Origin of the sequence: Paenibacillus alba, from assembly GCF_013204855.1 — a bacterium.
In the GTDB taxonomy this organism is placed as follows: domain Bacteria; phylum Bacillota; class Bacilli; order Paenibacillales; family NBRC-103111; genus Paenibacillus_E; species Paenibacillus_E alba.
Genome location: NZ_JABMKZ010000028.1, coordinates 1 through 57,671 on the forward strand (window position 1 = coordinate 1; position 57,671 = coordinate 57,671).

A 57,671-nucleotide genomic window follows, 5' to 3' on the forward strand; every position below is an offset into this window, starting at 1 on the left:
TTTTACAATCTCTTTTTTGAACGATTGCTCGTTCGTGCTTACTCACTCGTTGTTCAGTTTTCAAAGATCAATTTCTTTCGTTCACTGCCGTGTTACCGAAGCAGCGAGAAGTAATATACCACAGCTCGTTCATCAATTGCAAGCACTTTTTTTCTCGTCAATTTCTGTCGGTGTCTGTCGGTGTTTGCTGCTTCAAAAGCAACGAGGACTAATGTAACATGCTCAGCAACCAATTACAACCCCTCTTGGAAATGTTCCACTATTGCCATTGTTTCGAATGTTCCTACAGTGATGAACAATAGGATAGGCCACAAATCGTATCATCTATATAGTAACTACTGTGATTAATATCACAGATACATCAAGAAGTACCGAGGTATAATCAGCTATATGTGTTCAAATGGAAATCCCCTGCGAAAAAGACCTCAATGCTAACAATTTCGTTTGAAATAAAAGGGAGGTTTGCTTATGTGCTATGAAATAAAGGATAGCGACCAACGAATTGACGTCATTTTAACTGGAATTATCGGCGTAAAAGAAGCAACCTCCATCAGGCAAAAATTGTTTCCGCTCATCCAACAAGAATTCCGCAGCCTCACTTTCCATCTAGGGACAGTGACAGAAATGGATAGCTCAGGACTTGGTCTATTACTGGCCGTGCAGAAGATCGCTGCGGATTATAAGGCTAACGTTTCGTTTCAAGACGCCCACGAACAGCTCAAAGAACGTTTATACATGGCGGGCATACGGTTATAACGCAAGGGATACAACGGCACTGCAGCAGAGAGGGGTTCTTACATGAATCGACATACGCCACATAATGAAGCCCTTTGGGATAAACAAACACCGGAAACCTTCGTATTGTCATACGACAGAATTTTTCACGATTCACAGGAAGCCATTATGATTACGGATTGCCACTCGAGAATCGTCAGTGTAAACCCTGCTTTTAAATCCATTACAGGCTATGATGAGTCGGAAGTCATCGGGCGAACCCCCAGCATGCTTAAATCGCATTACCAGGATCCCGAATTCTACGTCAACATGTGGGCATCCATTCATAAGGATGGAACGTGGCGTGGAGAGATCTGGAACCGCAGGAAAAATGGGGAAATCTATCCGGAGTGGCTCTCCATTAGTTCGGTCAAGGACGATAACGGAGTTCTGATCAATTACGTGGGCATGTTCTCTGACATTACCTTGCGGAAGAACACGATTTCTAAGCTTCAGCTGCACGCGCAGGTGTTCAGCAATGCCAGCGATGGGATTATGATTACGGACAAACAGCTCAAAATCCTATCTGTCAATCAAGCCTTCACGACGATGACGGGATACACGGAACGGGAAGCTGCCGGGCATACGCCGCGTTTGCTTCACTCCGGCCTGCAGAATCAATATTTCTACATTAAGATGTGGGAACGAATTCACACAACCGGCTTCTGGGAGGGGGAGATTTGGAATAAAAGGAAAAACGGGGAACTGTACCCCGAATGGCTGTCTATAACGACCATGCGAGATGATAAGGGAAGTATTACGAATTACATTGGCATGTTCACCGATATTACAGAGCGTAAACTGACCGAGGAGCATCTGAAATATTTGGCCCATTACGATAAATTGACGGATCTGCCTAATCGAACCTTGCTTAGCGAATTGGTGAATGAAGCCATCACGAGAACTTTGGAAAGAAAGCGCAAGCTGGCCGTTTTTTTCATTGATCTCGATCGGTTCAAAATGGTCAACGACTCCTTGGGACATAATGTCGGTGACAAGCTGCTCCAGCAGGTCGCCAAGCGTCTAAGCTCCGTTGTGAGAAAGGACGATATCGTGTCACGTCTAGGCGGCGACGAGTTTATTATCGTTCTCCAAGATTTGCAGGAGCCGGAAGAAGCGATTCTTATTGCCAATCAGCTTATTTCCAGTATCAAAAAGCCTTTCTCCGTAGAGGACAATGAGCTCTATATTAACGCAAGCATTGGAATCTGCCTGTATCCGAAGCACGGCGAGGATTTCGAAACGCTGCTCAAGCACGCAGACTTAGCCATGTACCAAGCCAAAATCCAAAATGGCGGCTACCAGTTTTTCAACGAAAGCATCAGCAGTACCTTCCTGCGAAAGCTTGATCTGGAAAACGAGCTCAGGTGGGCGATTGCCAAGAATCAGTTTACTCTCCATTATCAGCCGCAGGTCAGTTCAGAAACTGGCCACATGAAAGGAATGGAAGCCCTGATCCGCTGGAATCATCCTACGCTCGGACCTGTCTCCCCCGGAGAATTCATTCCGATTGCAGAGGAAACAGGGATCATCATGGATATCGGCAAATGGGTATTGAAAGAGGTTTGCTTACAGCTCAATCGTTGGCTCTCTGCTTCGTTTATCGTTCCTTCGATTGCCGTTAATTTATCAGCTAGACAGTTTCTAGCGCCGGACTTAGCTTCCTCCATTCACGATATTGTTTACCAAACTTGCTGCAACCCGCAGCATATCGTAATTGAAATAACGGAGAGCAGCAGCATGCACGACATTGAGTCGGTGCTGCCCATCCTGCACGAGCTCAAATCATTTGGCTTCCAAATCGCGATAGACGATTTCGGCAAGGGCTACTCGGCCCTCGGTTATATCAAACAGTTCCCCATCGACATTCTGAAGATCGATAAGAGCTTTGTCCAAGAACTGACAAGCGATTCCAAAAGCGCAGTTCTTACGAAAGCCATTATCGACATGTCGCATGGCATGGACCTTCGGGTCATTGCGGAAGGCGTTGAGACCTTGGAGCAATTGGACTTTCTGCGAACGATGAACTGCGACATGATTCAAGGCTACTTTATTGATCCCGCTCTGCCGGCTGAGCAGCTGGCAATGCGTTATTTGAACGAAGTCGAGCCAATCAGCTGCCAACAATCAAATCTCGCAGCGCCTTCGGATCATCCGTAATAATGCCGGATACGCCATAGGCTAGCATCTGTTTCATGACGGGTGCTTCATTTACTGTCCAAACGATCACCTGTCTGCCACTCTGGCGAATAGCAGCTACATCTTCGGCATCCACCATGCAAGCATGAAGAGAGACGGAGAACACTTCTAGACCGAAGTCCTCAATGAACCTAAGCGGGTTCACCGGTTTGGCATCATACACAAGGCTGATCCTGCATTCGGGTGCTTTCTGTTTGATGTGATGCAGCAGTTTATGATCATAAGATGAGAATAAGACATCTGCCAACCGTCCATTTTCGCGCAGCAGCTTAATTAAAGGTTCTACGATACGGCCACTGTAGCTTTGCTTCAGTTCAATGTTTAGACCGATTCGTGCAGGTATCCGCTCAAGCACTTCTTGCAGCAGCGGAATCTTTTCCCCAGTATAGACTGGGTTGAACCAGCTGCCTGCATCTGCTTGCTTAATCTCCTCCAAAGTCAATTCCCCGATAATGCCGCTTTGATTCGTTGTCCGCCCCAGTGTCTCATCATGGCAGACGATCACCTGTCCATCGCTTGTCAGATGAATATCGAGTTCGATCACGTCACACTGCTGATCTACCGCAAGTTGAAAGGCAGACATCGTATTTTCCGGCGCCTCCAAAGAAGATCCTCGATGTGCAAATACCCAAGGTGCCCCGCTATTCCAGTTCATGCTCATCATCCTTTTCAATAAAGTTGTCTTATTGCCCCTTACGCCTACTTAAGACCGGAATGCATGAAGCTCTCTACAAATTGACGTTGAAAGACGAAAAATGCTAATAGCAGCGGTAAAACAACCAGCAATGTTGCAGCAGTTACGGTCCCCCATTGCGCTCCGGTCTCCGAGGTTTGGGCGAAAATAGCTAGTCCCACGGTGAGCGAGCGATTCTCTACCGAGTTGGTCACGATGAGCGGCCACATGAAATTACTCCAATGCGTACTGACCGAAATCAATCCAAAAGCAATGTAGGTTGGCTTGGCGGATGGGAAATATACATGCCATAAGGTGCGCCACCACGGGCATCCATCCACTTTGGAAGCATCGTCCAAATCTAATGGAATTTGCTTGAACGTTTGCCGCAGCAAGAAAACACCGAAGGCCGATGCCCAAAAAGGCAGCATAACCGCTAATTTGGTATCGACTAATCCCAGTTGCTTGATAACGGTATAGTTTGGAAAAATAAGAACTTCAGCCGGGATCATAATTTGCACGAGGAATAAGATAAATACAACACCTTGTCCAATAAAACGCAACCGCGCAAAGGCATAGGCAGCCAATGTTGCTGTAACTATCTGTACAGCGAGAACACCCCCGACAATGATCAGCGTATTGCTGTAGTATCTTAGAAAGGGAACGGTTGACCAGGCCGACACATAGTTGCTGAACGTCGGATTCACGATTGCGAACGGGTTCGCTCTGGTTATGACTTCGCTCGATGGTGTAAATGAAGTGAACACGGTCCACACCAGCGGGATAAGGAATACAATGCCTAATACAACAACAATGGATCGATGCAATGTTCGAGCCAACATAAGTCAGATTACCCCCTAGTAATGAACACGCTTGTCCAAATAAGCATAGTTGAATATAGAAACCGCAAGTAAAATAACAAGCAGCACAACGGTCAGTACGGATGCCCTGCCCATATCCCAGAAGCTAAAGGCTGTCTCATATATGTGGTAAAGCAGCAGATTACTGGCATTATCCGGTCCGCCTTTCGTCATAATATACAGGTGATCGACCAGCTTGAAGGAATTCGTAATCGCTATGATCAGGACGAATAACGTAGTTGGCATCAATAACGGAAACGTAATTTTGCGAAAAACGTGCCACGGCCGTGCACCTTCCACTTCGGCAGCCTCGTACACTTCCCTAGGCAAATTCTGCAAGCCCGCCAAATAAAAAATCATGAAAAACCCGGCTTCCTTCCAAATGACCATGATAATCATCGAAAAAGTAACCCAATGCGGATCCCCTAGCCAGTTATGGGTCGGTACGCCTATAAAACCCAGAAATTTGTCCAGCAAGCCATAATCAGGCGTATAAATGAACAACCAGATGTTCGCTATCGCAATCATCGGGATTATTGTCGGATAGAAAAAAGCAGCTCGTAGAATGCTCGTTCCTTTCAGCTTGTTATTCACCCAAACGGCTAAATAAATGGCCAATAATAGACTTGTCGGCACGGTGCCGATGGACAGAAGAATATTGTTTTTCATTACTTTCATAAACACTTCATCTTGTAAAACGTGGGCATATTGCTCGAATCCAACAAACTTCTGGACGGATAGTGTAGAGCTGAAGAAACTCAAATACACCGATTTAATCGTCGGATAGAATGTAAAAAGCGCCAGCAATATTAGGGAAGGAAGAAGCAAAGCATAGGCAAAAGCATTTTCTTTCCAGTTGATTTTCCTTCTTGTTAGCAGCGCTTGCTGTTTCAAATAAATCCCCCCGTACCTTGTATATCTGTATATTAAACGGCTAATGTTTGGGCTGTATGAAAAGCTTAAATAAATTTTGGATGTGGCTATCCCGGCACATTCATCGTGATAGCCACACCCTTCTACTAAAAATTCAACTGCTTATTTGCGAAAAGTTTTTAAAATGTCATCTGCTTGCTGTTGGGATTTATCAAGGGCCTCTTTGGGCGACATATTGCCGAGTAAAGCGGCTTGAATGTTATCGTTAAACAATTTGGTCACTTGCCCGTTCTGGAACGTGGATAATTCACTGTCTGCATATTGAAGCTGATCTCTGGCGACAGCGGCTTGCGGGAAGTCCTTCACGTAATTCTTGAGCAGGTCTGTCTCGTAAGCTGCTTTGGTTGTGCCTACATACCCAGTATCAATCGACCACTGCGCAACACGCTGCGGCTGCGTCAAAAATTCGATGAACTTCACAGCCGCTTTCTTGCGGTCTTCTGGGATGCCTTTGAACACATACAAGTTGCCCCCGCCTGTCGGAGAGCCATATTTTTTGTTAGCCGGCAGGAACGATACCCCAAAATCAAATTTGGCGTCCGTTTTCACTTTCGTCAGGTTCCCCGTCGTGTGATACATCATAGCCGTCTTCCCGCTGATGAAATCCGATGGCACCGTTGCCCACTCCAGTGTGCCTTCCGGCATAACTTTATCTTTGCGGCCCAGATCCGTGTAGTATTGCAGCGCTTCTTGCACCTCAGGCTTGTTGAAATATACATTTTTCCCATCATTAGAGACGATGTTCGTGCCTGTTTGCAGAGATAGTGCCTGCAGCATCCAGTATTGGTAACCTGTACTTGGAATTTCAATTCCCCACTGCGATGTTTTGCCAGCGCTGTCCTTCACAGTCAGCTTGCTCGCCGCTTCACGCATTTCGGTCCAGTTCGCCGGGGCCTTATCCGGGTTAAGCCCTGCTTTCTTGAACAAATCTTTGTTGTAATAAAGGACGATCGTGCTGCGCTGGAAAGGAACACTCCATACTGTTTCGCCAGACTTCGTATTCCCCATGAAAGCATCATAAAAACCGTTGAAGTACTCTTTGTTGAAACGCGGTGTTAAATCCTCAATGGCATTCATTGAAAGCAAGCTGTACAAATCCGTTGAAAGCAAGACCGCTAAGTCGGGAGAAGTCCCGCCCTGCACGGAGGTGACGACTTTGGTCATCGTATCTTGATAACTTCCTCCATAGACTGGCTTCACTGTAATCGTGGGATTTTCTTTGTGGAAATCAGCAGCCAGTTGATCAATTAACTTCGTAATGGGGCCACCAACAGCCACCGGAAAATAGAACTGCAGCTCTACGGGCTTCGCGTCCTGTTTAACACTCGTCTCTGGTGTAGCAGCAGCCTCGCTGGCAGGCGCAGCTTTCGGCGTGCTTTCACCTTGTCCGCAAGCCGTTGTGACGAGCGCTGCCGCCGCTAATACAAGAAATACTTTTTTCATGTTCATGTCCTCCCGAGAATAGGTTTTATTTGATTTCGCTGAGTGAAGCCAGTACATAGTCAGGCTTGATCCCTTGGAGCATAATGTCTTTGCGAGAATCTGCTCCAGTCAAAACGAGTGCTGTATACATGCCATTGGTATTGCCGAAGCATATATCGGTGGATACTCGGTCACCTACCATCAGGCACGCTTCTGGCGCGAAAGCCAGCTTCTCTAATGCCTTTTTGGCGTAGTACTCCGAGGGTTTGCCAATGACTTTATAAACCGACTGCGAACTTGCCGTCTCCAGTGCTTTGACCAAAGACCATGTATCTGGAATCGCCCCATCCTCCAGCGGGCAAAATGGATCCGGGTTAGCAGCAATCAATTGTGCCCCATTGCGCAGAGCGCTCATCCCGAGTGTTAATTTCTCATACGTAAACTGCCTGTCCAGTCCGACAAGAACATGCGTCGCGCTGAGCGGGTCATTCGTCGTTTCTACACCATATTGCTCCAGCTCATTCTTCATGGCTTGCTCGCCAATCATCAGCACCTTAGCTTCCGGCAGATATTCTTGAAAGTACATTCTCGACACACATAAGGCCGTTAAAATATCTTCTTTGGAGCAAGCAATGCCCAACTGCGAAAGACGTTCATGAACTCCCTCTCGCGTATGTGTTGTCGTATTCGTCACGAAGAGAATCGATTTCCCGCTTTCGCGAAGCTTGTCAATTGTAGACAACACACCTGGCAAAAGTTGATTTCCAGCATAGACGGTACCGTCCAGATCGAACAAATAGCCGTCAAAAGCAAAGATTCCTTTTGGCACTTTCTTTTGCTCTCGGTTAACTTCTTCTCCACATGAGGGTTCGAAGCCATTCTTAGGATGTGCAACGTGCTCTGACACAGTTTCTACCCCTTTTCACAGAAAAATAAAAACCCTTGTTCGAAAATGCAAAAATAAGCATCGTTGAAACATCGCAAAAAGAAATGCTCCAGCCTATTTTCGCACTTTGCAGAACAAGGGTTTTCTCCAATTCTCAACCCATCATTACCGGTTAGGTGCTGAATATTTAATTATTAAGTTGATTATAATCCCGTTTTATCACCGGTGTATTAAATTCATGTAGAGAATTTGTAAATCTAATTACCACATGGCCGGATCCCCGGTTGAGATGTAATCAGCTCCGCTCGCCAACGCTTCCGTAATCTCATGCTCGTAGCGAATTAATCCACCGACGATTAACGGCTGTTTGATGGTTCCCTTCAGCTCGCGAATCACTCTTGGCATTAAACCGGGCATAAGCTCGACCTCATCGGGCTGACTGCTGTTGATCATGCGAATGGCTGTCTGAATAGCAGCCGTATCAATCGCAAAAATACGCTGAATTGTTTTCAGTCCAGCTTGTCTCGCTGCCGTAACCGCTGCTGATTTGGTTGTCAAAATGCCGTCTATCTGAAACTTCTCGGCTAAATAACTGATCGCATAAGAATCTTTCCCTAGACCCGCAACCATCTCCATATGGACGTAAACCTTTTTGCCCGAATCATGGGCTTGTCTAATAATCGACTCCAAATTCCCAATATGACCGGTCATTAAATTAACTCTCTCCACGTTACTCTGCAGCATCTTCGGAATTTGTTCCTCTTTCGTGACTGAAGCGATAATCGGGAACGGGTTCATCTGTGCACCTCCAAAAGAAACATACCTTCATCCAAAAGCGTAACATGCGTATGTTTGCTGAGTATAAACCCTGGATTATTCATTCAAGAAATTAGCTTTGACTAATAAACGTTTCAACATGACGACCGATTGCGCGCGTGTTGCATAGCTGCTAGATGCTAGTGTGTCTGCTGCCATCCCATTCATCAACCCTAATTGAATTGCTGCGGCCATCTCCGATTGGGCCCAGATGATCTGGTCAGCATCTTGGAACGATGCCAAGGTTTCATCCCGCTTGGCGGAGCTTACGCGGGTGTCGATTCCCACAAAGCTCATCGCACGGACGACCATCGCTGCTTGCTCCTCACGTGTGATTTCTTGATTCGGGCGGAACGTTCCGTCCTCATAACCGCTAAGAAGACCCGCGCTTGCAGCGGAACCTGCAACATCTGCAAACCAGTCGCTGGCTGCAACATCTTTGAAGCTAGTAGTTTTCGATGCTTCCATGCTTAACCCCAAGGAGCGAACCAGCAATGCTGCGAATTCCGCGCGTGTGATCGAACGATCCGCTTCGAAACGACTGTCGCTTACCCCATCTACGACTAGCTTGTTTGCCAGCAGCTCAATGTCAGCTTTGGCCCAATGATTCGTTAGATCGCTGAAGCTTTTATGATTTTCCACAATGGTGAATACGCCATTCTGGTTATGAATCAGTGTAGCTGTTGTCTTCCCATCCTTGGTCACAAACAGCGTAGGCACAAAGCGAAGTCGATTCGTTCCCGGAATCACTTGTACGCCGGTTGCTTTCTTCGGATCAATCGCCTTATCCAAGAGGATGGTACGAGAAGCATACGTTGCTCCGAGTGTCACAGGTGCCGTTTGTCCTGCTTGATTAGCCGCTTCCACCTCAAAATGAACAGCAGCAGTCATCGGTTTGCCTCCAGCAGCGCTGATGGCCTGATCTACGACTGAGGCATCTTGACCATCAAGTTTCTTGAGTGTAAATCGAATCCGCAGGTCATCCATGTTTACGCCCAGCTGCTTAGCCAGTTCATCAAGCTTCAATGCAGATAAAGGCAGCGTATAGGAGACGTTCTCACTTGAGGCGAGCAGCGTTTGACCAGTAAGTTTGCTTGATTCGATCAGACCAGCTGCCTCCAGTTCCAGCGAAGCACCGCTAAACTTCACTTCTACCTTAGAATGGGCACCCAAAGATTGCTTAAGTTCGAGTGCTGCGACTTTACCTTCTTTGGCTTCAATAACTGCTGCGGCTGGAGTGGCAGGTAGTGTTGGGCTGCCTCCTGTAACGGAGGAGCCAGTAGCTGATCCACCATTACCATCATCACCACCACCTTCACCATCCTGACCCGGTATTTGGATCGAGATAGGCGCTGTATAGATGTCATATTTATTCCGATCATCCATCGCTGTTGTGTATCTTAACAGAACGTGAGCCGTCCCTGATTTCTTAGCTGTCACTTTAGCTCCGTCCAGAGCAACCAGCTCTTGACCATCCAGAAATACGAGTTCAGGGACAATCGTCGATTTCGTCCCTTTGTAGGACTGAACGACAGCTGCAAGCGTAGCGCTCTCCTCTTTAGCGAGCACATACTTCTCTTTCTCAGCTTTGATGGAAGCTGCCCAATCGGAAGCATAGTAGGCGTAGTCTGTCGTAATTCCGAAAGCTCCCAGACCCATGTATTGCATAAAAGCACTCTTATCGTTCAGCGTCCATGGTGAAATGATCAGACCGCGATGTTTGGCAGCCTCCATGAATTTCTGGCCCAAGCCGCTATAGCTCGTGTTAAATGAAGCGTTCAGTCCCTGAAGCAGCTTCAATGTTTCCCTTAGCGACTTCGGCACATTCGCCTCATTGGCATATCCGCTAGTCAGCAATCCCAGAGGCATCTCCGGCATAAGCTGCGCCATGCGTTTTAACTGATCAGCACTGAAAGACATGGTGTCCACCAAAGCTTCGCCATCTATATCCTTAAGCAATTTGACATAGGCATCAACAGCTGTGGGAGTGCTGGTCTTAATTTCGGACATGACCATAGCCCCCTTCTCCCTGGCAAGTTCGATCTGCTCATTCAGGGTTGGAATCTTCACATCGGGGAATCCTTCGGGATATGGCTTGTTCGCATTTAATTTCTTTAATTGCTCCAGCGTATAGTCTTCAACAAAACCTGTTCCATTCGTCGTGCGCTCCAGTGATCCATCATGAAGAATGACAATATGCCCGTCCTTCGTCAAATACATGTCGTTCTCGATGAACTCCGCGCCCGCTTCTAATCCCAGCCTATTGCTTTCAATTGTATTCTCAGGAGAATTCGCCGGCATCCCCCGATGAGCGATGATATACGGCTTGCGAATCAATGTCGTATTCTTGTTGTAGACTTTCAAAGCTGCCCATTGTACAGCAGGCGAATCTGTCACGATCCCGTTCACGCCAGTCGCAATCAATTGATGCATCGCAATCTGTTTCTCGGATGCGCTGGCCGTTTCCTTCGACCATACCATAATACTTCGCTGCTGCAGGTAGGCAACGTTCTCTCGGGTTGATATCGCTTGCGGCAAAATGGCAATTCTAGCTAAACTTGCTGCTGTTTTTCTTCGAACATCCAACAGTTGGCTTGCCTTCAAGCTGCTGTCACCGCTGAAATCCAAGATGCCTCGGATGATCGGATAGGCAGTTCTCGCTCGTTTGATCAACTCACCGTTGTCCGACACGATAGCCGCATCTTCCCAACTGTTCGTTTTCAAGTATGCCACCAATTGATCTACCGTGGATTCATCCTTTACATAAAAGGCAGGGATGATTCGTCCATCAATTTTGCTAAGAAGTGTGTCCAGACTGCCTATTTCAAGCTTTCCTGCAGAATCTGTTACCTTTAGACCTGGAGCCACATGAATAATGAGATTCGAAGGCAGCGCAGGCGCATCTAATTTCGCTAAATCTGCCGCACTTTGAAGCTCGCTTACGACGGATGCGGCCATCGCAATGCGGGTTTCCGGCTCTGTCACTTCAACGAAGCGACCATTCGGTATAGGAGGGAGAGCTTCTTGCTGCAGCGTCACGCGAATGTTATCCACCTTCATTTTGCTGCCATTCGCTTGCAGACCGACCGCTCCTGTCGCATAGACTGTCGCTTGATCCGTATCCACCATGACACGATCGTTGATCCATTCCTGAACACGGTTTCCGTACGCTTTAACCGTATAATGGTACATTTTGGCCGGATCAATAGCTTCGGTATTAGAACCTCTGTCGATCACGTTCCACCCGTTGGCAGGCGTTCTCTCGGCGAATTCGATGCCATTTGCTGCCGTTGCATCTTTTCTGACGGCCATTTGGTAGTAAGGATAATCGTTGTTTTGAATACGGTACATGATGGAGTGCCATCTTGCCGTATCAGTTGCCTGCAAGTGGGTCACATCGGCTTCAATCTTATAATTGCCAAACTTGCTTAGAAACGAAGGTAAAATGACCCGGGATGGGTTATCCGGCGCAGCGAGTGCATTGATCTCAAAAGCTCCGGATTTCACTACAGCATTGGCAGCTGTCGTTCCTTCTTTCCGCGTCCAGCCGGCAGGAAGGGTACCGTCCGCCAGATGATCAAAATTCTCCTCGTACAGGACATAGTCGGTATCTGCTGCATTTTTGGCGACAACCAGCATACTGATAGATGCGCTATCTTTGGTGCCTGTCAGCGTATAAACACCTTTCTGCTGCACCTTGGGTACGTTGTTCTCAATAAGAACTAATGGACTGGTCGATGTCCAAGTCAGCTCATTCCCATTTACTGTACCTGTAGTAAGATTGTTATAGTCTGCTTGAAACTTTACAGCGCTTAGATCTAGCGAAGTTCCAACCGTTGCAAGTACATACCCTTTGTCATCACCCTTTAAGGAAACAACCTTGACCCCCGTCAGAGATGGCGTCACTGTGATTTCCTGCGAAGTCTCTGCATTGCCATATACAGCCTTAATGGTTGCTTTCCCTGGCTTAATAGGATAGATCTGGTTGTTGTTGATTTTGATGACACTTTCATCCGATGAATACAGCTTCACTCGATCCGCAGGCGGCGTCTCCGTAAGGCCATCCGAATAGTAGACACTGCTCGTCACGCTTGTCGCGCCGCTTAACGCTTCCAACGAACTGACTGAGGTAATCGTAAGCCGCTCTGCCGTGATCCGGGTAACCTTCAGATTATCGAAGGATACCTTGCTTTGATCTCCTTGAAAGCCAACTCTCCCTTTCTCCGGGAGCACCGCAGCTGCGAGATTTTTGTCCCCATACAGCGTAAAGCTTGTATCGCTTTTGGCTTTAAAATACTGCTTCACATTGTTGTCATAAACCCTTACTTTCATCGTGTAATCCTTATTCACCAGCAGCCCAGCGCCCGTTGCGCTTATCGGTGTGGGAGAATACCAATTCCCGTCCGAATTGCGATAAGCGGTCTCAATGGTGCCATTCTGCTTAATGGCCATCTGCGGGTATGGCGGCTTCCCGCTAGCGGGTGCGCGGAACATAATGGATGCCCATCTTCCCGGATCCAAAAAGCCGCTAAAACGCACATCTGCTTCAATCGTGTAGTTATCCCACTGGACCGGAGCAAGGATGCGGCTTTGTTTGGACTTAGCATTTCCATCGAACGTCATACTCCCGTTGCCATACGTATCTTTCACAACGGTAAAAGACGGGCTTCCCTCATTCACATTAGAAATCCAATTTGGGGGTATCGTCCCTGTGGCATAGCCGTCAAAGTTTTCCTCCAAAAGCACCGGATTGGGGCTTCCTGAGACTGGACTTGTATCCACCAGTTTAAGCGTGCCATAACCGGAGGTATCGTTCCAGAAGGAGGAGGACCCAAAAGCGCTCCAGTAGCTGGATCTTTGCTCTGTTGTTGCGGCCCCATAACGGTCTGTCGTGCCGATCTCCATGCCCAACTGTTTCTGTAGAATAGGATCAAATTTAAGCATTTCCCAAGGAACAGCGATCTCCGTAGACCAGCCTGAAGCCGTCTGATTCATCGCTCGCAGTATTTTCTTCTCATCCTTGCCCGCATGATTATTCAGCGCAGCACCGAAATGAAACTCGGGTATGGTTGTTCCAGGCTGATAGACCAGGCCGATCTGCATATCCTCATTGCTGTACGGAGCTGAGCGGTGCAAGCTTGGATCTAGAAAGACGTTGATATTGTCTTGCTCGAACCAGCTGCCGGATTGGCCGGTCAACAAGCTGTCATCATCTGCCTTGACGCCAATGTACAAATACTGATTGTCCCAAAGCAGGCCAAATTTCGATGCCTTAAAAGAACCTTGTCCAACTTTAACGTTTAGCGTTTGATTCAGGTTCCACATGGATTCATCTAGATTGCCGTCGATGATAGGAGCAGTTAACGTTTTGTTGACCTCCATCATCTTCCTGCCCGACTCCTCCGCATGAACGCTAGGTACCCAGGCACTTGGCTGGAAAAGCCCGCTGACCAAAGTTGTAATCGTCACAATCCCTAAAAGCTTTGTTGACATTTTTTTCATGTCGCACATCATCCTTTTCAAAGTTTTGATAGGTGAACAACACAAAAAAACCCTCATTCAACAAAAGGAAAGCACGCGCTCCCTAAGGGCGCACTTTTCTTTAGCCGAATAAAAGGGTTTTCTCCTAGACTCATACCCTGAGTATTCATTTGTATCTATTAGCTTCACTTTAACAAGGCTTTGTTATCCTTGCATCAACTTTGCATGAATGTATTGTAAATGCAACAAGCTATGAATCTAGTTGAATTCCAAAATGTACGAGCAGCGCCTCTTTATACGCCTCATCGGTCTGCGGTGTGAAGGTCTTGACGCCATCTGAAGTGAAAATACGAAACTCCTGGTCTGCTACCGTATTTCGCCCCTCTGAGGTACGAATCGCCAGCATCGGGCTATGGGTGAAGATGGAATCAGGGGCTTTCTCGCACCAAAACGAGGCAAATACAAAATCCTTCGCCAACTGCGGCTCCTCTGTGAACGAGTAAATACGGTGCCAGTCCCCCTTCTTCTGCTCGCAAAGCACCCAGCCGTAATCAGGATCGCGCTCCATCCGGTAGCACTCATCGCCTTGCTGCTGTTCTAATCCTTCAATTAATGCGATTGGCCTGCGGGGAACAATGCCCCCTACGCCAACGTCGCACAAGTATGTCTCCCCTTCGGCTTCGACCTGTAGAACGTGATGACGCCGTTTCGGCGGCGTATTCGACTCGTCGCGCCAAAACCGGGCCACGAAGTCAGTGACCGGGTAGCCTAGCTCCCGCAGCAGCCAGCCGAATAACGCATTCAACTCAAAGCAATATCCCCCGCGCCGGCGTACGACAATCTTCTGATACACATCTTGTGGATCCAAGGATAAGGCGATGTGATTGATAATGTCCAAATTCTCGTACGGAACTGTGTGCAGATGGCATTCCTGCAGCTTGGCCAGCGTCTTAATGCTGCCATCGAGTGGTCCCACAACCCCAATGCGATCTAGATAGGCCTGAATTTGACTATTGTTATTTGGCATACTGAGCACTCCGTCCTGTAAGAGAGTTTTGAAAGCTATCGTTGCTTGCGATAGGTCTGTACTATTTTCTTTATTTAAACAGATGTTTCCTTCTATTCAAACAATGTCATCGTTAAAAGGTTATAAAACGACAACGGTTTTCGAGCGACATTTTAACCCACATCCGTTAATCTATGAAAAAGGTTTCATAGGAGGGCTACTTGATGAATCAAAATGTAGAACTATGCGCGATTGGGTTGTTAACGATCGGAATGATGTTGCTGCTTTGTATAGATATTATCAAAAAGAACAAACTCCTCACTTTTCCCCTTCACCAAGAAGCAGCCCGCACAGAAGAGCGAGAAGAAAGAGAAGTACGAGAAGTTACCCTTGCTGTCTATCCACAGTATATCGACTGCAGCAGGAATATTCATCTTCCACTTATCCCCGCCGATTATTGGTATATGGAAGAACAGCTCGTTGAAGCTCATTAATAGAAGAAAGCTGAATCCCTCCGCAAACAAAAAAGATCTTGGCTCAGCAGTTGCGGAGTCAAGATCTCTGAATGCGTTTAGCTGAACGGCTGCTTGCCGTCATCATGAACGATATAGCTGTTAACGATAGCCGCAGCAAAGGTTACGCGGTTGTTTCGAAAGTAGTGAAATAAAATGCGCGCTTCCGGACATTCTTCATCATACCGCGGAAAGTTAAAGAAATCGTCATCCTCCCACCCTTCGCTTCGCAGGTTTTCAATGGATTCCGCAATGATGCCGGGAATAACCGGCTTTATTATCGTCGTCATATTCCCACCCCTTGAAATATAGTCAGATACCGTTTATTTCCTGTTCTAGCCCACATCAGAAAACAATAACGATTATGTATAATGACAGGATTATCGGTTGGCAGGATCGGCCTCTTGGCATTGGCTTTCTTTAGCATATGTAATTCACCTCCTCGCTTCATTTCTTCTGATGCTAGTACTCCATGGTTATAATTGGCGTGCCCACGGTTAAGCGCCATTGGCCTGTCGTTGATTCTTGATGCAAGGCAACCTGCAGATTCACCGTTTGATCACCGCTCTTCACAGAAGATTGGAACTCCCTCGAAGCCAGTGACAAACTTATCGTATTCTGATCCGTGTAGCTTTCTACGATTTTGCCTTTGTAGGCTTGAGCTATCTGATTTGCCAGCTCTGCGGAGCTTATTTGGCGAGACTGCTCTTGCTCGGATACATAACCTTGCACCATCGTATTCCATGTTCCTGTGATGCCCAGCCTTTTCATTTGTTTATCCGCTTGCGCCTGCCAATTCACCAAATCGGCCTGATTGGTCTCTTGTGAAGCATTTAATCGCAATACGACATAACAAGAAGCTTGTCCCTGCGGGCTTGCGATCGTTACGGTGGAGACCGCTCCGGGCGCTGCTTCAGCTTTCGCTTTATAGATCGAATGCGAATTAGACTCACTCAGCACATCCGTCTCTGGCATACCGAAGGCTTGGGATAATGTCTTCCCAACGGCCAGCATGTTCTGCTCTACGCCGCCGCAGCTTCCATAATAGCCTGTATATTTGAAGGTTATTTGATTGTCGCTGATCATATAAGGTTTTACCGTGTCTAATAAATAAAGCGCTTCTTGCTCACCTTGAGCATCCGCATGACGAACCCAGCCACAAATAATACCTGCAAGAGATATCCAAATAACGGAGACTAACCACATTTTCTGCATATAAAAAGGCACCTCTTCACTAGAATCTTCAACTCTAGTAGAAGGATGCCCAAATCTAGCAACTATTAAACCAAGTAGATTTAAGATTTTGATGATGATGTGGTCTCAAGCTCTTTTTCACGGCGCAAAATTTCGTCCATGGAGGTATTCAGGGCAGCCTGCGGGCCTGGGAAATGTTTTTTATAATAAGCCAAATCCATAATGATGAGAAGAATCAGCATCCCCGCGACCGCATAGCCAGCCATTTGGTTCGGAGGTATCACCATGACGATGCAGATGAAGATGATCCACAGCAGCGCAACAACAGAAATGAATGTACTGTACTTTCCGAGATTCCACGGTCCGAGATGCTTCTTTTGGAATCTTCCTTCTGCCTTAGCTCTCAGCTTCAAATAAATCGGAATGCCGTAAGCCACATATAAACCAACTACACTGACAGCCGTTAGGAATGCTATCGTCGTGTATGTCGCATCAGGATTCACTAATTTGATAATATAGTCGATGAAGGCGAGCAGGAAGGAGAGGATGATAGCCAGCCAAATGGCTTTGGCCGGTGTACGGTATTTCTTGGAGATTTGCGCCCACTGATGGCTCAGCGGCATCCCTTTGTCCCGAGAGAAGGCGTACATCATCCGGGAAAAAGAAGTGATGGAGGCGAGGCCGCAGAACCACATCGCAGCAGTAACCAGCCAGAGAATAACAGAGCCGAATGTCCCGCCCAGCGCCTGGCTGATGACATAGATGAACGCATTGTCTGAACTCGCTGCAGCACCGGCATCCTTGATGGACAAGGTAACAAAAGCCAGCATAATAAAGCCGATAACGAACGAATAGGCTACGGATGTGAAAATCCCCCAAGGCGCACGCACACGCGGGTTGACGGTTTCTTCAATCGTATGCGCGGAGGCGTCAAATCCCGTGAAGGTCCATTGGGCTTGCAAAAGGCCGATCAGAAAAGCAAACATGTACGGTTTATCAGAGAATGTCTCGCCCACCTTAAACAAATATGTCACAGGATTGAGGTGACCTTTGGTAAAAAAGGCCAAGGACACAACCAATACCGCCACCACAGCGATATGATACCAGGCCGAGAAGTCATTAAGCCTCGACACGATGCGAATCCCGATATGATTGAGAATCCCGTGTGTCAGCAAAATGATGGTGAAACAGATCAACACGGTTGTGTTGTTGGATTCGTAACCAAATACACTCGCGATGAGCGGGTCGGCGAAGAGGGCGACCGAATAATCAATACCGGCTACGATCCCGATTTGTCCGATGAGATTGATCCATGCGGTGTACCAGCCCCAGCGTTTGTTTTTCAGAATAGCTGCCCAGTGGTACAAGGCGCCCGCCGTCGGAATCGCCGAAGCAAGCTCCGCCATAACGGCCGCCACAAACATAACAAAGAGAGCGACGATCGGCCAGCCAAAGCCCATCATGCCCGATCCGCCGTAGGTCAATCCGTGACCATACAGCGATACAGCGCCGGTCAGAATGGAGATGATTGAGAATGAAATCGCGAAGTTGGAAAATCCGCCCATGCTGCGCAGCAGCTCTTGGGCATAGCCGAACTTGTTTAAATCACTTTTGTCTTTTTCATGATGATTGGAAGGTACGCTCATCTTGAATCCTCCTCATCAGATACCTACGATTTGTACAAACAAGGCTCAGGCTTATTTCCCCAGGAAACTTTCGTGTTCGCTTTCATCGAATTCGCGTATGCTTTTATTGGCGATTCTCACAATCCATACAGCAAACAAACACGTGATCACTACGATTACGATTCCAATCGTCAGTCCCATTGCGCCTCCACCTCCTTCTCGGACGATTCTTATAGAAAAGCTTCTGAAAGAAGCACATTCTTAAGGGATGTACCCGCTAGATGTCCAAATGGATGCCGCTGGTTTGCTGTTCCAGCATTTTCTTCACAATCGTGCCGATGTGCGCGCCGCCTTCAAGCGGAGGCGTTCCTCCACGATGAATGTTGGAGATAACCGTGCGGTCGCTCTCCACTGTGCCTTTGCGCGGCTTGAAGCATATATAGGCACTCAGCGATTTCGATGAAACGAGACCAGGTCTTTCCCCGATCAACAGGACTAGCACCTCTGGCTGCACAATCTCGCCGATATGATCCATAACAGCAACCCTGCCCCCTCGTACGAAAAACGGAGTACCTGTGGATAACCCATATGAGGCGAGCGAATCAAGCAGCGCTGGATAAACATCACCCAAATTGGCGTCCACCGCATTGGCGCTCAGTCCGTCCGATACGACAATTTGCACCTGCGGCTTCATCCGGCATGCCGCCTCGATAGCGGCGATGCCTTCATCAGTGACAATCCGACCCATATCGGGGCGTTTCAAGTAATTTTCTGTATTTTCATACCGCGTTTCGACGGTAAATAAATCGAATTGCTTCAATATTTCCTGACTTGCTTCACCATAAATAGAATCGACGGCAGCAGCATGATCACGCCGGAATTTAAGCACCTCTTTGGTCAGCGGCCGCGTTCCTGTTCGCCATACGCCAATGCGGGCCGGCGTGCTGGCAAGCAGCTCGCTCATCCCTTCCTCCCATTTGGGGCTGGGAATCGGAGAGGTGATCACATCCTCCTCAGAGACCAAGTCTGTTCCTGACTCACTCTCCGCTGGGGTGGATTGCTGCAATTCCTTTCGGCTGCCAGCCTGCTCGGACGCTGCCTGCTCAGCAGCTTGCGAGGCGGACAGCTTCTTCGCAAGCTCAGCCATCACCCTATCCACAAGCTGGTCTATCGGAACAGCAGAGTTCATGACGGTTCCTCCTTCGCGCTGGCCCTACATAAAAAGGGTCGGATCTCCCGCCAGCGGTGTTAATCGACCATTGTCCATAATGCCCATCTTCACCAACCACTGCTCAAAGGCAGGAGCCGGGCGCAATCTCATTAATTCACGCAAGGTAGCGATATCATGATAGCTGGTCGATTGATAGTTAAGCATGCAGTCATCTGCCATAGCCACGCCAATCAGGTAATTGACGCCCGCTGCGGAAAGCAGCACCGCCAAGTTATCCATATCGTTCTGATCCGCCTTCATATGGTTGGTGTAGCAAACATCCACACCCATCGGCAGCTGCTGGAGCTTGCCCATGAAATGATCCTCCAAACCTGCCCGAATCACCTGCTTGCTGTCATATAAATATTCAGGTCCGATGAAGCCGACAACTGTGTTGACGATAAATGGCTTATATTTGCGAGCGAGGCCATAACAGCGGGACTCCAGTGTGACCTGATCGATACCATGATGCGCTTCAGCTGACAATTCCGACCCTTGGCCTGTTTCAAAATACCACAAGTTCGGCCCAGTCCCGGTACCTTCTCTGGCAATCAGCGCATCGGCTTCGTCTAGCAAAGCCACATCAATGCCAAACGCTCGATTCCCCTCTTCGGTTCCAGCCAAGCTCTGAAACACCATATCGGCAGGAGCGCCTTGGCGAATAGCCCGCATCTGGGTCTTAATATGAGCTAGCACGCAATTCTGCGTTGGAATTTGCCATTTTTCCATGACTTCTTTGGTGGCCAGCAACATATTTTTGACGCTATCTGCGGAATCAATAACCGGATTAATCCCAATGACGGCATCCCCGATGCCATAGCTGAGAGCTTCAAATAAAGCAGCCTTCATGCCCTGGATATTGTCCGTAGGATGATTAGGCTGAGCCCGGCCGGACAGCACACCCTTTTGACCAATCGTAATATTGCAATGCGAAGTGACCTCCATTTTGGACGCAGCTTGCACCAGATCGAGATTGCTCATTAATTTGGCCGCAGCAGCGACCATCTCACTCGTTAAACCGCGGGAAATTCGGCGAATTTCATCGTTTCCCGTTTCTTGCCGCAGCAAATATTCCCGCAGCTCCGCCACCGTCCAATTGCGCAGCTCCGTATAAATTTTCTCGTTCAGCCCTTCCTCGATAACCCGCGAAACCTCATCGATTTCCGGTGGCAGCAGAGGATGATTGCGAATATCAGCCATAGTTAAATCGGACAGGACCAGCTTGGCGGCGATCCGTTCCTTCGCATCCTGCGCCGAGATACCGGCCAGCTGATCACCGGATTTCTCCTCATTCGCCTTCGCCATGACTTCCTTTAAATGCTTAAACTGAAAGGTTGTACCCAACAGCGTAGTTTTCAGATTCACGGGCTTATCCCTCCGCTCTGTTAGGAAAGGCCAACGTCTTCACCACGACCGGAATCATGATCCCCGATATCGGCTCGCCTAAATCGACATAATCCCCATGCTCGACAGAGATTTGATCAATACAAATGACTTTTGGACTTTCTCCGCTGCGTCTAGCTAACGATTGTCCAAGCGCTTTGGCGATATCCATTTCACAAATGACGATGAGTACCTCGCTGGTTGGAAAATGGTGCACAAAGCTTGCATGCAGCTGCTCCGCTAAGTACTGAAGCGATGGATAGGTAAGGTTATTCATTCCGGACAAAGCCAGCCCAAACGGTGGGGACTGCTCCCGGTCAAAAAGGCTTGCGCCGCTATTCATCAATTCATCCAGCCTGTACGCAAGCAGACCGGTTTGTTCGAGCATTTGAAGCGTTACATCCAGCTTCAGTACAGGGAGATTGCGTATCGGCAGCAGCGATGCATCCAAATGTACGGTCGCTCCGCTAATTTCTGTACTCTGCATCCCGGCCCCGATGACGGTTGCTCTGACCGTCTGATCCGCACGTATCCTGCGAATGGGATACTCGCTCGATAGTTCGTTCCAACAATGCGCCAGCATTGGCCCGATATCTTGATGCAGCGTCATATCCGCCAAGCTCTCCGGTTTCTTGGCCTCCATGAGAAGCCCGATGCCTCCGGAAACCATCCATTCTTCAATGGACACAGCGGTAGTGAGCGGTTGACCGTTCAATAAAGAAAGAAGCGGCATGTTCTGGTCTGGATGGGTGCGCCCGGCTAAATAATCCATCATGCAGCGGCACATGGCTGCGCAGATGTCCTTTACGAAAGCCAACTGAAGCTTATCGCCTGCCTTAAGGTTGTATCCGCTCGCCTTCAGCCATGGCAGAATGGAGGGCGATATGTCGGTGACAGTGCCGGCTGCATTCAACTGAATAAGCTTGCCACCAACATGAAAGGTGACCGTTCCTGCCAGCCTGCCTCGTTGAAAAATAGCAGCATTCGCCGTCCCTCCGCCAATATCGATATTGGCGACTGCGCCACGAATCTGCATGGAGCGGCGCTCCGCTCCGGCGCCTTTGCCGGCGAGCAGTCCCTCCAGATCGGCCCCCGCCGTTGCAACGACGAAATCGCCTGAGCGCTCGGCGAGGAGATGCAGGATTTGGCTGGCATTTGTTTTATTCGCCGTTTCTCCGGTAATGATCACGGCGCCGGACTTCAGATCTGCGGGACGAATGCCAGCCTGCTCGTATTCCTGCTGCACGATTCCCCAGATCTGCTGTGCATCCACTTCATTGCCATTCTTCAGCGGAGTGCTGTAAATCGGGCTCGCATACAGCAATTCCCGCTCCGCAATCTCGAAACGGGGCAGGTTTAGCGCGCCGGAGGAACGCACTAATTTCAAACGGCTCACCACCATCTTGGTCGTACTTGTGCCGATATCGAGACCTACGCTTGTGATCCACTGATTCTGCATCTTCCCCTTCACCCATCCTGTTTATGGACTATCGCCATAAGTCGTTCCTTCAGCCGCTGAATCCCTTCCTTCGACTCCGCTGATGTCACAAAGATCTCCCCTTCCGGCAGCGACTGCCTCAGAAGCCTGATGGCCTCGTCCACATCGGCCTTCGGATGATCGATTTTGGTCACAGCGCCTACGGTTAGCACAGGGAACCCTTGCTCAAAACCCGGAGGAAAGTAATTCCTGCTGCGCGTGGCATCCTGCACAAGCAAGACAGCCGCAGTCTCATGCGAGGTCGCCATTAGCGAACGATAATACATTGGATTCTCGCTGTATTCACCAGGGGTATCAATTACCCAGTCCCTGTAGAGGAGACTTTGGGTTTTGATGGCCGGGTCCGTCTCCCCGAACAAAGCTTTAATAAGCGTTGATTTGCCAGCTCCAACCGCGCCGATGATCATCACTTTTTTCATAAAATCAAGACCTCGTAATAGGTGCCGTTGTGAATTTCAACTTATCCAGCAAAAAAACATTCACTGCCTCAATCGCCATCTCGACTGCGGCCACTTCCCCCGTGAGCACGAGCGAGCCGGTGAATCGGTCCAAATAACCGATACCCACGTTGGCCGCTTTGGTCGCAATATCGGCGGCAATAATCGCGGTTTCTGTGGGGGTGAGCGTTAAGATGCCGATGGCATTCCGCTCTTCAATGCCCAGCTTCGTATACAATACCGGATCGGGATTGGCAATCACATGAGCCAGCGTCAACTGCTTGCCAGGCACATATTCCTGAATCACTCGCTGTTTCTGTTCTTCCATACATTCGCCTCGATTTCTTGAGCGACCTCATAGCTATCTACAATGCCTACGATCATTGCATCGATCGGCACCCTTTTATCCGTGAACAAGGTTCGCGCCGGACTGCCTCTGGAAACGATCACGTTCTCCCCGACACCGGCGCCAATGCGGTCTGCGGCAATGATCGGAGTACCCGCTTCGCTGTCTCTGAAGTCCATCGGCTGGATCACCAATAGTTTCAAATTGTCCATGCCCACTTCTTTTTGCGTAGCCCAGACACTGCCGATTACTTTCCCCAAAAACATAGGACCTCACCTTCCAGCCGCATAGTCGATTGTGATCCCTTTATCCTTCAGCATATCTTGGGCTAGTGAAGAAATAATCGTTCGCTTGCCGACACGCAGGGAGCCAAAAGGTTTGCTCTTGAATTCCCGCTCCACCCAATCTGCTGAGATCAGCCTTCCTTCGTAAACCATAGAATTATTCTTTTCTATCCGCTCTTCTGTTTCTATGTTGATGGCTATGTTAGGGACTTCTGGACCGGGTTGAATTTTATGCACGGCCATCTCCGCGAGCTGCTTCAATGGGCCGAATTCCACGCCGTACATTTGCAGCTCCATTTTGTAATAATCAAAAAGATTCACATAAGCCTTGGGCAGCGTCAGCGTTCGGAGCGTTCGGCGGTCAGCTCGCTTCAGTCCAGAGATATCGTCGCCGATGAGAACAAATTTATTTTGAACCAATGTGGAAAAAATGATTTCAGAAATGATCGTCCCTTTCATCCCTAGAGCAGCGCGTGCCGCATTATCCAGATCTATTTCCGGGATTACGATCCCCTCATAGTCAAGAGGCACCTCGAGAGGGGATGGCGCGAACTCGTCAGAGGCAATCGTTTTGCCGTAGCCGCCGCATTCAATCTGGTGTTTCCCGAGCCATGAGGAAGCTTCTCCATCCAGGCACAAGCGGTCATAATTAACATGGTGATTAGTTAACCATATAAAATGATCCGTGAAAGCCTCATGAGCCGTACTGTCATAGAAAATGTAAAGCACCTTTGGCCGTTTGACCGACTGCTGCTCCAAGGAATTCAAAAGCTCCCGCACAATCGATTCGACCATTTGCTTGATCTCCACCAAGAGCTACCCCCTTTCGGCACTCGTGATCGTACCGTTTCTACCGATAAGCTGAACCTGATCTCCCGTATTCAAAAAGGCCGCATTGGCTTCATCCACATCGATATGAAAATCCAGCGAAAACTGCTCGCTAACCCGGACAATCGTATCGGCAAAAAGGAGCCGCCGTTCCCCCAATGTTTGGACAATAAGACGATCTCCTTGAGTGACTTCCAAAGCCTGAGCATCTGCCGGAGACATATGCACATGGTTTTTGGCAAGAATCAACCCTTCCTGTAAAACGACCGCTCCACTTACTCCTATGAGTGTAATCCCAGGTGTGCCTTGCACATCACCGGATAAGCGCACCGGAGGGTGAACGCCCAGCGCATATCCATCGGTTCGCGAGATCTCTACTTGAGACACCCCACGGGGTGGTCCTAAAATCCGTACATGCTGGAGGATGCCTTTGGGACCCAGCAGTGTCAAGGTTTCGCGCGCGGCAAACTGACCCTTTTGAGACAGCTCGCGAAGTGGCGTTAACGTGTAACCGCTACCGAACAAAGCGTTGATATGCTCAGGAGACAGATGGACGTGCCGATTGGACACGCCGACGGGGATGAGCTTGCGCTCTGTCATGTGGTTTACGGGCAGAATGAGGGTATCCGCTGAGGAAGTACACCGCATCACTGCGATCCCTCGATCTTTGAGAAAATCAGCGGCTGCCGGCGTCAGCTTATCCTCTTCTTTGACCGGAAAAGGATTCGGCAAGCCTTTCACCAGCTGAGTGCGCAGCTGCGTTTCCGTAATAAGCGCCATAGACGTGCTTATCCTTCAAGCTTAGGAAGAATGAACTCAATATCTGAATGCGGGCGAGGAATGACATGAACAGAAACCAGCTCTCCCACCTTTTCCGCAGCAGCAGCGCCCGCATCCGTAGCCGCCTTAACAGCGCCTACATCTCCTCGAACCATAACCGTTACCAAGCCTCCGCCCACATGCACTTTGCCAACCAATCTCACATTTGCTGCCTTTACCATAGCGTCTGCTGCTTCAATTGAACCTACGAGCCCCTTGGTTTCTACTAAACCTAACGCTGCCATTTCTCCGGCCATTGGACATTCCTCCTCGGATTATGTAATCACTTGCATCTCAGAAAGCACGTTTCTTATGATCTGCGCAACCTCTTCGCGTGTAATGCTAAGCTGATGAGAGCTTCCCAAGCTATCTGCCACTTGCGCCACTTGGGCAATAACTCGATTCTCATCAGGCTCCGTCTGCATCTCTTTGATGCCAAAAGCAACCCGCTTGATGTTCATCAAATGCTGGGGACCGATATTGTCCGACGTGATGTTGTTGCCATAAGCACCGCAGCCAAGCGTCATCGATGGCATGATTCCCGTTGTTGCGCCAATGCCTCCAAACGTTGTGCCCGTGTTGACGACAATGCGCGATGCCGGTTTCTCCAGGCCAAACGCCTCAATGATCGACAAATCCTCGCCATGTATGCCAAGCGTATGTCCAAGTCCGCCAAGTTCCAACAGCTCCATGCAGCGGTCGCATCCCTCTTGCCAATCCTTAACCGTATATAAAGCGAGGACAGGACTTAGTTTCTCCCTAGCAAATGGGTGCTCAAGACCGACTTCCGACTCCTCCGCGATCAGTACCCTGGCCGTCTCCGGGACAGTTATGCCTGCCTTGCCGGCTATCACCTGCGGGGAACGTCCAACCACCTGCGGGTTCATTCCTTTCCCGGCGGTAAGAATCGAGCCGACCTTCTCTTTCTCCTCCGCGTGCAAAAAGTAAGCACCTTGCCGCTTCAACTCCGCGACCAGCTCCGCCTTCACCGCTTCGTCGACGACGAGCGCTTGTTCCGACGCGCAAATCGTTCCATAATCGAACGTTTTGCTTTGCAAAATATGGCCCACAGCGCGGCTGATATTCGCGCTCCGGTGGATATAAACCGGCACGTTGCCGGGTCCGACACCGTAGGCGGGCTTGCCTGAGCTGTAAGCAGCCTTCACCATGGCCGTTCCACCCGTGGCCAAGATGAGATCCGTCAGCTTATGCTTCATCAGTTCGCCGCTGGCTTCAATGGAGGGATGCGATAGGCAGTGAATCAGCCCTTGCGGGGCTCCCGCTTTCTCCGCTGCCTCCCGCATGACGGCTGTCGCTTCCTGCGAACAACGCAGCGCGGATGGGTGCGGACTAATCACGATGGCATTTCTTGATTTGAGTGAGATCATACATTTAAAGATGACCGTCGATGTCGGGTTTGTTGAAGGGATGATGGCAGCCACAATGCCAACGGGCTGAGCGATTTCCCAAACCTGCTTCATCTCATCTTTGCCAATAATCCCGACCGTTTGCATATCTTTGATGGCGGCATAGACGTCTCTTGCGACGAAGAGATTTTTGGCCTTTTTATCAGCGACGTTGCCGAAGCCTGTCTCTTCTACAGCGAGGATGGCCAGCCGCTCTGCCTCCGATTCCACCGCTTGCGCCATAGCTGCTACGATGGCGTCAATCTGCGATTGCGTCATTTGCTCCAGCTGCTTCTGTGCCGCCTTCGCCTCTTGGAGGAAATGCCGAACCTCCTGAATTGCTTGCAAATCGCTATCCAGCTTCATGTCCCAGGATCTCCCCCTTCAGCATCCCGCTCCGTGAACAGCCTCACCAGCTCAGCTTTGCTCACCAATTGAATATCCCGGCCAGTAATGGGGAATTGGGGGGTAATCTGCGCGAGCTCTCTAAGCTGAGCGACGGTCATTTTGCTCCAGCTTGGCGGTGTCTTTGCGGGCGATGGGGAGACAGATTCAGCTTCAGGTTCCTCCTTCTGCTGCTGCGAGGCTATTGGCTTGTTGTTTGCCCAAGCCTCTTGAATCAACGCATGCACCGAAGGATCTGGCCTTGGAATTACATGTGTGGACAACAGCTTGCCCACTCGCTTCGCTTCAGCTGCCCCCGCATCTACGGCGGCTTTGACTGCTGCAACATCGCCCAAAATATAAATCGTTACGATGCCGGCATCCGCTTTCTCATACGTCGTTACCTTCACATCCGCCGTCTTCGCAGCAGCATCTGCGGCAGCTATCAAAGCAGGCAGACCATAAGTTTCAATCATGCCTAGAGACATAAGCTTTTCATTCATGGGAATCACCCGCTTCTTTATTTCAACCTATTTTCTTCGGATCTAGCGCTATGCCTTTGACAGCGTCTGCAAATGCCTCCGCTGCTGCCTGACAAGCAGATTGACTGCCTGTCAGCAATCCACCTGCAAAATTCGTCTCCGTCGGAGGCCCATAGAACTTGCACATTCGCACATCCGCAGCCTTCAGTGCGGCGTCAAGCCCGTAAACCGCTTCCAATGGCGGAGCAATAAGGTAAGCTAGAGGCTCTCCTTCTGCAATTTCCGCCAAGGTGGAAAGATAAGAACCAGTTCTGGAAACCACATGCGCATAGTATGCGTGGGTTCCTTCGTCATTAAGAGCGTAAAAACAAGCTCCCGTCTCCATCACCTGCCTAGCGGCATCCAGCCCGCTTCTCACCTCAGCAGGCGAGGCGCCGCCAAGGATGCCAATAAATTCGCCGGACAGTGGTCCGGAAGCATGTCCCGATCCCGCATAAAAAGAGCGGGCATACACGACTTCGACGGCTGCGTGCTTCGTCGCTTCATCGATAGCCGTGTAGCCGACGTCGTCGATGCTCGACGTTAGTAGACCCAGGCTGCGAATGCCTGGCTTCAAATCGAGCTGCTGCGCTAAGCCTGCATCGACGTTGGAGATGATCCTGATGGCGAGCGGAACAGCCCTGATCGGATGTTGGTTCACTCCTTTCACCTCTTCACCGTGAATAGACTCAAAAAGGTGCCAAGGTGCATAGAACCGTTTGACGTTCCTGGACCTGGGGCACCTTGCCTGACCTGTATGCTTTTGATTATGGATATGTGCGTTATGAGACAAGTATTCCTACTTTGCGAGACATGATTCCAGCTCTGCTATTGCGTGCAAGCGGCTGAGCCATATAGTGAATGCATCACCAGATAGGTAATGTAACGCGGTTTTTATGAAAAACCTGCAAAAGTGCAGGCATTTTCGATCAAATAGGGTGAAAACATCAGAAAGCCTGCGATTATGCAGGCTTTTTAGGCTTTTCTCTCCTGGAATGGAGAAATGACCTCTAAAGGATGCATAATTGCAGGCTTTCCACCATTTTGCCTACTCCCAAGACGAAAAGGATGCATATTTGCAGGAATTTGTGACATATACGCATCTGACTCTAGGCAAACTATCAGCTAGTACCAAACTTTTGTCGGCCAAGCCCACCCACATAGGGAACCGTGTATAAACGATGCCCAGAGTACAAGCAAAAACGCCTCCAAAGCCACTACTCAAGTGGATGGAGGCGTTTTTTACATGCCCTCACTCTATCTCATCTTCATCTTCATCTTCATAGTTTCTAGCTAAATCACAAAACATTTGGAAAAACTGCTCAAATAATCCCCAATCTACTCCTTTCGATTCTCCAACAATCGCCTCTAACTCATCATGAAATAAATCATAGAGCCCCCTGCCGCTATCAGCCTCTATTTTGTTAAGAACATTGTAAAACATAGATGCCATACTATTATAAAAAGGCTCGCTAAAATATCCGTAAACTTTTATAAACTCAACGCCTAACTTCACATAATAAATCATTAATTCTAACGTTCTCACTGGATTATTACTCAGCTTGCCGAATTCAGAAATAGCTTTCTTCGCATCTGCCAGTTTAAGCTTTGCTACACCGCGTTCCGGAAAAAATTGCTGCAAAACCTTCTTTTTTGCTTCCTCGAATAATTGATCCTCTGTGCCTTCAGGCTCCAGCATCATATGAATATATTTCTTTACATCCTCACTGGATCTGTAACAATCGATGATTATCGAGACTAGCTCTTCGGCTTTATATGTTTTCAAATGTTTCTTAACTTCTGGTATCGAAATTTTGGACACTTTGGGCATTGTGAATCACAACCTTTCCTTTTTTTCTGTTCGTTCTATAGCTCCATACCGCTGTATTCCCCAAAACCCTCTTACACCTGATCCTGACCAGCATCCTCCCTGCCCAAATCACTTGCCAACAACGCAATATCCTCACGGGTCAAAGGAGTAATAAGCGCGAGCTCTTTCTCCAGCGCCTTCTCAATCTGTTCCCGCGCTTCCTGCGTTCGGCCAAGTTTTTGGAGTGTTAGTGCATAGTAATAATAGGACTCAGCATGCTTGGGCGTCTTGGCTATTACTTTGGTGTACATCTCATCTGCCTCGTCCAAGCGACCGAGCATATAATAGTTTTGCGCCAAATTGTCCATAATCGTCAAATCGCTGTCATTATACGCATAGGCTTCGAGATTATACACAAGAGCCGCTTCCAGCTCGCCGCGCAAAATTTGAAAATAGCCGAAATTCCCATAAACCAGCGTGTTTTTAACGTCCTGCGCTATTTCCTGCAAGCTGCTGAAAGCTTCATCCTGTTTGTTCTGGAGCCAGTGCACGGTTGCCAAATTGAGCCTTGCCTGCATGAGCATATCTCTGGCTGTTGTTCTATGAAGAACCTCCTCGAAAATGTTCTCAGCCTTGCTAAGTTCGCCTATTTTCATCAACAAATAACCATAGCCTATCTGGTGTTTGGGCTGAATGGATTTTGAACGATAAGCTTTCTCCATCAAAATCAATGCTTGATCCCGATCCCCCTTCATGTAAGCCAGATTACCCCTCTGCGCATATAGGGAGGAACGGTTCGTATAAACGAAGTAACCTACTATTACTACCACGAGGGCTGCGCCTATCATCCAGTGATAGTTAAACCCGATTACAATTACTGCAAGCACAATTACTATTTTAAGTAAACTTTTTATCATTGGTGGCATATTCGGCTCTCCTCTGCAACTCTATTACATTTAAAATCATTGTATCAAAAAATCCTTGCTATGACATTGAGAGAAGTTGTTGCAAAATAAAAAAGCCCATCACTTCTAAGTGTTGAGGCTTAGAAGGCAGGCTATATTGAATCCCTATGAAATTATTGTTTCTTTTTTTTCAATTTACCTTCAGCTTTTTCAATATTTTCCGCGACTCGAAATTTAACGATCCTACTTATTAATTCATAAGGCATTGGCTTCTCTAAAAGGAATTGCACGGACCCTTTGGCCCCTTTATACGGCGAGAGTTCTTCTTTAAATGCCGTAATACCACTTGGAGTCGGATAGAAGCCAATATGATTTTGGTAAGCAGCAAAATGCACCAAATTTCCATACAGCTCAAAGGTAGGCATTTGATAACTAATCTTTTCCTTTGCGTCTGGTGCTGACTCTTGAATAACTTTTCTTACCGTTTGAAGAATCTCCTGAACCCCTGGAGGAAACTGTGCGATATAATTATCGATTGATTCATAAGTGACTTTGTTTTTTTCCATGAATTCTCCTTCCATGGCCTTTTGATCGTCTTCATATGATTTTCTACATGATGTCTGTCTTTCCTGCTTATTTGGGATATCACCTACAACCGAGGATCAATCTCCTTCTCCTTGGCCACTTCAAACAATAAGCTCGCAACTACTTCCTTATAAGCCTCATTGTCCGGCACAATATCACTAAACTTAACTTGCAGCATTTTCTTCCCCAAGCGATGCTCATTCATCGAAGTGCGCAGCTTTTGATTAATGCTTTTCTGCTTCATCAGCTTCTTGTACTTATGTGGGAACTTGTAATCATACCCATAGATAATGGACAAATAGTCTGGATTCCGAACCTTCATATGCGGGACCACCCTGGTTTCCAATACGTCGGGCTTGATAACGACACCTTCCATATAATTGTCTACGGTCAGCTTCGAGAAGTATTGCTCCGCTCTTTCGAGACTATCCGGTTCCGTTAAGTCTATAGTAATGAATTCATCCTCCGACAAGAAGTCGTACTCTTCAGAAGTTCTCCAAGTAGGAATTTCCTCTTCACCGTTGCGATAAACCACCTTCAATAAAGCAAATGGTTTGTAAACCATCTCCCCATCCTCGGCATATATCTCCAACTGTCGCTTGTACGTTTGATAGGCTTTCAGATGATCATCTACTGAAACATAGGTCCCTATAATATCATGCAGATATTTATAGTTTTGATACAGATGGGAGCCGTATTTATCGTTTAATGCTGTCTTGGACATGTTAAATTGCTCTTTCTCAAACTCACTTGCTTGATATTGCTCAGCCAAATGACCAAATGCCTCTTCAAAGCCATTTTGCTTCAAGAATGCCAATTCGCTCTCCAATGCTTTCTCAATCGGCTTAAACTGCCTTTGAATCAGCCCATCTCCAAGAGCTTTCCACGGGAGGAGTTCTCCATCCAAAATGAGCATCTGAATTTGATTTTCCGTCATATAACCACTGAATTTATGCAGCAGCTTCTGATAAGTATCGGTCAGATCAACTTGTTTGATTTTATACCCATTACGACTCACCGCGAAGCATTGCTCCATATCCTCATGCAAATAAATATTACATCTGGAACCCATATATTTGGGCTGCAGGACAACTTGTTTAACACCGTGCTCCGCAAAATACGTCAAGCCGCGTTTCAAGGACTCAAGCTCATGTGCAGTTTCATCTTTATCCGCGGGGGACATTGTCCCTGAAATAAAGTTCACTTTATGCCGGGAAACATAATGCAGTCTGCGAACTTCTTCATCATCCAAGTCTTGGATAGACACTTTTCTTTCTTCGTGAAACAACGTTTTGAGTTCTTCCGTTACAATCGCATGAGCCGATTTGAAGGTTTTTACAAAGGGTTTGAATGTGATGCTTACCGAGGTCAGCGCGTTGCCATGCACGCATCCGGTATCGATATGAATTTTGTTTTTGATTCGAAAAGACTGTTTAGCCGCAATATGTCCAAAGATATGATAAGGATGATTCCGTACGGCTTCTTCCTTCAGAAAACCGAGCTGGTTCTCATACGGCGTCTCGCGATCAATTCGTAAGCTGCGCTGGTGTCGAATGGAGTTTGTGTCCATTTTGCCGATATACTTGTTCCTGCATGGTGCGTGTGTGATGTAATACGAAGGACCATGAACGCCAATAAACCGATAGAACGGTTGTGACTTGGCTATCAATTCGTCAAACTTCCCTCGAAGCCCCTCGTCGTGCAGAAGCACTTGGGTAGAATCAAAATAGGAATGCAGCAATTCTTCATTAACACCATTAATTTCTCCACGAAGAAACTTATACACGAAATTCTCATGATTCCCAAGAATGAATAAAAAGTGGGCTTGATTTGCATACAGGAACTCGATGATCTCCTTCGTCTTCTTCCCTTTATCAATCCAGTCGCCAACTAAAATAATTTTGGTGTCCTTCAGCTTATCGGGGGCAATGAGCTGATTAGCCTCTATTTTAAACCCATAATCCAGCAAGAGACCCTTCAACTCTCCTATACATTCATGGACATCGCCAATCATCAAATATTTGGAATCTTGAGGAAGTATCCTCGTTAGGTAGATATCGCGATCCTCGATCATCACTTGATAATCAGGATTTGGAATCCGATCCGTCACGGAATAGAAATCCTTATATCTTACCTTATGAATGCGATCGTAACCTTCCCTTGATAAAGATCCCATAACATCTCTTCTCAAGCGGTTAATGTGATGCGTAATGAGCTTTTTCGAGCGATCGGAAGCGTAATAGTCTTCCCTTTTGCGATAGTCGAACAAGATCACTTCCAGGTTGTAATTGTTCTGGAGGGCTATTTCACGTACTTTCTCCCGAAACTCCTCCGCCAAGCCTGTCGTGTCAACAACAACGAATTCCGCATTGATGGGGAAAGAAGTTGCCATCTTTAGTCTTTCGAACAACAGATGGAAAGCCTGTTCACTGGCTTCCAGCATTACTTGATCGTATTTATCGTAATCATAACCAAGAACATCCTGCCGAATGCTATCTGAAGATAAATATTGCACATTGGTTTTATAGGTAGTCGCGGCATCCTCGAACTGAAGTTGAGGGATTAGAACTTCCTTGGCGAAAGTCGTTTTGCCACATTCTGTCGATCCAATCATCATAAAAATCGTATGGATTTTCGTTCGAATTTCCACGTCTTACGCCTCCTTTTTCCTAAGAATAACGCCTTGTGTCGTCTGAATCTGATTCACGCCATCCCCGATGGCTGCGAACTCGAGGTTATGGTCATCTCCAACATCGATCTGTTTGAACCACTGCCTGAACGCTTCCTCACCCATTTCCCATTTATGATCATCGTGTCTGAATCCGGTCAGCTCATAGTACTGGTTAAAGTCCGCGTTCGGCGTTGTAATTATAAAGTGGTCAAAAGCCACATGCTTACAAACGTGCTCAATAAGAGCCTTTGCCTCATTTTCACTCATATGCTCAATAACTTCGGTTAATATCACATCTACAAGCTCACCATTATACTGCTCCAGAAAATGATCAATAGAGTGGAACGTAATTATATTATCGATCTCTTTGGACTTGGCCTTACGGTTAACAACTTCTAACAATTCTTCGTTAATATCAATCGCATAATAGCAATCCTCGATTTTCGAAGCATACGGAATTGCGTAGTAGCCTTCTCCACACCCAATATCCAGGATCGCTTTATTAAAAGGCAATGCCCTAGCAATAAAGTTCCTCCGCTGGAGTCCTGTCCCGCCAAAATCAAATTGAATGTCATAACGGCTGGTGTTTTCTAATTCTTTTTTATATGTTTTGAAGCGATCCTTGGAAGGCAAAAAGTTTCTAACGAATAGGCTGCGTATATAGAAGGGTGGATCAATCACATTAACGCTTTTGATATATTTGTCCAAAATGCTATCCGAAATATCGATAAATTCATCGCCAAACATGGATAAAAATAGGCACAATACGCTGACAACATGCAGCAGTTGGTAAAGACTTTTCCGAGTCGTAACGGTAAGAGAGTAACTCTTATGTGCTTGATGTGTCAGCTCAAATGTAAAGTCCTTCAGATGCTTCTCAAAGAACTCCACATACCGCACCAATTCAATATGAATCATGTTAATGAAAAATGAGTGCTCATACCCCTCGATATCCTGCTCGTTATGCACTTTCAGAGGTGTCGAGAAGTACTCGTTAATCGCATTTAAGGGAAACAACGGCGTATTGTAGCGAGAGACATTCAGATATTCGAATTGATCTTTCTCATGCTGCTTATAAGAAACTTCGTTATCTGCATCCTTAAAATAAACATTGAACGTAGCATCGTTCGTGTACCAGCCATACGTCATTCCTTTGCGGACTGATTTAAGCATGAGGCCGGATTGTGGATTCTTCTTGATCATAAAAGAAAACTTCGGATTTGTAGATTTTACCTGAATGACTGCCATTTTTTTAATCTCCTCCAAATTATTGGAATTCATCACATAAAAAAAGGCCACGGACTCAAGCGTCCATGACCAGTTATTCCAGAAAACGTCCAGAACTAGCTTAACAAAGCTAGTCTAGATACCGTCAACAGAATCCCAGTGTGCCGATGAGATTACGTCCACTATTTATTTGTTTGTTAACGTGGCTGCTCTGCTCTTGGTTTAAACTAACGAATAAATTGGATTTCATCTTCATCAACTCCTTTATCTGGGATTTATTACTGCTCATACTAAAGCCTCTTACCAGTTCTTGTCAACTATAAAAGACGTCACGATTGATTTTCGCCGGTCTTATGGATCTATCTTCGCTTATTTGAGGGATCGTGAACATGGTGAAAGTATGGCGAGAGGAGGAATTTACAACTGATTCTCCCCCGTACTATGAAAAAACTCAATAATCTCCCCATTCAATCCTTTAACAAAAGCAATACGAACCGGTGTCGGCGGATTGCTCCCTAGTACCACATCTTTAGGATCCACCGTCACAACAGCTCCTGCTGCCACAGCCGCGGCAACGGCCGCATCCACATTGTTGCTGCGAAAAGCAACATGGAAATAGGAACCCTCTGGCTTCACTTCGCCAGAGCCGCCAGCGAAAACTTCGATATAATTGCCATCGCCGGAATCCAGCAAAATAATGCGACTATCGCCTTCTCCCCAGCTATGCCCTTCCTTGAAACCCAACCCTTCGGTATAAAACTTCACCGTAGCATCAAAATCATTCGCTCTCAGCGCAATATGGTGCAAGCCGCCGCCGCCTATTTTCTCATTCGTTCCCATCTACTTAACCTCCTTAAATATTAACTTAATTATACGACATCTATACCGTTTTCCCTACAACTTCAAAATCCTGCTTGTACCAAAAATTCGTCGATTGTTCGATGGAATCATCGCTAAAATAATCTTTCTCTGCTTTCTGAATTAACTGTTTCGCACTCATGAACTCCCATACCACACCATAGTCCAACAAAGGAAACCGACTCCCGAAGCTTACCTTGGCCAAATGACAAGCCATGTAAAAAAGCGGCTTATCCCTAAGGGATTCGCCGCCTTTCAGCTTGTTACACGAGGGGTGAGGCAAAAAGTGCCCAGCGAAGCAATTGTTCAAAAGGGAGGATCGTCACCTTGTCGGGAAACGTATAGTCCATGCAGCTTACCGCCAAGGGGTAGCAGGACTCCAGTTCATACAATCGGCAAAAATAGCCTTGATCCTCGTACATGGTGAATGCATCTTGATGTGAAATCATAGCGAAGGACACGCTCGTTAAAGGACAAGCAAGCCCGAGACCAATCATCTTGACGAAGCTTTCTTTCATTACCCAACGTCGGCAAAGATAAGCTTCCTGATCTTGAATCCCTTGGAAGTCTCTGAGTTCCGAGGGTGAAAGTATGCATTCAGCTAACTTCGCGAACCGTGGATCTTGGATCTCAACATCAATTCCCACCTCACGTGAACCCAAGACAACCGTTACCCATTCCCCGGCATGAGAAATGTTAAAGAAGAGCTCGGGTCGTTCGCACAGCCATGGCTTTCCATAAGGGCTGTAGCCTATCCGCGACAACCCGGCCTCAGTGCCAAAACCTTGATGCAGCGCATATCGCAGCAAAACATTTCCGATCGTCATTCTTTGCTGCTGTTTCTTCTGCAGGCATTTGCCGATCTTGTTCCTTCTCGCCTCATCGAGAAGAGCCTCAAGTAAATGCCAAATCTTAACTTCCGTATGTGGACAAATCTTCGTGGCTATAATCTTCATTGGCATTGCGTTCTCCGTATTGTATAATCATGCGGCTTATGAATTTGGCATCCCGATGCACCCAGCCGATTAACGCTGAGCCCCGCGAAGATTGCCAAGGCAGCCCTACAAAATACAAGCCGGGTATCGAAGCCACACCCCGTTCATGCTCGATCCCTAGATGATCGCGGGCCACCTCGGGAATGCGAATCCAAGGATAATCCGTCCGAAAACCAGTTGCCCATAGGATTGTGTCCACTTCTAGGCTGGATCCGTCGGCGAATGAAATTTGCTTACCCTGCGCCTGAATAGCTCTGCCTACTAATTTGACACGACCGCTCGCTATGGCTTCACGCAGCTCATAACCGTAAAGCGGATCTTTCTTCTTCCGAAATCGTCGCCCAACCCATGAATTCGGTGATTTACGCAGCAATCCGATTAATTCATACCACCAGAAAAGACTCTTGCCAAGAAATCGATAAGGCATAAATTGAATGTCGTGGCCGACTGACAAATAAACCTGCCTGCTGAGGGAAAGCTCAAGAGCAATTTGGGCGCCGGAATTCCCTCCTCCGATTACCAGTATATCTGTCAAAGGCAACATCTCAGGGTTGCGATAATCAAACGTATGCACCTGCATTACATCTTCACTTAGGGATTCGGCGATCGCTGGGACGTAAGGTGATTGAAAAGGGCCTGTCGCTACAACAACTTGATTGGCTATCCACATTCCTTTATTTGTCGCCACATAATAGCGGCCCTGCCGATAGGCAAGACTAATCACCTCAGTATCCACTTGGACCGGAAGCGCAAAGCGATCTTGATAGCACCGCAGATAATCAGCTATCTCATCCTTCGTCGGGTAATCCCATGGATCTCCAGGAAGCGGCAAACCCGGTAAAGCACTGTACCTTCGAGGCGTAAAAAGTGTTAATGAGTCATAGCGACTGCTCCAGGAATGTCCCACTTCGGGACCTTGATCCAGAATGACGAACTCGATCTGTTCCATGTGTAAATAATAACCTACAGAAAGACCCGCTTGCCCGCCGCCAATGACAACGATATCGATTCGTCTCACCACAACCCCCACTCCCCCATTTAACAAAAACAAGTGATGTCATTCGGTTCTCCGGCATTCGCTATCGTCGTCTTCCAACAAGATTGATGGTGCCACGGATAAGTCGGAAGCATATGGGATAGCTTTCGGGTGCGGGCGAAACCCTCAGGCACAAAGAGTCCTTTAGCGTACAAGTCGCACTGTAATTGCAACCACGCAAGCTCATCACGGCACTCGCTAACGATGACGGTGCTTCCGCACTGCGCCACCCTTGACGGGACTGACAACAGACAAATAGTGATGCCATTGACACCCGCTCCCATCTCCAACTGCCCTACATCCATAGGCTCGCCGCGAACGAGACATTCAATCGCCTGCACGAGAGATAATCTACCGTCCATAACATCTGCTGTCAGGCGACCCAGCCCTTCCCCCATACATACTTGTGGGGTTATCCCCCACTGACGCAGCATCTGTGCATAGGCATATTGCTTGGCAAACACGTTGAATTGGCTTTCATTCTGAAGGGGCTCATCAGTCAGATGACGATATAATTGTTTCACCACAAAGTACGAATGCCTAAACACAGCATCGTTACTGGTTACTTCCTCTCCGGTATCCTCCAGGTTCTCCCCGTCGTAATCACCGAAACAAAAGACAGCCTCCGTCGGTTGGCTCCCTACATACCCATAATGCCATAGAGGGCTGCTTTCAGATGCACCGACATAATCTTGCAAAGCAGCAATCAAACTTTCCTTAGAGAATACAGCAATCGCCAATCTATGTTCATGATGCTTCCTGCCTCGCAACAGTGCTGCCCCTATGGCTGGAAGATCACACTTTTCTGCTTTCTGCAACCAATCAACATACTTCTGAGCTAATAGGGATAGTCCATCTTTACGAGCAGCGGATAACGTGAATACAAAAGGTTCCATCTCCGAAGTGTCATCCACATTCCGAACAAGAGGCGGCTTGCCAATGACAATATGCGCGTTAGTCCCGCCAAATCCGAACGAGCTGACACCTCCATACACATCGTCTCCCGGCTTCAGAGCCTCACACTTTATAGGTACTAAGAAAGGGAAGCCAGCACGTGGAATCTCGGGATTCCACGTATGAAAATGCAGGTTCGGCGGGACTACTTCGTGTCTCATAATGAGCGCTGTCTTTATAAGTCCCGCAATCCCCGCTGCCGACTCGAGATGGCCGATGTTGCTTTTCACCGAGCCGAGGTAGATGGGATCATCTGCCTGTCTGCCATTAGAAAGCACTTGCCCCAAAGCTTTAACTTCAATAGGATCACCTAGAAATGTCCCCGTCCCATGAGCCTCAATATAGCCAATTTGGCTTGGCTGAATGCCTGCTTGCGCATACGCCGAGAAAAGCAGTTTCTCCTGAGCCGATTGATTCGGAGCTGTAATCCCGTTGCTTCGACCATCCTGATTCAACGCACTCCCCGGGATCACTGCGTATACGTCATCGCCGTCCTGCAAAGCTTTAGATAGCGGCTTGAGAATAACAACCCCACAGCCCTCCCCACGAACGTACCCATCCGCTTGTGCATCGAACGTTTTGCAGCGATCGTCTGATGCAAGCATCCCCGCTTTAACTAGACTGGAAGTTACCCCGTTGGAAAGTATGACGTTCACACCACCTGCAATGGCTTGCTGACTTTCACCTGACCATATGCTGTGACAGGCTTGATGAACAGCGACAAGAGAAGATGAACAAGCCGTATCGATAGCCATACTTGGCCCGTGCAGACCCAAGAAATACGATAGTCGATTCGCTGCAATGCACAGCGCTCCGCCCATAACAGAATGAATATGAAAACCATCCGCCGCTTCTAATTCCCGCCTTCCATAGTCGCTATTAGAAATTCCGATAAACACACCACTTCGCGTGTTAGCCCATAGCTCCGGCGAAATCCCTGCATCCATCAATGCTTCCCATGCGACCTCAAGCAGCAGACGCTGCTGGGGATCCATACGAATTGCCTCTCGATATGAGATATGGAAGAACGGATAGTCAAAACCATCAATGCCATCGAGGTAACCGCCCTGACGATCAACTTTCACTTCTCCAAGCTTCTCGCGATCCGGCGGATACTCTCTTATGGCATCCGTCCCACGCAGTAAGTGCTCCCAGAATTCACCCACACCCGAAATACCTGGGAACCGGCAGCCCATACCCACGATAGCGATAGATTCACGCTGATCTGGAGCGATACTTGAAGCCGCAGCCACTTCATTGTTCCTTTTGGCTCCTCTCTCGCACAAATAAAGAGATAATTCCTGAATGCTTGGATAATCCCAGAATATCGTTGGAGATACCGGAATATCCAAAGCAGCGCTTAGTTCTCCAGATAGCAGCATCGACTTCGCTGAATCCAGTCCATAACTACTAAAGGGCTCACGTATATCAAGCCCCTCTGGGTTTCTACCCACCAGAAGCGCTATTTCTTTTACTAACCAATTCGTCACATCACTTGACTTCATTCATAACTGCCTCCGATCAATCGCTTATCCACGCTGAAGCTTATCCGTTTCATACCATTGTTTCGTCAATCTGCGTTGAATTTTGCCACTGGACGTCTTGGGAATCGTTCCCGTACGGATCAGAACGAGATCCTTCAATGGAAGTTCATACTGCTCCCACACCGCTTGACGAGCGGTTGCTAGCACTTCACGATGAAGGTGCACGTTCCTTTGGTCAGCGCTCTCGCCATCTTGGCCACGATGCCGGAATTCCCTGTTAAGTTCAGCGACAATGACGATCTCTCCGCTACTTCCTGCGATCTCCTTCTGATGACCGTTGACGTCCACCTGGAAGGCGGCAATATACTCTTTGCGCACAGCAGGATGGCAATTTTGTACCGTGTACTCCAAGTCCTGTGGATAAATATTGCGGCCCCCAACAATCATGACATCTTTCATTCGCCCAGTAATGTATAGTTCATTATCATGAATAAAGCCGAGATCTCCTGTGCGCAAAAATCGTTCGCCTTGGCAACTATCCAAAGTGCCTTGAAAGGTAAGCTGAGTCGCTTCGGGATGTTCCCAGTAACCTTGCGCCACACTGGGACCGCTGACCCAAATCTCGCCAATCATAAGTTCGCCGCACAGCTCGCCTTTTTGAGGATGTACGATGACCGTTCGCTGTTCCGGAACTAGGATTCCGCATCCTACAACAGCCCGAGCATATAACGTCTCCTTCGTTACCACTATGGCCAGATCGCGCTCCAAGCTTTCTGCATCGAGCCATAAGGTTGTATAGGGGTGTTCCCGTTTATAACCGGAAACATACAACGTTCCCTCCGCTAATCCATACGACGGGACCAGACTCTTGGCCTGAAATCCATAAGGGGTAAACGTCCGAATAAATGTATGCAAGGTTTCTTCTCTGACTGGCTCCGCTCCGTTGAAAGCCAACTGCCAACTAGTTAGATCTACATCACCGTCTGTTTCAGCATTAAATTTCTCTGCACATAGCTCATAAGCGAAATTAGGGCCACCGCTATAAGTCGCGCGATATCGAGAGATCGCTTCAAGCCAACGAACAGGCTTCTGCATGAAGCTTACCGGTGACATATAAATCAGTTCACAACCTAAATGCAGAGCCATCAGCAACTGTCCAATCAATCCCATATCATGATAGGCGGGCAGCCAATTCACAATACGAGTCTGCTCGGAAAGTTGAAAGTATTTGGCAATTAAGCTCATATTGTGAATTAAATTGCCGTGGCTGACCATAACTCCTTTGGGATCAGCTGTTGACCCCGAAGTGTATTGCAAGAACGCGATGTCCTCCGCCTTGCAAGGCATACAGAAAAACATATTGCTATCATCTATAGTGTCTGTTGCCATAAAAGCCATGCCTGAAAGGAGGGAATCCTCGCTGACATTAGGCAGTACATCAGCAATCAGTTTAGCAGTTGAAAGGGCAATCTCCGTTCGGGCGCTACGAATGATGGCATCAAGTCGCGGTGTAGGACGGCGCATATGAGGTGGATAGGCAGGAATTGGAATGATCCCTGCATATAAACAACCCATAAACCCTGCAATAAATTCCAGCCCCGTCGGATAAAGCAGCAGCGCAGTCTTATATGTCTTGCTGCGCGCATGCAAAGTAGAAGCGATCGCCATCGCACGCTTATTCAGCTCCGATGCAGTCATGCTCACTTCCTGATGCTCGCCATCCACCAAGTAGGTGTACATCTTCAAATCCGGCGTAATCAACGCCCGAAATTGCAGCAGATCCACAAGATTGGTATGCATAGTATCTTTCATGAAACCAATTCCCATAAGTTCCTCCTACTCTATGATATAGATGGCGCGACATGCTCATAGACATACGCCGTCAGCGTATCGACGGATTGAAAATGGTGGCGTAATTGATGAAGCTTCGTTCTATCAATGTGAAATCCAAACTCTTCTTCAATACCTCCTGCAATATAAAAGGCTTCAACCGATTCCAAACATAAGCCTTCACCAAACAAGAGCGCATGGTCCACAATGTCATCTGGAGTTACCCCTTTTAATTCAAGGTTCTCAATGATGATCTTCTCTTTAATGATTTTGGCTATTTCAGCTTTATCGTAATTTCGGTGCTTGCAGTCCATGAGGACACCTCTCCTTCTTATCGACTAGGTTGGCATTAATTGATGGAAATGCGTTAAAGCACTCTCTATGGACTCTACCAGATAATGAATATCCACCTCATCTGTAAATTTGCCCATACTTATTCGCAAGGATGAACGGATATCTGCCTCGTCCAGCCCCATCTCTTGCAGCACGTAAGAGAGCTTCTTCTCGTGGTTTGAGCTGCAGGCAGAGCCTACAGAAACGGCAATGCCATACCGATGGTCCAAGTAAGCGGCCAAAGCTTCTCCCCGGATACCAGGAATGAAGAGATTGACGGTATTAGCCAGGGTACGTTCCGCATCGAGAGATCCGTTGATTTTCAGACCTGGAGCAAGCGCGTGCAGCTTCTCCACGAGGAGTCTTTTGCACCAGAGTAATTTGGCCTGTGTACGCTCCATATCCAGCATCGCTACACGACATGCTTCTGCCGCACCAAGCAGCGAAAGAACATTCTCTGTGCCGCTTCTCATACCTCGCTCTTGCCCGCCCCCATGTATAAGTGGCTCGAGTTTGTAGGCTGAATGGACATAAAGCCCGCCGACCCCCTTGGGACCGTACAATTTATGAATGGAAAAAGAAAGCGAATCCACTCCCAACTCTCGGACATGGATTGGCATTTTCCCTACAGCCTGAACGGCATCTGTGTGGATAAAGATCCCCCTTGATTTTGCTATTTGGGCTATCTCCCGCACAGGTTGAATCGCCCCTATCTCATTATTAGCCAGCATGATGCTGATCAATTTGGTTTCCGGTCGAATGGCGTCAATCACGGCTTGCGAGGAAATAAACCCTTCTGCATCTACAGGAACGTAGGTGACCTTGCCTCCTCCATCATGACTCCAATGTCTAAGGGTCTCCTTAATGGAAGGATGCTCAATGACGGATGTGATGACATGTACAGGTGTCCCTACCCATTGACTGAGATATCCTTTCAATACCCAGTTATTGCTCTCGCTTCCGCCTGAAGTGAAGTACAATTCTTCCGGATCGCCATGCAGCAACGCAGCTGCATGTTGCCTTGCTGATTGGATAGCTAGTCTTGCCTGTTGGCCAGGACCATGGGCGCTCGACGGATTACCATAAATATCTAATGATTCCGTTATAATCCTGCAAACCCGAGGATCCAGCGGCGTTGTAGAGTTATAATCAAAGTAACGACCTATCACCGCTTACACCTCTTTTACAGTGCATAAGGAATCAAACAATTCATCCAAAATATCCAGACAATGCTTCTGGTTCGGCTCCAGCTCGCCAAGCAGTTCTCGTCTTCCTGTCTGAGACATACGGCTCAATTCCGCTATCGCTTTTCCTTGCACAAACTCGCTGAAAATGCTCGCCGTCGCAATGGATGCCGCACAGCCATATGCTTTATATTTAATTCCCTTTATTTGGCTTTCATGAAAGGTCACACAAACATGCATCGTGTCACCGCATATTGGGTTACCGATGCGAAATGCCAGATCAGGCTGAACGATCTCTCCAATGTTTCTCGGATTCATAAAATGATCCGAAATGATTGCATTATACATAATCCATCTACTCTCCTCTTGTTAGGTTGAGTGGTCAACTATCCGATACTGCATTGGATTACTTGGGCTTCCTTATCCGACATGAATTTTTCCAAATTAATCGCGCAACAGCCAATTTCAGCACCTTTGATTCGGTACATATAGTGCACTACCTGTCCGTTCCGACCGCATAAACAAGCGTTGGGATCCAGATACACAAGATCATCTGTCAGAATAAATCCCGGATAGGATAACGAGGTTGGATCATACACAACCAGCCGTCCCGGCTCGCCAACAGGGACCTCCTTATTCGGATCATCCAAGCTGCGCACGGAGAAATGGACCCATGGCGGAACATGCTTGGCATGATTTTCGCACTCAATAGCCATGAAATTCGTCTCAACCAAGCCAAACATATCCCGTACTTGTTCACCGTGAATGCCAAAGACCTGCGATACTTGCTGATAGAAATCAGGACGGTTGATCTCTCTGCCTGTGAAGCTTTTCCATCCTCCAAGTGTAATAACTTGCGTTTGACGGTCCAGTTTCATATCCGGTTCATGCTCGTTCACATAACGAACTAATCTTTCTACCAAGAATGGCGGGCCGATAATATGGCGTGTATGAACATCCTGCCATTCTTTCAATTGCTGAACGACAGCCTCAGGTTGGAAAGCATGGCCGCTGACAAAAAAGCGGCTGGAATCAAGCAATCCGGAGAACATATTAATCAGTTTCACCAGGCCCATCTCCGGCATTTCTTCGGAAGATGGCGCTAAGAATATAGCGGCCCCACCAAAAAATCCAAACATCTCGCGAAACATAGAGAAAATGCTAAGCACGCTTCTCGTTAAGGTTTGCTCATCCCTGCGGGAGATGCTGGGAATTCCGCTAGTCCCTGTGCTCCTCAGCTCATGCTGCAATTCATGAATAGGCTTGGTAAGCAGCAAATGAGCATTAACATCTTTAAATTTGCCGATTCCAATGGCTGGGATACGTACCACATCTTCGAGGCATGCAATATTCGTCAATGTCACTCCTTTCTCTTCACAGATTTTGCGATACAGCGCGTTATGCTCATAATGATATTGGAAATTTTGCTTAATCAGATACAATTTGATTTCATTTTGCCTGTCATTTGATAATTGGTAAATGGATTTAATCGATGCTATGACGCTCCCAACTGGATCAATTCCCATATTTTTCGATAAATCAAAAAAAAATCCATACTCTGACATCGTATACCCCCTCAGTTTTGGATGAATCCGGTTCACTTCCTGTCGTTCTTCCGACGCAGCAGGAACAAGGAACACATGAAAACGGCGGCGAGAACAGCACCGCTTAAATAAGCATTTTGAAATCCTACAACGGCGTAGGATGGCTGCGTCCCGACGGGCGTAGAAGTTCTTCCCATGGATATGGACACGAAGAGCGCGATCCCGATGGCTCCACCCAGGTTACGAAACATAGCGAACGTGCCGGAAGCAATAGATAATTGATCCTCAGGAATGGAATAAGTACTTAACGTTAGACTGGCGACCGCGATCATGCCTATCCCCATTCCTGCGAAAGCCATGCAAATCATAAATAGCGCTATCGAAGATTTCAAATCGAGTGTTCCGAGCAGACCAAAACTACTAATCGTGATTGTATAGCCAAGAATGAGTGGGATGAGACTACCGCGTTTATCAATCATTTTGCCAATGAAAGGTGCGATGAGAAGTAGACTGACAGATAGAGGAGTAATCATTAGAGATGCTTTAAGTGTACTGAATTGCATGATGCGTGTTAAAAAAAGCGGGGAAATAATCATGGATCCCATTAACAGAATACCACCTAGCGTATTCGAAAGAATTCCTGCTAGATATTGGCGATTGCTGAAAATGGCAAGTTCCAATAAGGGATGAACTCTGACCCGTTGTACCCAAATGAATCCGCCTAGCAGTACTACAGACAAAATAAATTGCCACCATGTGAACCAGTTCAACCAGCCTGTCTCCGTTGCTTGAAGGAAACCGTTAATTAACAGGAATAATCCAGCACTGAGGATGATCGTGCTGAGCCAATCCAGCTTGCCTGGCTGCATTTGATCTTGATAAGACGTGAATCCACTCTTTAGCAAGAAAAGAGCGCACAGTATGACAGGAATGTTGATATAGAACACCCACCGCCAGCCAAATACTTCCGTAATGCCCCCGCCTAAGCTCGGACCTACGGCAATTGCTAAAGCACCTACAGCACTCCATATCCCCATCGCGGCTCCGACTTTTTCTTTGGGAACAACCGAGCGAACTAGACTCATACTCGCTGGTATGGCCATTGCTCCGCTAATGCCTTGAAGTACTCTAGCGGTGACGAGCCAAACAGCATTGGGTGCCAGGGCACAGAGCAAGGAGCTTAGCATGAACATAATAAGACCCCAAGCATACAGCCGTTTTTTCCCGTGGAGGTCAGCCAATTTACCCATGAAGATTAAGAGGATTGCGACTGTCATCGTATAGGCGTTAATGATCCAAGCAGCCGTTCTGAGCGTAATAGCCAACTGCTCAATCATGCTGGGCAGGGCAATGTTGACAACCGTACTGTCCAGGAAAATGACGAACAAACCTAGCGAGATGATGAAGACTTGACTCATTCCTGATGCCGTGGAGGCAGAAGCCTTAATCTCAGACTGCATACGCAACTCACCTTCCATTGGTCATAAAAGACGTCCAACCATCGTTGCATGCTTCTGACTCAACCACAGATGGTTGAACGTTTCTAACGAGAGATCCTTGCTTTGGCTATTTCGTTCTCTTGCGCATCATTCTCATAATGACAATTGCGCAGCAGCACACAACCAAACATCCAACAACAATCATGGTTGTCGTAGACAATGTAGTTCCTCCTTTCCTATCTCATATTACCGTCGCATTAATTCTGGGCAACAGCATTCGGTTGATAATCGTAAGCATTAAGGGCATTGATGCCATGCGTCAAGACGTAACCAGCATTAGCTACACCGCCGACGAGCACCCCCTCCATAAGCTCCTCCATCGTTCCACCTAACTCTTTGAACTTCTTCGTATGGTTGTCGATACTATACGCGCATCCGTTGACGTGAGAAACAACCACGGCAATCAATTGCTTCGTTTTGGCATCGATGGCACCGTCCTTCATCGCATTCGACTGGAATTGATCGAAGGCTGCGAACGTCTCTGGACGTGTTTGTTTAACAAGAGGCAGTTTGCTTGCATTCGTCGTTTCGTAAAGTTCATTAACTACGAGGTCATGCATCGTATTCCAGGCATTCACGCTATGAAACAAAACAGTTTCAGCATTCACTGCTCCTGCGACCAGAATAGCTTCCACGATTTCTTCCACGGAGCCTTCTTGTTTCTTGAACTTGCCGGTGTGAACGTCGATGCAGTACGGACAGCCTGTGACGTGTGTAACGGCTACAGCTATTAATTCCTTCGTTCTGGACGTGATTGCGTTCCCCGCAAAGGCTTCCCCCATGAATTGGAAAAATGAGTTAGCCCCTTGAGGTACGATCTGTTGCATTTCCGGTACTCTCTTCAAATTGCTGCGCTCATACAAAGAGTTGGAATTTTTGAGTTCCATTTCCACATTCCTCCATTTATTTCGTTTTCATTTGTTATGATATCTAACTTAATTACGTCTGTCAATAATTTAATATCTAAATTTATAATATTAATTTTTAATAAAATTATTGAGTTTACATGCATTTTAATGGCATAATTATTAAGATCAATAAATTATATCAAACTAAAATTCATATCATTTAAGTTAGATATCTAACTAATTATTTATAAAGAGAGCTTTTAAACCAACCAGCGCTCTTCTGCTCATCTACTCATGAAAGTTGCTGTCCACCCGCTTCATCCAATGCAGCATTAGAGCAATTTCCTGTTCGGAAAACCCTTGTCTAATCATCTTCTCGCCTTCTTCAACTATTGCCAAGCAGGCTTGCTTAATCGATAATCCCTTCTCAGTAACATAGATTCGATTAATTCGTGTGTCCACCTTGTCTTGTACACGACTTATCATATTCTTCACTTCTAGACCACGAAGCAGGAAGGTCATGGAAGCCGGTTGAATGCCGAGAATTTGAACCATATCTTTCTGGGTAAGTCCTTCTTGTTCCCACAAAATAATGAGCACACCCAGCTGCGAATTTGTGACACCTTGCTCCTCCAACCGCTGATCCAGATAGTTGCAAGCGTTCCGAAAGTTCTTTTTTAGCCAAAATCCAATGGATCCATGCAAAGTCGTACTCATAGCGTTCTCCCTTTTTCAAGCCTCATCTTATGTTATATTATCAGTATATTCGATCACCTCATTTTTGAACATATTGTTATTGCGTCCACTTATCATATACCTCTAGACTGCTTCCACTTCTTGTTCCAATACATCATCCAACTAGCCGTATAACAAATCAAACAGCCAAAAAATTTGGGCTTTAACAAGCTGCTTCGAGGGTTGATGGGGCACGATTTCATGGATTTTCACCTCCTCACCATTTTAATTAGATATCTAAATATATAGTATGCAATTCATCTTTCCTTGTCAATATTTTCCACAAAATAATAAAACAGACTACTTGACTACACATGTAAAAATAAAAAAAAGGAGATGCGTTTAATAAACGCATCTCCTTTATCAACTAAATTTCAGCCTCATAATTAGTCGATTATTCCGCTATCTCAGCGATGATCTCTTCATCCAAAATGAATCGCATTTGATCCCGGAAAACCCTCATCTGGTATTGATTGAACAAATATTGCGTTATGGCTTCAAACAGATTGCCTTCCGTCAGAATTTGGGAGCGTCCTCCGGCAAATACTTCCGCAGAGAAGCCTAAGTCCTCATCCCACATCAGCTCAACGTCAACCTCATTCGGCTTGAGACCTTTGCGTTCCGCCATGTTCAAACAGACGGCATTCACGATTTCTTGTTCCGTTAAACGCATGCTTAGTACCTCGGATTATCCTGATTAGTCTTCTTTCTTTGTCTGAAGAAAGAGATCACCTTCACAACAACGGCAATCAAGGCAACCACAGCAAGCACGTTCACTAACAAGCCAAGTATATTACCCAGTGCTCCCATTCCGCCAAATAGGCCTCCAAACAGCAGACCCGCCATTCCCCCGATGAGCAGCCCTTTCATCAAACCGCCGCTGAAAAAGCCAGGTTTCGTGGTTGGTGTTGTAGCGCCAGGTGTTTTGCTCGTCGAATTGCTAGGCTCATTTTTTGGAGCGTTGTTAGCAGGCGCCTTTTGTTGCTCTGTCGGTGTGTAGCTTTTGCGTGGCGCTTTATAAGAAGACTTCGCTTCTACCAGTGTTGGCACCGTAAAAGAGAACACCAGCATACTTGCCATAATCAGCATTACTAATTTCTTGAACATGATGTCATGACCTCCACGTAAGTTAATATGAAAGTTTTATCACTTTCGTCTTATTCTATACGTCTGAGCCCAGATTTGGTTTCAGTATCGACAAAAACGGCCAATCCGCTGAAGGATTAGCCGCCTTTTTTATCTATAGAAATTCCGAATCCAGCGATGCGGCTTCAACTTCGCAAGCTGCTCCTGGGTTAATCCTTGTCCGTCTCCAACCCGCATATTGTTCTCCACATTCCGAACGGAACGCATACCTGGAATGACCGTTGAAACAGCAGGATGGCTAAGCACATATCGCAGAGCGACTTCCGGCATTTGCTCAACAGCGATATCCAGATCAGCCGCGATCTTCTGAACGCGATCATATACCTGCTGCTTGCGGTCGCCTTGGAAATAGGTATTACGGAAGTCACCTTCACTGAATGTCGTGTCAGGCGTAATCCGCCCCGTCAAGCCGCCTTCATCAAGCGAAACTCGGACAATAACGCCAACATTATGCGCTGCGCAGGCAGGGAGCAATTGATCTTCCGGACTTTGCTCGAAAATGTTATAAATCACCTGCACCGTATCAACAAGCCCTGATTCAATCAGCTTAATCCCATTGTTCGACTGATGATCATTAATCGAGATGCCAAAGTGGCGGATCTTCCCTTGCTCCTTGAGCTTGCGAATCCCTTCCAGCCAATCTCCTTGACCTACCCACTCGTCCGACCAGACATGAAACTGCTGAACATCGATCGTATCCAAGCCCAGGTTACGCAGGCTTTGTTCCGTACTAGCCATGACATGCTCCGCCGTGAACGCCTCTTCCACAGGCACTCCATCCCGCGCAGGCCATTGACGGTTGATAGGAGGGATCTTCGTCGCAACATAGATCGGCTTATTGTGCGCCCTCACCACTTGCCCGACAAGTCTTTCACTGTGACCATCTCCATAGCCCAATGCAGTATCAATAAAGTTCAGTCCGAGCTCAATGGAACGATTCAGCGCCTCAATTGACTCGTCATCGGATGCACCGATCCAAGCCGTTTTGCCAATCCCCCATGCGCCGTACCCGATTTCCGATATCTTCAACCCTGTTTTCCCAAGAGTTCTAATGTTCATTTGCTCAGCCTCCATCGCTTAACTTTGGTTTCACTGCTATTATACAGGGAAACCAAAATCTGCATAAGAACTGAAAAAGTTGTCAGTTAGTAACTTTCGCGTAAGTAGTGGGGGGTCTCATAGGAGATTCGGAGCAGTCCTTATTTGATTTTGGTTAAAATTCTATATACCATCGCGGCCACCTCTGCCCTAGTTGCTTTACCCAGTGGATTGACTGTATGACCGCTTCCTTCGATAATGCCTTCTTTTACAAGTACTGCAATGCTTTCCACTGCATAATCCGCAATACTTGAAGCATCAGTGAAGCCATTTAAATCAGTTGCCGTTCCGATTGCGTTTATCTTGCCAGAGTTCTTTAATGCTCTGGCTGCAAGCACCATCAAATCCTGTCTGGAAATTTCCTCTTTTGGGTTGAATCGGATGCCGTCTACGCCATTGGTAATGCCAAGCGCTTTGGATATTCCCAGCGCTTCATAGTAGTAATCGCTCTGACTTACATCTTCAAAATTAGAGTGGAACTCTGCTTTTATGCCCAAAGCTCTCACCAGCAGCATCAGGAAATCAGCTCTGGAGATGTTTTTATCCGGTTCAAAAGTTATCTCGGACGTGCCATTGATAATGCCTTTTGCCGTCAAAGCTTGGATGGCTTCTTGAGCCCATGAGCCGGCAATATCGGTAAAGGTCGGTTTGGGATCAGGCTTCTTCGGTTCTTCAGGCTTTGATTCAGGTTTGGGATCAGGCTTCGGATCAGGCTTAACTGGTGGATTCGTCGATGATCCCGAATCGCTACGACCGCCGCTATCTTCATTTTTCCTCACTTGTACAGTTGCCGTCGCCTCGAAGTTGCCATCGACGGTTTTCACGGTGATGGTCGTGTCTCCCTCGGTTATTGCTGTTACTTTCCCATTGGCATCTACACTGGCTACACCTGCACGGCTTGAGCTCCACACCACATTATGATTCGTCGCATTGGCTGGTGTTACGGTAGCCTTCAATTCGGCCGTGCCACCTTGGAACAAGCTAAGGTTGCTGCGATCCAGAGTTACCTTATCCACCAATATAGGCTGTACGGATACCTGAGCGACTGCTTTTAAATTCGTTTCTTGGACTGCGCCTTGTACTTCGAAATCCCCTGGCGCCGAGTATTGCAACGGATCGATCTGGTTCCAAGTCACCTTTACCGGTTCTTCTAAGCTGTCACTATAGACGGCTGTAACTACCGACGGCAAGACAGGCGCTCTTCCTACAGTTGTTCTAATTTTTTCGTCTTTCAGCCTCACGATCTTTCTTGGTTGCTGGGAATCGACAACTGTAACATGTGCTGTCGCCTTCATAGTCGTTCCGTATACCACTCCGGTTACAGTAAATGTCCCCGCCGCCGCATAACTGGACGGATCGATGGGCTGCCAATTAACGCCTGCGGCCGCTTCTCTATTGTCGCTGTATACAGCAGTAACAACAGACGGCAGTACCGGTGCTTTCCCAACATTCGTTATGATATTTTCATCTTTGACTTCCACGATCAAATAGGCGGAAGCATCTTGATAGAAGTAGGCCCTGAGCAAAGGCTTAAAGGCGGGAAGCTGGTCCTTCAATGTACCCTCCGGAAGCTTCGTTGTATCGATGTCTCCGTAGAATTTATTGTCAATGTACGTATCCAATTTGAAGTTGGACCTTAGCGCATTAAGATCCCAATTGACGGGAAGCTCCGTATAAGCCATCTTTGCATTAACGGCACCCTTGCCGTATGTCAAATATCCCTTTACGGTTGTTGGCAGTAAAGCTTTGAGCGCTTTATCAGAAGCTGATCCAATGGAAAACGTTGTAGGAACGGCAATATCAAGCTCAATTTTGCCATAATCGTATACGATCCTACTCGCCTCATTGTCCGAATCCCCTTGCTGAATCCAATCCTCCGTCACTCTGGCAAACATGATATTATTGAATCCACCTAGCGAGCTTCCCGATGCTTGCTTATCATCCACCGTGAAATCACGGGTAAAGGTAATCAGAACATCCCCATTGTCAGCCTCTGACACAGCAGGATAGTGGTAATCCCCTTGATTAGCTCTTGAATCTATAGCGATATGCCTTCTGTACTTCCACGTCTTTCCTTCATCATCCGAAAGAGCCACAGCCAAGCTGTTCCTTTTCCTTTCCGCATCTACATGTACGAATACCCAGTTCCCATTCTTGAGCCGCAGCAGATCATGTCCGACTCCCGGATCCAATAATTCAGGGATGTCCTTGCCTATGGTCCAAGTAAAACCTCCATCCTTCGATTCGGAAGATACAACTCGGTTAGGCAGTGGACCGTTATCGCGCAGATAGGCAACTATAGTTCCATCTGATCGTTGAGCCATTGATGCTTGAATGATCCCAGCCCCTACAATCGGTTCACTGAAATCCCAACGAATAGAATTATCCCCAAGCGGCTGGGATGGGTCATATTCCGTAATGGCCATCATGCTTTGTTCCATCGTGTCGGAGTATAAGGGCAGCAGCATGCGGACCTTGCCGCCACCAATAGGAATAGTCAATGGCTTATTCTTGGTTTGCCAGCCCAGACGTCGTGCCAGAGGATATCCGGAGCGCCCTGCCCATATCTTATCGGCAACAGTTGGAGTGAATGCATCATCCAGTGGGTTGCCGCCAGCCAGCTTCAGCCTATCCTCGACAAACCCCTCCCAGTCTTCCTCATTAATCCTTACATTAACGCCCGCCCCGCCTTGATCTACAGGCTTAAAGCTGTATTCTTTAAACTCAGCAAGCTTCGCTTTCAATGTATTCACATATCCCTTTTGCAAGCGGGGACTGATGTAGTCATCTGGACTATTGGGATCTACCGCATTCCCGATATTCATCCCGATTTTAACATTAATAACCTCTGACCATGTCCAGTTCGGTTTGTTGTTGCCAACGTTGGCAAACTCGTAGCTCCCCTTCTCGGCGTAAGCATATTTCGGCTGAGAGGTTTCCCATCTGCCAGCCAGAACAGGGTACCAGAACAACCAAAGCCTTTCTCCCGCATCTACATAAACAGCAGGATTAATATCAGCAATGTCTTTGGCATCGGCCATTATGAATGGAGTGCTCCACGTTTTCCCCCCATCCTGCGATCTTGCCCCCATAATTCTTGTCGTAGTTGCATCGCGCTCCCCATTTCCCTGAAACCACACAGACAGCAGCTCGCCGCTAGGCAGCTCCGTAATACTGGAACCGTGAACGTGGTCTCCGTTGTCACCATCATCTATAATCGGTGCGAATATATTTACAGCTCCATTCTCAACCTTCAGTATGCCTGTAAGGGCTGCCGTATCTGCAGCATACACGGGCAAGCTTGCTCCAGTTATCCCCAAACAGACGGCAAGTGATATCGCCAACTTTGTCCTACTTCTCATATTCATTTCCCCTTTGAAATTAACTTCTTCGGATCGTTCCATAGAGCTATGATCTTAAGGAGTATTGGTAACGGTTACCAGACATTTCAGCATCGATCCATACTTGGTACTCTTTACATGGATCAGGGCTGTACCTGCTTTTTTCGCTGTAATAGTCCCCGTTTGATCTACGGATGCGATATCGGCGTCATCTGAATTCCAGATTAGATTACCGTCCGTTCTGACATTGCCGTCTACAGTCAAACTTAAAGTTAAAGATTTGCTGCTGCCAGTCACCATGCTTAAAGATGAACCTACAGGGGTTCCTGCGTCAGAAGCAGTCATCGTCGCCTCAAACAAGCGATCGACTTCGTCAGCTGCAATACTTGCAAAGCCCATCGTTTTACCTAATGAAGAAAAATGAGAATAAATCATAAACAGATTGCTGTTCTTATCTACAATAACCGAAGGGTATTCATACGATTGATCCTTGGTAGGGTCTTCATCAATCAAAATAGATTTCCACGTCTTCCCTTCGTCCTTGGACATAGATAAACTTACCGAGTTTCTATGACCGCTTTGCAGCACATCCCGTTTCACTTCTTGATTATGAAGAGCCAGCCAGTTCCCATTGGCAAGCTTGGCGAACTCAAAGCCGCCGTCATTTTTCAAATAAGGGTCAACCTGTGCTGTACTCCAAGTAGCACCGCCATCTTGGGATTCGGAATAGGATACATGCCAGGCAAGCCGCCCATTTTTACCATCCAGCTTACCGCTTCTGAAATACGTACGTAAGGTGCCGTCTTTTAGTTGAATCATGGAGCCTTGTATCGTACCCGAACCCACGACAGGCTCGCTTGTATGCCAGGTCGCCCCTCTATCATCGGTGTATATAAAAACGGTGCATGACAAGGAATCCGAATAAAGCGGTAAAATTAATCTTTTTGTTCCATTGTGATCAATCTCTAAGGGCTTATTTTTCGTTTGCCAACCGATTCTGTTATAAGCCGGATTCCAGGTTTTCCAGTCATTATCTGCGCCAGCCGCACGCTCAATAGAATTCTTGATAATAGAAGGCTCATATTTAGAATAGCTGCCATCTGCTTTTTGGACGTATGAGCCATTTTGGAGCAAATCAATGATCTCCTGGGTTCTTCCTGCATAAACATCATCGTATGGTTTTTTATCCGCTAAATATTTGAGGTAATTATCATATTCATTTTTCATCTCCACAACAAAGCTGTCCGTAATATACCGAGTATCCCCTTGGTTATACCATGAGGTTACCGCCGCATATTTCGAAGGGTCCAAGGGAGAAGCTGCCGTCACCTTGCTGGGCATGACATGTCTAATTTCTGACCCTTTTATCCGATAATTCCACTGGCCATTGGAATATGACCCTGCACCTGACATCGTATCCCCAACATTCATATAAATAACTTCCGGATAATGCCACTTCGGATTGCCTCCATTGCTGTTCGCGTATTCATAATTTCCAATGTCCGCGTACATATATCTAGGTTGTGAAGAAACCCATTGACCATTTAAAACAATGTAATAGAAAAGCCATAATCGGTCTTGGCTATCGACGAATAAGACGGGGTTAATATCGGGAAAATCATAGGTATCATACACGAGAAAGGGTTCTGTCCACGTTTTCCCCCCATCCTTGGATCTTGCTCCCATAAGTCTGGTCGTGTCTGCGTCCCTTTCACCTTCTCCTCTAAACCAAACGCTAAGCAAACTGCCATCATTCAACTCCACCATCGAAGGGCCATGGTTGTGTTCCTTATCCCAATCAAATATGTCCCGTTTGGTTATGCCTTGCAATTCTGCAGCATCTGCAGACACGGCGGCTGTATGAAGCAGACTGAATGTCATCATTAGAAATAAGATAAGGCTGATCCGTCTCTTTACTCTCAATTCCCTGCACTTCCTTCCTATTCATCGTCAAATGTTTAAGCTGCAAGCCATCATTAATCAACCTCTTTGAATCTTAAATCTCAGTAACCTATTGCCTTAGCCCACCTTTCCTTAGATAAGTTCAACTCGTATATGTTGTTTAGCAAGGATGAATGAAAGCGGTTTCCAAACTATCCGTTAACTAATATTTGCTCTTACGTCTGCCAGAGATTCTTATGTATTTTGATGACGATCTTCCTGATGCTGCCGGGTTCCCCCACGAACATGCATGGACAATGCACATCCGAAGGGTAAAAGATGGCAAACTGCCCCGGCCTAAGCACAATGCTGGTTTCTGCTTCTCGTTGTACGTGGTTATAAAATATAACGTCCAGTTCTTCAAGTGTATCTTCTGCTATTTGAAGTTCAGATGAGTGCTTAACAACCCCAATACGCTCCTCGCCACTAACCAAATACTGAATATCCATATATGTCGCATGAGATTCATATCGCAATTCCTGTTCAGATAGAGTAAGCATATCCTGCACCAAAACGAACATAAGGGAACTGTAAATTTCATACTTACCTGGTTCCCATGCTCCAGGATTATGGGCCACCAGGTAATCGATCGCTTTCCTAATGGATGAATGGTATAAGTGCCGCTCATCTTCATAATGTTGAATATCGCCTAAAATCATCATGTACCCTTTCCAATAGCTTACTTATGAGAGAGCATCCTGTTGAAGCTTAATTCGCTTAAGCTCCTTCATGGCGCTGCTGCCTCCACGACCAAAAAGATCGTACAGCTTGTCGTATTCCCGGTACAACTTCTCGTATACAGCTGAATGCTCCGGAGTAGGCAGGTAGGTTTCCTCACGTAGATGAGTCATCTTCGTGGCGGCCTCCGCCATATTGGCATAGCCCCCCCGCTCCGGCCCGGCCGCTACAGCACCGAACATCGCTGCGCCAAGCGCCGTGGTTTGGGTCGAAGCTGCGATCTTAATCTCCCGACCGGTTATATCTGCATAAATCTGCATGAGGTGTTGATTCCGCGTCGGCAATCCTCCACAGGCGAACAGCTCCCTCACCTCTAGTCCCGCCTTCTCGAAGGTATCGATGATCTTACGCGTGCCGAATGCAGCTGACTCCAGCAAAGCGCGGTAGATGTCTTCCGGCTTCGTTTGCAGAGTCAACCCAACTATCATCCCACTTAAGTCGGCATCTACCAGCACAGAACGATTGCCGTTCCACCAATCGAGAGCCAACAATCCATGCTGCCCCGGTTTCAATTCAGCTGCACGTTGTTCCAGCCAAGCATGAACGGTTAAGCCTTCGTCCCCAGCCGCTTGCTGCACATAGGCCGGAACAGCATGCTCGACAAACCATCCGAACATATCCCCAACAGCAGGCTGACCCGCTTCGTACCCGTAGAGACCAGGGATAATGCCATCCTCAACAACACCACATATGCCTTCTGCATGGATCTCTTGATCGCTCAGCAGCATGTGACACACGGATGTGCCCATCGCCATAACCATTTGGCCGGAGCTCACGGCTCCCGTGCCTGCTACACCCGCATGTGCGTCGATAATGCCTACAGCTACTGCCGTTCCGGAACGTAAGCCCATTATCAAAGCGGCTTCAGCCGTCAGTTCGCCCGCTTTAGCCCCAAGAGAACTAACAGCCCCAGGCAATTTAGCTTCTACAAAGTTCTCAAGCCTCGGGTCCAAGGCCTTGAAGAAGGAGGACGGCGGATAACCATCTGTTTTGTGCCAAAAGGCCTTATAGCCGGCGCAGCAGCTGCTTCGAACCGGATTCGCCGTCATCTGGAGTACAACCCAATCCACAGCCTCCATAAACTGATTCGTGGCTTCGTAGATTTCGGGCGCTTCATTTAATATTTGCCAGGCTTTGGCAACCATCCATTCCGAGGAAGTCCTACCCCCATATCGGCTTAACCACGATTCCCCCATGATTTCCGCCATTTCATTGATCCGGTTCGCTTCGTCCTGTGCCGCATGATGTTTCCAAAGCTTCACATAGGCATGGGGTTCATCGCGATAAGCTTCCTGATTACATAGAGGGTTACCGGTGGCATCAACTGGCAGCATGGTACATGCTGTAAAATCGATTCCTACTCCGATCACTTGTTCAGGATCAATCCCGGAAATACGCAGTACTTCAGGGAC

At 47.4% G+C, this 57,671-nt stretch carries 52 protein-coding genes (1 of these 52 running past the window's edge); 3 read left to right on the plus strand and 49 right to left on the minus strand.

Annotated elements, in window-relative coordinates:
* The first annotated feature begins 468 nt into the window (after window positions 1–468).
* Both HQN90_RS26730 and HQN90_RS26735 read left to right on the plus strand, forming a co-directional pair.
* Complete coding sequence (locus HQN90_RS26730) at window positions 469–756, plus strand: STAS domain-containing protein (RefSeq protein WP_173224403.1); 288 nt, start codon at window positions 469–471, stop codon at window positions 754–756.
* Between the two features lie 42 nt (window positions 757–798).
* Window positions 799–2,934 (plus strand): EAL domain-containing protein, encoded by a 2,136-nt coding sequence (locus tag HQN90_RS26735; RefSeq protein ID WP_173224405.1) that lies wholly within the window; start codon window positions 799–801, stop codon window positions 2,932–2,934.
* On the opposite strand, the gene HQN90_RS26740 is transcribed toward HQN90_RS26735, so the two are convergent.
* The 8 genes from HQN90_RS26740 to HQN90_RS26775 all read right to left on the minus strand — a co-directional run bounded on the left by HQN90_RS26740 (window position 2,888) and on the right by HQN90_RS26775 (window position 15,071).
* Window positions 2,888–3,628 carry a glycerophosphodiester phosphodiesterase gene (locus HQN90_RS26740; protein ID WP_173224407.1) on the minus strand — a complete coding sequence of 247 codons (741 nt, stop codon included), beginning with the start codon at window positions 3,626–3,628 and terminating at the stop codon, window positions 2,888–2,890. The genes HQN90_RS26735 and HQN90_RS26740 overlap by 47 nt on opposite strands.
* A 44-nt stretch (window positions 3,629–3,672) precedes the next feature.
* On the minus strand, window positions 3,673–4,488 hold the full coding sequence (locus HQN90_RS26745; RefSeq protein ID WP_173224409.1) for a carbohydrate ABC transporter permease: 816 nt from the start codon (window positions 4,486–4,488) through the stop codon (window positions 3,673–3,675).
* A gap of 15 nt (window positions 4,489–4,503) precedes the next feature.
* Entirely contained in the window at window positions 4,504–5,400 is an 897-nt protein-coding gene (locus HQN90_RS26750) for a carbohydrate ABC transporter permease (protein WP_246362862.1), read from the minus strand.
* A gap of 141 nt (window positions 5,401–5,541) precedes the next feature.
* The gene (locus HQN90_RS26755) at window positions 5,542–6,882 is read right to left on the minus strand and encodes an ABC transporter substrate-binding protein (RefSeq protein WP_173224411.1); all 1,341 of its coding nucleotides are present in this window, start codon (window positions 6,880–6,882) and stop codon (window positions 5,542–5,544) included.
* Between the two features lie 25 nt (window positions 6,883–6,907).
* A complete protein-coding gene (locus tag HQN90_RS26760) occupies window positions 6,908–7,768 on the minus strand; it encodes an HAD-IIA family hydrolase (protein WP_338042391.1) in 861 nt (286 codons plus the stop codon).
* 240 nt (window positions 7,769–8,008) lie between these two features.
* Window positions 8,009–8,545, minus strand: a complete 537-nt coding sequence (locus HQN90_RS26765; RefSeq protein ID WP_079414719.1) for a glycerol-3-phosphate responsive antiterminator — start codon at window positions 8,543–8,545, stop codon at window positions 8,009–8,011.
* Window positions 8,546–8,620: 75 nt separating this feature from the next.
* Window positions 8,621–14,065 carry a glycerophosphodiester phosphodiesterase family protein gene (locus HQN90_RS26770; RefSeq protein WP_173224413.1) on the minus strand — a complete coding sequence of 1,815 codons (5,445 nt, stop codon included), beginning with the start codon at window positions 14,063–14,065 and terminating at the stop codon, window positions 8,621–8,623.
* A gap of 229 nt (window positions 14,066–14,294) precedes the next feature.
* Entirely contained in the window at window positions 14,295–15,071 is a 777-nt protein-coding gene (locus HQN90_RS26775; RefSeq protein ID WP_173224415.1) for an arylamine N-acetyltransferase family protein, read from the minus strand.
* 203 nt (window positions 15,072–15,274) lie between these two features.
* Here HQN90_RS26775 and HQN90_RS26780 point away from each other — a divergent pair, with 203 nt between their 5' ends.
* Window positions 15,275–15,544, plus strand: a complete 270-nt coding sequence (locus HQN90_RS26780; protein ID WP_173224417.1) for a hypothetical protein — start codon at window positions 15,275–15,277, stop codon at window positions 15,542–15,544.
* Between the two features lie 77 nt (window positions 15,545–15,621).
* Here HQN90_RS26780 and HQN90_RS26785 read toward each other — a convergent pair whose 3' ends face one another.
* The 41 genes from HQN90_RS26785 to HQN90_RS26980 all read right to left on the minus strand — a co-directional run.
* Window positions 15,622–15,852 carry a hypothetical protein gene (locus HQN90_RS26785; protein WP_173224419.1) on the minus strand — a complete coding sequence of 77 codons (231 nt, stop codon included), beginning with the start codon at window positions 15,850–15,852 and terminating at the stop codon, window positions 15,622–15,624.
* A gap of 172 nt (window positions 15,853–16,024) precedes the next feature.
* Window positions 16,025–16,777, minus strand: a complete 753-nt coding sequence (locus HQN90_RS26790) for a YwmB family TATA-box binding protein (RefSeq protein WP_173224421.1) — start codon at window positions 16,775–16,777, stop codon at window positions 16,025–16,027.
* Between the two features lie 80 nt (window positions 16,778–16,857).
* Window positions 16,858–18,402 carry an amino acid permease gene (locus tag HQN90_RS26795; RefSeq protein ID WP_173224423.1) on the minus strand — a complete coding sequence of 515 codons (1,545 nt, stop codon included), beginning with the start codon at window positions 18,400–18,402 and terminating at the stop codon, window positions 16,858–16,860.
* A 51-nt stretch (window positions 18,403–18,453) separates the two neighbouring features.
* The gene (locus HQN90_RS39415) at window positions 18,454–18,582 is read right to left on the minus strand and encodes a hypothetical protein (protein ID WP_275942627.1); all 129 of its coding nucleotides are present in this window, start codon (window positions 18,580–18,582) and stop codon (window positions 18,454–18,456) included.
* Window positions 18,583–18,658: 76 nt separating this feature from the next.
* A complete protein-coding gene (gene eutC, locus HQN90_RS26800) occupies window positions 18,659–19,570 on the minus strand; it encodes an ethanolamine ammonia-lyase subunit EutC (RefSeq protein ID WP_173224425.1) in 912 nt (303 codons plus the stop codon).
* Between the two features lie 24 nt (window positions 19,571–19,594).
* Complete coding sequence (locus tag HQN90_RS26805; protein WP_079414709.1) at window positions 19,595–20,956, minus strand: ethanolamine ammonia-lyase subunit EutB; 1,362 nt, start codon at window positions 20,954–20,956, stop codon at window positions 19,595–19,597.
* 4 nt (window positions 20,957–20,960) lie between these two features.
* Window positions 20,961–22,433: an ethanolamine ammonia-lyase reactivating factor EutA gene (locus tag HQN90_RS26810; RefSeq protein ID WP_173224427.1), complete on the minus strand. Its 1,473-nt coding sequence runs from the start codon at window positions 22,431–22,433 to the stop codon at window positions 20,961–20,963.
* A gap of 8 nt (window positions 22,434–22,441) precedes the next feature.
* Window positions 22,442–22,891, minus strand: coding sequence for a EutP/PduV family microcompartment system protein (locus HQN90_RS26815; RefSeq protein ID WP_173224434.1), 450 nt, complete (start codon window positions 22,889–22,891; stop codon window positions 22,442–22,444).
* 4 nt (window positions 22,892–22,895) lie between these two features.
* Window positions 22,896–23,237: a BMC domain-containing protein gene (locus tag HQN90_RS26820; RefSeq protein ID WP_079414705.1), complete on the minus strand. Its 342-nt coding sequence runs from the start codon at window positions 23,235–23,237 to the stop codon at window positions 22,896–22,898.
* Window positions 23,213–23,521 (minus strand): EutN/CcmL family microcompartment protein, encoded by a 309-nt coding sequence (locus tag HQN90_RS26825; protein WP_173224436.1) that lies wholly within the window; start codon window positions 23,519–23,521, stop codon window positions 23,213–23,215. The genes HQN90_RS26820 and HQN90_RS26825 overlap by 25 nt, the downstream gene beginning before the upstream one ends.
* Window positions 23,522–23,527: 6 nt before the next feature.
* A complete protein-coding gene (locus HQN90_RS26830) occupies window positions 23,528–24,349 on the minus strand; it encodes a hypothetical protein (protein WP_173224438.1) in 822 nt (273 codons plus the stop codon).
* A gap of 6 nt (window positions 24,350–24,355) precedes the next feature.
* Window positions 24,356–25,147: a phosphate propanoyltransferase gene (pduL, locus tag HQN90_RS26835; RefSeq protein WP_173224440.1), complete on the minus strand. Its 792-nt coding sequence runs from the start codon at window positions 25,145–25,147 to the stop codon at window positions 24,356–24,358.
* A gap of 8 nt (window positions 25,148–25,155) precedes the next feature.
* Complete coding sequence (locus HQN90_RS26840; protein ID WP_047676490.1) at window positions 25,156–25,443, minus strand: BMC domain-containing protein; 288 nt, start codon at window positions 25,441–25,443, stop codon at window positions 25,156–25,158.
* Between the two features lie 18 nt (window positions 25,444–25,461).
* The gene (locus HQN90_RS26845) at window positions 25,462–26,958 is read right to left on the minus strand and encodes an acetaldehyde dehydrogenase (acetylating) (RefSeq protein ID WP_173224442.1); all 1,497 of its coding nucleotides are present in this window, start codon (window positions 26,956–26,958) and stop codon (window positions 25,462–25,464) included.
* Window positions 26,955–27,479, minus strand: coding sequence for a BMC domain-containing protein (locus HQN90_RS39420; RefSeq protein WP_173224444.1), 525 nt, complete (start codon window positions 27,477–27,479; stop codon window positions 26,955–26,957). Before HQN90_RS39420 ends, HQN90_RS26845 begins: the two co-directional genes overlap by 4 nt.
* Before the next feature lie 22 nt (window positions 27,480–27,501).
* Window positions 27,502–28,158: an ethanolamine utilization microcompartment protein EutL gene (eutL, locus tag HQN90_RS26855; RefSeq protein ID WP_173224446.1), complete on the minus strand. Its 657-nt coding sequence runs from the start codon at window positions 28,156–28,158 to the stop codon at window positions 27,502–27,504.
* A 591-nt stretch (window positions 28,159–28,749) separates the two neighbouring features.
* On the minus strand, window positions 28,750–29,328 hold the full coding sequence (locus HQN90_RS26860; protein ID WP_173224448.1) for a DUF6155 family protein: 579 nt from the start codon (window positions 29,326–29,328) through the stop codon (window positions 28,750–28,752).
* Between the two features lie 71 nt (window positions 29,329–29,399).
* Window positions 29,400–30,233, minus strand: coding sequence for a tetratricopeptide repeat protein (locus tag HQN90_RS26865; protein WP_173224450.1), 834 nt, complete (start codon window positions 30,231–30,233; stop codon window positions 29,400–29,402).
* A 152-nt stretch (window positions 30,234–30,385) separates the two neighbouring features.
* Window positions 30,386–30,778, minus strand: a complete 393-nt coding sequence (locus HQN90_RS26870) for an iron chaperone (RefSeq protein ID WP_173224451.1) — start codon at window positions 30,776–30,778, stop codon at window positions 30,386–30,388.
* 83 nt (window positions 30,779–30,861) lie between these two features.
* Window positions 30,862–33,447, minus strand: a complete 2,586-nt coding sequence (locus HQN90_RS26875) for a metallophosphoesterase (RefSeq protein ID WP_173224453.1) — start codon at window positions 33,445–33,447, stop codon at window positions 30,862–30,864.
* Window positions 33,448–33,450: 3 nt separating this feature from the next.
* Window positions 33,451–34,716 (minus strand): class I SAM-dependent methyltransferase, encoded by a 1,266-nt coding sequence (locus tag HQN90_RS26880; protein WP_173224455.1) that lies wholly within the window; start codon window positions 34,714–34,716, stop codon window positions 33,451–33,453.
* 396 nt (window positions 34,717–35,112) lie between these two features.
* Window positions 35,113–35,535: a VOC family protein gene (locus HQN90_RS26885; RefSeq protein WP_173224457.1), complete on the minus strand. Its 423-nt coding sequence runs from the start codon at window positions 35,533–35,535 to the stop codon at window positions 35,113–35,115.
* A gap of 40 nt (window positions 35,536–35,575) precedes the next feature.
* A complete protein-coding gene (locus HQN90_RS26890; protein ID WP_173224459.1) occupies window positions 35,576–35,725 on the minus strand; it encodes a hypothetical protein in 150 nt (49 codons plus the stop codon).
* Between the two features lie 91 nt (window positions 35,726–35,816).
* A complete protein-coding gene (locus HQN90_RS26895; protein WP_173224461.1) occupies window positions 35,817–36,509 on the minus strand; it encodes a 4'-phosphopantetheinyl transferase family protein in 693 nt (230 codons plus the stop codon).
* Window positions 36,466–37,566, minus strand: coding sequence for a flavin-containing monooxygenase (locus HQN90_RS26900; RefSeq protein ID WP_338042392.1), 1,101 nt, complete (start codon window positions 37,564–37,566; stop codon window positions 36,466–36,468). Before HQN90_RS26900 ends, HQN90_RS26895 begins: the two co-directional genes overlap by 44 nt.
* A gap of 20 nt (window positions 37,567–37,586) precedes the next feature.
* Window positions 37,587–40,043, minus strand: coding sequence for a type I polyketide synthase (locus HQN90_RS26905; protein ID WP_173224465.1), 2,457 nt, complete (start codon window positions 40,041–40,043; stop codon window positions 37,587–37,589).
* Window positions 40,044–40,067: 24 nt separating this feature from the next.
* The gene (locus HQN90_RS26910; protein ID WP_173224467.1) at window positions 40,068–41,849 is read right to left on the minus strand and encodes a fatty acyl-AMP ligase; all 1,782 of its coding nucleotides are present in this window, start codon (window positions 41,847–41,849) and stop codon (window positions 40,068–40,070) included.
* A 14-nt stretch (window positions 41,850–41,863) separates the two neighbouring features.
* Window positions 41,864–42,166: an acyl carrier protein gene (locus tag HQN90_RS26915; protein ID WP_173224469.1), complete on the minus strand. Its 303-nt coding sequence runs from the start codon at window positions 42,164–42,166 to the stop codon at window positions 41,864–41,866.
* Between the two features lie 24 nt (window positions 42,167–42,190).
* Entirely contained in the window at window positions 42,191–43,354 is a 1,164-nt protein-coding gene (locus HQN90_RS26920; RefSeq protein WP_173224471.1) for an aminotransferase class V-fold PLP-dependent enzyme, read from the minus strand.
* Between the two features lie 3 nt (window positions 43,355–43,357).
* A complete protein-coding gene (locus tag HQN90_RS26925) occupies window positions 43,358–43,717 on the minus strand; it encodes an iron-sulfur cluster assembly scaffold protein (protein WP_173224473.1) in 360 nt (119 codons plus the stop codon).
* A 38-nt stretch (window positions 43,718–43,755) separates the two neighbouring features.
* The gene (locus tag HQN90_RS26930; RefSeq protein ID WP_173224475.1) at window positions 43,756–44,934 is read right to left on the minus strand and encodes a LuxE/PaaK family acyltransferase; all 1,179 of its coding nucleotides are present in this window, start codon (window positions 44,932–44,934) and stop codon (window positions 43,756–43,758) included.
* 32 nt (window positions 44,935–44,966) lie between these two features.
* Entirely contained in the window at window positions 44,967–46,373 is a 1,407-nt protein-coding gene (locus tag HQN90_RS26935) for an MFS transporter (RefSeq protein WP_173224477.1), read from the minus strand.
* Between the two features lie 236 nt (window positions 46,374–46,609).
* A complete protein-coding gene (locus tag HQN90_RS26940; protein WP_173224480.1) occupies window positions 46,610–47,299 on the minus strand; it encodes a carboxymuconolactone decarboxylase family protein in 690 nt (229 codons plus the stop codon).
* A 249-nt stretch (window positions 47,300–47,548) separates the two neighbouring features.
* Complete coding sequence (locus HQN90_RS26945; RefSeq protein WP_173224482.1) at window positions 47,549–47,977, minus strand: MarR family winged helix-turn-helix transcriptional regulator; 429 nt, start codon at window positions 47,975–47,977, stop codon at window positions 47,549–47,551.
* Window positions 47,978–48,389: 412 nt separating this feature from the next.
* The gene (locus HQN90_RS26950) at window positions 48,390–48,668 is read right to left on the minus strand and encodes a DUF2653 family protein (RefSeq protein ID WP_173224484.1); all 279 of its coding nucleotides are present in this window, start codon (window positions 48,666–48,668) and stop codon (window positions 48,390–48,392) included.
* A 2-nt stretch (window positions 48,669–48,670) separates the two neighbouring features.
* The gene (locus HQN90_RS26955; protein ID WP_173224486.1) at window positions 48,671–49,102 is read right to left on the minus strand and encodes a hypothetical protein; all 432 of its coding nucleotides are present in this window, start codon (window positions 49,100–49,102) and stop codon (window positions 48,671–48,673) included.
* Between the two features lie 129 nt (window positions 49,103–49,231).
* A complete protein-coding gene (locus HQN90_RS26960) occupies window positions 49,232–50,200 on the minus strand; it encodes an aldo/keto reductase (RefSeq protein ID WP_173224488.1) in 969 nt (322 codons plus the stop codon).
* A 140-nt stretch (window positions 50,201–50,340) separates the two neighbouring features.
* Window positions 50,341–53,601 (minus strand): exo-alpha-sialidase, encoded by a 3,261-nt coding sequence (locus tag HQN90_RS26965; RefSeq protein WP_173224490.1) that lies wholly within the window; start codon window positions 53,599–53,601, stop codon window positions 50,341–50,343.
* A 54-nt stretch (window positions 53,602–53,655) separates the two neighbouring features.
* Entirely contained in the window at window positions 53,656–55,503 is a 1,848-nt protein-coding gene (locus HQN90_RS26970; protein WP_173224492.1) for an exo-alpha-sialidase, read from the minus strand.
* Window positions 55,504–55,697: 194 nt separating this feature from the next.
* A complete protein-coding gene (locus HQN90_RS26975) occupies window positions 55,698–56,183 on the minus strand; it encodes a NanQ anomerase/TabA/YiaL family protein (RefSeq protein WP_173224494.1) in 486 nt (161 codons plus the stop codon).
* A 21-nt stretch (window positions 56,184–56,204) separates the two neighbouring features.
* On the minus strand, window positions 56,205–57,671 hold the 3' portion of the coding sequence (locus HQN90_RS26980) for a ribulokinase (RefSeq protein WP_173224496.1). It continues 213 nt past the right edge of the window; 1,467 of the gene's 1,680 nt are visible here — the last part of the coding sequence; the start codon falls outside the window, past its right edge — the gene reads right to left on this strand; its stop codon occupies window positions 56,205–56,207.

Coding starts and splice junctions, on each gene's coding strand:
- HQN90_RS26810 (WP_173224427.1), bottom strand. CDS start 22,433: ATGCAGAATCAGTGGATCACAAGCGTAGGTCTCGATATCGGCACAAGT.
- HQN90_RS26880 (WP_173224455.1), bottom strand. CDS start 34,716: ATGGCAGTCATTCAGGTAAAATCTACAAATCCGAAGTTTTCTTTTATG.
- HQN90_RS26950 (WP_173224484.1), bottom strand. CDS start 48,668: ATGCGTTTAACGGAACAAGAAATCGTGAATGCCGTCTGTTTGAACATG.
- HQN90_RS26740 (WP_173224407.1), bottom strand. CDS start 3,628: ATGAACTGGAATAGCGGGGCACCTTGGGTATTTGCACATCGAGGATCT.
- HQN90_RS26935 (WP_173224477.1), bottom strand. CDS start 46,373: ATGCAGTCTGAGATTAAGGCTTCTGCCTCCACGGCATCAGGAATGAGT.
- HQN90_RS26730 (WP_173224403.1), top strand. CDS start 469: ATGTGCTATGAAATAAAGGATAGCGACCAACGAATTGACGTCATTTTA.
- HQN90_RS26905 (WP_173224465.1), bottom strand. CDS start 40,043: ATGAAGTCAAGTGATGTGACGAATTGGTTAGTAAAAGAAATAGCGCTT.
- pduL (WP_173224440.1), bottom strand. CDS start 25,147: ATGGCGCTTATTACGGAAACGCAGCTGCGCACTCAGCTGGTGAAAGGC.
- HQN90_RS26820 (WP_079414705.1), bottom strand. CDS start 23,237: ATGGAAGAACAGAAACAGCGAGTGATTCAGGAATATGTGCCTGGCAAG.
- HQN90_RS26795 (WP_173224423.1), bottom strand. CDS start 18,402: ATGAGCGTACCTTCCAATCATCATGAAAAAGACAAAAGTGATTTAAAC.
- HQN90_RS26930 (WP_173224475.1), bottom strand. CDS start 44,934: ATGTCAGAGTATGGATTTTTTTTTGATTTATCGAAAAATATGGGAATT.
- HQN90_RS26735 (WP_173224405.1), top strand. CDS start 799: ATGAATCGACATACGCCACATAATGAAGCCCTTTGGGATAAACAAACA.
- HQN90_RS26965 (WP_173224490.1), bottom strand. CDS start 53,601: ATGAGAAGTAGGACAAAGTTGGCGATATCACTTGCCGTCTGTTTGGGG.
- HQN90_RS26825 (WP_173224436.1), bottom strand. CDS start 23,521: ATGTTTTTGGGGAAAGTAATCGGCAGTGTCTGGGCTACGCAAAAAGAA.
- HQN90_RS26915 (WP_173224469.1), bottom strand. CDS start 42,166: ATGGACTGCAAGCACCGAAATTACGATAAAGCTGAAATAGCCAAAATC.
- HQN90_RS26755 (WP_173224411.1), bottom strand. CDS start 6,882: ATGAAAAAAGTATTTCTTGTATTAGCGGCGGCAGCGCTCGTCACAACG.
- HQN90_RS26945 (WP_173224482.1), bottom strand. CDS start 47,977: ATGAGTACGACTTTGCATGGATCCATTGGATTTTGGCTAAAAAAGAAC.
- eutC (WP_173224425.1), bottom strand. CDS start 19,570: ATGAACTCTGCTGTTCCGATAGACCAGCTTGTGGATAGGGTGATGGCT.
- HQN90_RS26895 (WP_173224461.1), bottom strand. CDS start 36,509: ATGAAGATTATAGCCACGAAGATTTGTCCACATACGGAAGTTAAGATT.
- HQN90_RS26845 (WP_173224442.1), bottom strand. CDS start 26,958: ATGAAGCTGGATAGCGATTTGCAAGCAATTCAGGAGGTTCGGCATTTC.
- HQN90_RS26870 (WP_173224451.1), bottom strand. CDS start 30,778: ATGGAAAAAAACAAAGTCACTTATGAATCAATCGATAATTATATCGCA.
- HQN90_RS26745 (WP_173224409.1), bottom strand. CDS start 4,488: ATGTTGGCTCGAACATTGCATCGATCCATTGTTGTTGTATTAGGCATT.
- HQN90_RS26955 (WP_173224486.1), bottom strand. CDS start 49,102: ATGTTCAAGAAATTAGTAATGCTGATTATGGCAAGTATGCTGGTGTTC.
- HQN90_RS39420 (WP_173224444.1), bottom strand. CDS start 27,479: ATGAATGAAAAGCTTATGTCTCTAGGCATGATTGAAACTTATGGTCTG.
- HQN90_RS26775 (WP_173224415.1), bottom strand. CDS start 15,071: ATGCCAAATAACAATAGTCAAATTCAGGCCTATCTAGATCGCATTGGG.
- HQN90_RS26925 (WP_173224473.1), bottom strand. CDS start 43,717: ATGTATAATGCAATCATTTCGGATCATTTTATGAATCCGAGAAACATT.
- HQN90_RS26785 (WP_173224419.1), bottom strand. CDS start 15,852: ATGACGACGATAATAAAGCCGGTTATTCCCGGCATCATTGCGGAATCC.
- HQN90_RS26960 (WP_173224488.1), bottom strand. CDS start 50,200: ATGAACATTAGAACTCTTGGGAAAACAGGGTTGAAGATATCGGAAATC.
- HQN90_RS39415 (WP_275942627.1), bottom strand. CDS start 18,582: ATGGGACTGACGATTGGAATCGTAATCGTAGTGATCACGTGTTTGTTT.
- HQN90_RS26865 (WP_173224450.1), bottom strand. CDS start 30,233: ATGCCACCAATGATAAAAAGTTTACTTAAAATAGTAATTGTGCTTGCA.
- HQN90_RS26770 (WP_173224413.1), bottom strand. CDS start 14,065: ATGAAAAAAATGTCAACAAAGCTTTTAGGGATTGTGACGATTACAACT.
- HQN90_RS26885 (WP_173224457.1), bottom strand. CDS start 35,535: ATGGGAACGAATGAGAAAATAGGCGGCGGCGGCTTGCACCATATTGCG.
- HQN90_RS26940 (WP_173224480.1), bottom strand. CDS start 47,299: ATGGAACTCAAAAATTCCAACTCTTTGTATGAGCGCAGCAATTTGAAG.
- HQN90_RS26765 (WP_079414719.1), bottom strand. CDS start 8,545: ATGAACCCGTTCCCGATTATCGCTTCAGTCACGAAAGAGGAACAAATT.
- HQN90_RS26860 (WP_173224448.1), bottom strand. CDS start 29,328: ATGCCCAAAGTGTCCAAAATTTCGATACCAGAAGTTAAGAAACATTTG.
- HQN90_RS26780 (WP_173224417.1), top strand. CDS start 15,275: ATGAATCAAAATGTAGAACTATGCGCGATTGGGTTGTTAACGATCGGA.
- HQN90_RS26975 (WP_173224494.1), bottom strand. CDS start 56,183: ATGATGATTTTAGGCGATATTCAACATTATGAAGATGAGCGGCACTTA.
- HQN90_RS26790 (WP_173224421.1), bottom strand. CDS start 16,777: ATGCAGAAAATGTGGTTAGTCTCCGTTATTTGGATATCTCTTGCAGGT.
- HQN90_RS26815 (WP_173224434.1), bottom strand. CDS start 22,891: ATGAAAAAAGTGATGATCATCGGCGCGGTTGGAGCTGGCAAATCAACG.
- HQN90_RS26910 (WP_173224467.1), bottom strand. CDS start 41,849: ATGGGAATTGGTTTCATGAAAGATACTATGCATACCAATCTTGTGGAT.
- HQN90_RS26840 (WP_047676490.1), bottom strand. CDS start 25,443: ATGGCCGGAGAAATGGCAGCGTTAGGTTTAGTAGAAACCAAGGGGCTC.